Source organism: Streptomyces sp. JH34, assembly GCF_029428875.1.
GTDB lineage: Bacteria > Actinomycetota > Actinomycetes > Streptomycetales > Streptomycetaceae > Streptomyces.
Genome location: NZ_JAJSOO010000001.1, coordinates 6,256,717 through 6,313,367, shown reverse-complemented (window position 1 = coordinate 6,313,367; position 56,651 = coordinate 6,256,717). Strand labels below are relative to the sequence as shown.

General features: G+C 70.6%; 51 protein-coding genes, 2 pseudogenes and 1 riboswitch (2 of these 54 only partly in view). Of the genes and pseudogenes, 18 read left to right on the top strand and 35 right to left on the bottom strand.

The window, feature by feature from the left end; all coding sequences use genetic code 11:
• Positions 1-129, top strand: partial view of a hemolysin family protein gene (locus LWJ43_RS28450; RefSeq protein ID WP_277335035.1) — the 3' portion only. It extends 891 nt beyond the left edge of the window; 129 of the gene's 1,020 nt are visible here — the last part of the coding sequence; the start codon falls outside the window, past its left edge; it ends in the stop codon at positions 127-129.
• Positions 130-171: 42 nt separating this feature from the next.
• Here LWJ43_RS28450 and LWJ43_RS28445 read toward each other — a convergent pair whose 3' ends face one another.
• From LWJ43_RS28445 to LWJ43_RS28385, 13 genes are all read right to left on the bottom strand, one after another.
• Complete coding sequence (locus tag LWJ43_RS28445; RefSeq protein ID WP_277335034.1) at positions 172-897, bottom strand: phytanoyl-CoA dioxygenase family protein; 726 nt, start codon at positions 895-897, stop codon at positions 172-174.
• 10 nt (positions 898-907) lie between these two features.
• The gene (locus LWJ43_RS28440; RefSeq protein ID WP_277335033.1) at positions 908-1,714 is read right to left on the bottom strand and encodes an ABC transporter permease; all 807 of its coding nucleotides are present in this window, start codon (positions 1,712-1,714) and stop codon (positions 908-910) included.
• A complete protein-coding gene (locus tag LWJ43_RS28435; RefSeq protein WP_277335032.1) occupies positions 1,707-2,525 on the bottom strand; it encodes an ABC transporter permease in 819 nt (272 codons plus the stop codon). Before LWJ43_RS28435 ends, LWJ43_RS28440 begins: the two co-directional genes overlap by 8 nt.
• A complete protein-coding gene (locus LWJ43_RS28430) occupies positions 2,522-3,496 on the bottom strand; it encodes an ATP-binding cassette domain-containing protein (protein WP_277335031.1) in 975 nt (324 codons plus the stop codon). The genes LWJ43_RS28435 and LWJ43_RS28430 overlap by 4 nt, the downstream gene beginning before the upstream one ends.
• A complete protein-coding gene (locus tag LWJ43_RS28425; protein ID WP_277335030.1) occupies positions 3,493-4,242 on the bottom strand; it encodes an aldo/keto reductase in 750 nt (249 codons plus the stop codon). The genes LWJ43_RS28430 and LWJ43_RS28425 overlap by 4 nt, the downstream gene beginning before the upstream one ends.
• Before the next feature lie 35 nt (positions 4,243-4,277).
• Entirely contained in the window at positions 4,278-5,057 is a 780-nt protein-coding gene (locus LWJ43_RS28420; protein WP_277335029.1) for a transcription factor jumonji, read from the bottom strand.
• Positions 5,038-6,765 (bottom strand): radical SAM protein, encoded by a 1,728-nt coding sequence (locus LWJ43_RS28415; protein WP_277335028.1) that lies wholly within the window; start codon positions 6,763-6,765, stop codon positions 5,038-5,040. Before LWJ43_RS28415 ends, LWJ43_RS28420 begins: the two co-directional genes overlap by 20 nt.
• On the bottom strand, positions 6,762-7,727 hold the full coding sequence (locus LWJ43_RS28410; protein ID WP_277335027.1) for an arginase family protein: 966 nt from the start codon (positions 7,725-7,727) through the stop codon (positions 6,762-6,764). Before LWJ43_RS28410 ends, LWJ43_RS28415 begins: the two co-directional genes overlap by 4 nt.
• Positions 7,724-8,935, bottom strand: coding sequence for a JmjC domain-containing protein (locus LWJ43_RS28405; RefSeq protein ID WP_277335026.1), 1,212 nt, complete (start codon positions 8,933-8,935; stop codon positions 7,724-7,726). The genes LWJ43_RS28410 and LWJ43_RS28405 overlap by 4 nt, the downstream gene beginning before the upstream one ends.
• Before the next feature lie 200 nt (positions 8,936-9,135).
• The gene (locus LWJ43_RS28400; protein WP_277335025.1) at positions 9,136-9,297 is read right to left on the bottom strand and encodes a hypothetical protein; all 162 of its coding nucleotides are present in this window, start codon (positions 9,295-9,297) and stop codon (positions 9,136-9,138) included.
• Between the two features lie 133 nt (positions 9,298-9,430).
• Entirely contained in the window at positions 9,431-9,973 is a 543-nt protein-coding gene (locus LWJ43_RS28395; protein WP_277335024.1) for a GNAT family N-acetyltransferase, read from the bottom strand.
• 769 nt (positions 9,974-10,742) lie between these two features.
• A complete protein-coding gene (locus LWJ43_RS28390; protein WP_277335023.1) occupies positions 10,743-11,327 on the bottom strand; it encodes a TerD family protein in 585 nt (194 codons plus the stop codon).
• Positions 11,328-11,645: 318 nt separating this feature from the next.
• On the bottom strand, positions 11,646-13,001 hold the full coding sequence (locus LWJ43_RS28385) for a peptidase C39 family protein (protein ID WP_277335022.1): 1,356 nt from the start codon (positions 12,999-13,001) through the stop codon (positions 11,646-11,648).
• Between the two features lie 187 nt (positions 13,002-13,188).
• Between LWJ43_RS28385 and LWJ43_RS28380 the strand changes: the two genes are divergently transcribed.
• Positions 13,189-13,803 (top strand): uridine kinase family protein, encoded by a 615-nt coding sequence (locus LWJ43_RS28380; protein WP_277335021.1) that lies wholly within the window; start codon positions 13,189-13,191, stop codon positions 13,801-13,803.
• A gap of 367 nt (positions 13,804-14,170) precedes the next feature.
• Positions 14,171-16,078 (top strand): AAA family ATPase, encoded by a 1,908-nt coding sequence (locus tag LWJ43_RS28375; protein ID WP_277335020.1) that lies wholly within the window; start codon positions 14,171-14,173, stop codon positions 16,076-16,078.
• A 59-nt stretch (positions 16,079-16,137) separates the two neighbouring features.
• On the opposite strand, the gene LWJ43_RS28370 is transcribed toward LWJ43_RS28375, so the two are convergent.
• The 12 genes from LWJ43_RS28370 to LWJ43_RS28315 form a co-directional block, all read right to left on the bottom strand.
• On the bottom strand, positions 16,138-17,220 hold the full coding sequence (locus tag LWJ43_RS28370) for a hemolysin family protein (RefSeq protein WP_277335019.1): 1,083 nt from the start codon (positions 17,218-17,220) through the stop codon (positions 16,138-16,140).
• Positions 17,217-18,611, bottom strand: a complete 1,395-nt coding sequence (locus LWJ43_RS28365) for a hemolysin family protein (RefSeq protein WP_277335018.1) — start codon at positions 18,609-18,611, stop codon at positions 17,217-17,219. The genes LWJ43_RS28370 and LWJ43_RS28365 overlap by 4 nt, the downstream gene beginning before the upstream one ends.
• Before the next feature lie 189 nt (positions 18,612-18,800).
• Positions 18,801-19,280 carry a PH domain-containing protein gene (locus LWJ43_RS28360; RefSeq protein WP_277335017.1) on the bottom strand — a complete coding sequence of 160 codons (480 nt, stop codon included), beginning with the start codon at positions 19,278-19,280 and terminating at the stop codon, positions 18,801-18,803.
• Positions 19,281-19,346: 66 nt separating this feature from the next.
• Positions 19,347-20,195, bottom strand: a complete 849-nt coding sequence (hisG, locus tag LWJ43_RS28355) for an ATP phosphoribosyltransferase (RefSeq protein ID WP_277335016.1) — start codon at positions 20,193-20,195, stop codon at positions 19,347-19,349.
• A 52-nt stretch (positions 20,196-20,247) separates the two neighbouring features.
• Positions 20,248-20,520, bottom strand: a complete 273-nt coding sequence (locus LWJ43_RS28350) for a phosphoribosyl-ATP diphosphatase (protein ID WP_277335015.1) — start codon at positions 20,518-20,520, stop codon at positions 20,248-20,250.
• A gap of 35 nt (positions 20,521-20,555) precedes the next feature.
• On the bottom strand, positions 20,556-21,041 hold the full coding sequence (ribH, locus tag LWJ43_RS28345) for a 6,7-dimethyl-8-ribityllumazine synthase (protein WP_277335014.1): 486 nt from the start codon (positions 21,039-21,041) through the stop codon (positions 20,556-20,558).
• A 53-nt stretch (positions 21,042-21,094) separates the two neighbouring features.
• Positions 21,095-22,381, bottom strand: coding sequence for a bifunctional 3,4-dihydroxy-2-butanone-4-phosphate synthase/GTP cyclohydrolase II (locus tag LWJ43_RS28340; protein ID WP_277335013.1), 1,287 nt, complete (start codon positions 22,379-22,381; stop codon positions 21,095-21,097).
• On the bottom strand, positions 22,378-23,022 hold the full coding sequence (locus LWJ43_RS28335; RefSeq protein ID WP_277335012.1) for a nicotinamide mononucleotide transporter family protein: 645 nt from the start codon (positions 23,020-23,022) through the stop codon (positions 22,378-22,380). The genes LWJ43_RS28340 and LWJ43_RS28335 overlap by 4 nt, the downstream gene beginning before the upstream one ends.
• Positions 23,019-23,639, bottom strand: a complete 621-nt coding sequence (locus tag LWJ43_RS28330) for a riboflavin synthase (RefSeq protein ID WP_277335011.1) — start codon at positions 23,637-23,639, stop codon at positions 23,019-23,021. Before LWJ43_RS28330 ends, LWJ43_RS28335 begins: the two co-directional genes overlap by 4 nt.
• Positions 23,640-24,740: a bifunctional diaminohydroxyphosphoribosylaminopyrimidine deaminase/5-amino-6-(5-phosphoribosylamino)uracil reductase RibD gene (ribD, locus tag LWJ43_RS28325; RefSeq protein ID WP_277335010.1), complete on the bottom strand. Its 1,101-nt coding sequence runs from the start codon at positions 24,738-24,740 to the stop codon at positions 23,640-23,642.
• A gap of 161 nt (positions 24,741-24,901) precedes the next feature.
• Positions 24,902-25,032, bottom strand: a riboswitch (FMN riboswitch).
• Positions 25,033-25,194: 162 nt separating this feature from the next.
• On the bottom strand, positions 25,195-25,386 hold the full coding sequence (locus tag LWJ43_RS28320) for a DUF397 domain-containing protein (protein ID WP_277335009.1): 192 nt from the start codon (positions 25,384-25,386) through the stop codon (positions 25,195-25,197).
• 8 nt (positions 25,387-25,394) lie between these two features.
• Complete coding sequence (locus LWJ43_RS28315; RefSeq protein ID WP_277335008.1) at positions 25,395-26,261, bottom strand: helix-turn-helix domain-containing protein; 867 nt, start codon at positions 26,259-26,261, stop codon at positions 25,395-25,397.
• Between the two features lie 549 nt (positions 26,262-26,810).
• On the opposite strand from LWJ43_RS28315, the pseudogene LWJ43_RS28310 reads away from it, so the two are divergent.
• From LWJ43_RS28310 to LWJ43_RS28280, 7 genes and pseudogenes are all read left to right on the top strand, one after another.
• Positions 26,811-27,827, top strand: a pseudogene (locus LWJ43_RS28310) (MarR family transcriptional regulator).
• A gap of 114 nt (positions 27,828-27,941) precedes the next feature.
• The gene (locus LWJ43_RS28305) at positions 27,942-28,436 is read left to right on the top strand and encodes an ATP-binding protein (protein WP_277335007.1); all 495 of its coding nucleotides are present in this window, start codon (positions 27,942-27,944) and stop codon (positions 28,434-28,436) included.
• 48 nt (positions 28,437-28,484) lie between these two features.
• Positions 28,485-28,976: an SseB family protein gene (locus LWJ43_RS28300; protein WP_277335006.1), complete on the top strand. Its 492-nt coding sequence runs from the start codon at positions 28,485-28,487 to the stop codon at positions 28,974-28,976.
• Positions 28,973-29,619: pseudogene (locus tag LWJ43_RS28295) on the top strand (hypothetical protein). Before LWJ43_RS28300 ends, LWJ43_RS28295 begins: the two are co-directional and overlap by 4 nt.
• Complete coding sequence (locus LWJ43_RS32935) at positions 29,601-30,122, top strand: putative T7SS-secreted protein (protein ID WP_346772000.1); 522 nt, start codon at positions 29,601-29,603, stop codon at positions 30,120-30,122. Before LWJ43_RS28295 ends, LWJ43_RS32935 begins: the two are co-directional and overlap by 19 nt.
• Positions 30,034-34,242 carry a polymorphic toxin type 30 domain-containing protein gene (locus tag LWJ43_RS28290; RefSeq protein WP_346771999.1) on the top strand — a complete coding sequence of 1,403 codons (4,209 nt, stop codon included), beginning with the start codon at positions 30,034-30,036 and terminating at the stop codon, positions 34,240-34,242. The genes LWJ43_RS32935 and LWJ43_RS28290 overlap by 89 nt, the downstream gene beginning before the upstream one ends.
• A gap of 17 nt (positions 34,243-34,259) precedes the next feature.
• Positions 34,260-34,598 carry a hypothetical protein gene (locus LWJ43_RS28280; RefSeq protein WP_277335005.1) on the top strand — a complete coding sequence of 113 codons (339 nt, stop codon included), beginning with the start codon at positions 34,260-34,262 and terminating at the stop codon, positions 34,596-34,598.
• Between the two features lie 869 nt (positions 34,599-35,467).
• Here LWJ43_RS28280 and LWJ43_RS28275 read toward each other — a convergent pair.
• Positions 35,468-36,691, bottom strand: coding sequence for an ROK family transcriptional regulator (locus LWJ43_RS28275; RefSeq protein WP_277335004.1), 1,224 nt, complete (start codon positions 36,689-36,691; stop codon positions 35,468-35,470).
• A gap of 141 nt (positions 36,692-36,832) precedes the next feature.
• On the opposite strand from LWJ43_RS28275, the gene LWJ43_RS28270 reads away from it, so the two are divergent.
• The 3 genes from LWJ43_RS28270 to LWJ43_RS28260 all read left to right on the top strand — a co-directional run bounded on the left by LWJ43_RS28270 (position 36,833) and on the right by LWJ43_RS28260 (position 40,559).
• Positions 36,833-38,062, top strand: coding sequence for an MFS transporter (locus tag LWJ43_RS28270; protein ID WP_277335003.1), 1,230 nt, complete (start codon positions 36,833-36,835; stop codon positions 38,060-38,062).
• Positions 38,063-38,194: 132 nt separating this feature from the next.
• A complete protein-coding gene (locus LWJ43_RS28265) occupies positions 38,195-39,586 on the top strand; it encodes a uracil-xanthine permease family protein (RefSeq protein ID WP_277335002.1) in 1,392 nt (463 codons plus the stop codon).
• A gap of 262 nt (positions 39,587-39,848) precedes the next feature.
• Positions 39,849-40,559 (top strand): DUF5995 family protein, encoded by a 711-nt coding sequence (locus tag LWJ43_RS28260; protein ID WP_277335001.1) that lies wholly within the window; start codon positions 39,849-39,851, stop codon positions 40,557-40,559.
• A gap of 40 nt (positions 40,560-40,599) precedes the next feature.
• Here LWJ43_RS28260 and LWJ43_RS28255 read toward each other — a convergent pair whose 3' ends face one another.
• The 5 genes from LWJ43_RS28255 to LWJ43_RS28235 all read right to left on the bottom strand — a co-directional run bounded on the left by LWJ43_RS28255 (position 40,600) and on the right by LWJ43_RS28235 (position 47,101).
• On the bottom strand, positions 40,600-42,291 hold the full coding sequence (locus LWJ43_RS28255) for a flavin monoamine oxidase family protein (RefSeq protein WP_277335000.1): 1,692 nt from the start codon (positions 42,289-42,291) through the stop codon (positions 40,600-40,602).
• Positions 42,292-42,337: 46 nt separating this feature from the next.
• Positions 42,338-43,135 carry a carbon-nitrogen hydrolase family protein gene (locus LWJ43_RS28250; protein WP_277334999.1) on the bottom strand — a complete coding sequence of 266 codons (798 nt, stop codon included), beginning with the start codon at positions 43,133-43,135 and terminating at the stop codon, positions 42,338-42,340.
• A 264-nt stretch (positions 43,136-43,399) separates the two neighbouring features.
• Complete coding sequence (locus tag LWJ43_RS28245; RefSeq protein ID WP_277334998.1) at positions 43,400-43,855, bottom strand: Lrp/AsnC family transcriptional regulator; 456 nt, start codon at positions 43,853-43,855, stop codon at positions 43,400-43,402.
• A 112-nt stretch (positions 43,856-43,967) separates the two neighbouring features.
• Positions 43,968-45,425: an aldehyde dehydrogenase family protein gene (locus tag LWJ43_RS28240; RefSeq protein ID WP_277336015.1), complete on the bottom strand. Its 1,458-nt coding sequence runs from the start codon at positions 45,423-45,425 to the stop codon at positions 43,968-43,970.
• Positions 45,426-45,634: 209 nt separating this feature from the next.
• Positions 45,635-47,101 (bottom strand): GuaB1 family IMP dehydrogenase-related protein, encoded by a 1,467-nt coding sequence (locus LWJ43_RS28235; RefSeq protein ID WP_277334997.1) that lies wholly within the window; start codon positions 47,099-47,101, stop codon positions 45,635-45,637.
• Positions 47,102-47,393: 292 nt separating this feature from the next.
• Here LWJ43_RS28235 and LWJ43_RS28230 point away from each other — a divergent pair, with 292 nt between their 5' ends.
• Entirely contained in the window at positions 47,394-48,446 is a 1,053-nt protein-coding gene (locus LWJ43_RS28230) for a terpene synthase family protein (RefSeq protein ID WP_277334996.1), read from the top strand.
• A gap of 123 nt (positions 48,447-48,569) precedes the next feature.
• On the opposite strand, the gene LWJ43_RS28225 is transcribed toward LWJ43_RS28230, so the two are convergent.
• Positions 48,570-49,556 carry a sugar-binding transcriptional regulator gene (locus LWJ43_RS28225; protein WP_275320585.1) on the bottom strand — a complete coding sequence of 329 codons (987 nt, stop codon included), beginning with the start codon at positions 49,554-49,556 and terminating at the stop codon, positions 48,570-48,572.
• Positions 49,557-49,695: 139 nt separating this feature from the next.
• Complete coding sequence (rpe, locus tag LWJ43_RS28220; RefSeq protein WP_277334995.1) at positions 49,696-50,379, bottom strand: ribulose-phosphate 3-epimerase; 684 nt, start codon at positions 50,377-50,379, stop codon at positions 49,696-49,698.
• Positions 50,380-50,963: 584 nt separating this feature from the next.
• Here rpe and LWJ43_RS28215 point away from each other — a divergent pair.
• From LWJ43_RS28215 to LWJ43_RS28200, 4 genes are all read left to right on the top strand, one after another.
• On the top strand, positions 50,964-51,848 hold the full coding sequence (locus LWJ43_RS28215; RefSeq protein WP_277334994.1) for an ABC transporter permease: 885 nt from the start codon (positions 50,964-50,966) through the stop codon (positions 51,846-51,848).
• A 71-nt stretch (positions 51,849-51,919) separates the two neighbouring features.
• A complete protein-coding gene (locus LWJ43_RS28210) occupies positions 51,920-52,975 on the top strand; it encodes a taurine ABC transporter substrate-binding protein (protein WP_277334993.1) in 1,056 nt (351 codons plus the stop codon).
• Positions 52,959-53,795, top strand: coding sequence for an ABC transporter ATP-binding protein (locus LWJ43_RS28205; RefSeq protein WP_277334992.1), 837 nt, complete (start codon positions 52,959-52,961; stop codon positions 53,793-53,795). The genes LWJ43_RS28210 and LWJ43_RS28205 overlap by 17 nt, the downstream gene beginning before the upstream one ends.
• A 50-nt stretch (positions 53,796-53,845) precedes the next feature.
• Positions 53,846-54,781: a TauD/TfdA dioxygenase family protein gene (locus tag LWJ43_RS28200; protein WP_277334991.1), complete on the top strand. Its 936-nt coding sequence runs from the start codon at positions 53,846-53,848 to the stop codon at positions 54,779-54,781.
• Between the two features lie 32 nt (positions 54,782-54,813).
• On the opposite strand, the gene LWJ43_RS28195 is transcribed toward LWJ43_RS28200, so the two are convergent.
• Both LWJ43_RS28195 and fmt read right to left on the bottom strand, forming a co-directional pair.
• Positions 54,814-56,247 (bottom strand): RsmB/NOP family class I SAM-dependent RNA methyltransferase, encoded by a 1,434-nt coding sequence (locus LWJ43_RS28195; RefSeq protein ID WP_277334990.1) that lies wholly within the window; start codon positions 56,245-56,247, stop codon positions 54,814-54,816.
• A gap of 85 nt (positions 56,248-56,332) precedes the next feature.
• On the bottom strand, positions 56,333-56,651 hold the 3' portion of the coding sequence (gene fmt / locus LWJ43_RS28190) for a methionyl-tRNA formyltransferase (protein ID WP_277334989.1). The gene runs 614 nt beyond the window's last position; the window shows 319 of its 933 coding nt (coding positions 615-933); its start codon lies off the right edge, out of view — the gene reads right to left on this strand; it ends in the stop codon at positions 56,333-56,335.

Sequence of the window (56,651 nt, the reverse complement as noted above, 5' to 3'; positions counted from 1 at the left end):
GAGGCCATCGAGCTGCTGCGGCGGCGCCGGGCCTCGCTCGCCGTCGTCCGGGACACCTCGGGGCGGCTCACCGGCATGGTGAGCCTGGACGACCTGCTGGCCCGGTTCCTCCAGCCCCAGGCGGCTTAGGACCCGCGCCCCGGTGAGCGCCCCGGCCCCGTGCCGGGGCGCTCACGCGCGCCGGTTCACCGAACCGGCCGGGGCCCGGCCTCCTCTGCGCATCGGGAGATCGCCGAAGGCGGCGTCGTTGGGGGTGAGTTCCACGGTCCGCGCGCTCTTGTACTCATGGATCAGGATGGACCGGTGGCGGTCCGTCGTGTTGCTGCTGGCGCGGTGCACGGTGAGGCAGTGCAGGAACAGCACCGCCCCCGGCCGGGCGCGCACCGGCACCACCTCGTGGGCCTCGGGCTCGGGCTCGTGGCGGAGATGGCTTCCCGGCCACACGAGCGTGGCGCCGGACTCGGCGTCCATGTCGTCGAGGTAGATCAGTGCGGTGACCAGCTCGGGCCGGGTGTGCCGGTCCGTGTCGAGGTCCCGGTGCCAGCCCTCCTCGGCCCTCAGCCGGGAAGGGCGCAGCCGGGCGAATCCCATGTGGAAGTTGATGTCGGGCCCCAGTAAATCCCCCACGACGTCCAGGACCCGCTCGTCGTGGATGAGGGCGTACCAGTCGTCCCCGGCCAGGGGCGTGTTGACGATTTTCCATACCGCGTACGGGTTGTAGGGATCGAGGTGGGGCAGGGGCGTTCCGGACGCGGCGTGGACGTGCAGCCGGGGGTGGCCGGAGTGCGGGGGGTCGATGAGGCCGGACAGCATCTTCTTCAGCTCCGCCACCTCGTCCTCGGAGTACAGGTCGGCCACCAGGTAGCCGTCACGCTCGAACACGTCGCGGTCGTTCATGGCGGGCTCCTCATGAACCGGTGCTGGAGTAGCGGTCGATCCCGGTCCGCCAGAGCAGGACCGCGGGCAGGCACAGCAGGGGCCCCGCGAGAGGCAGGAGCCAGACGAACGGCGAGTCGGTCCTGCCGAGGATGTAGAGGCAGGGGAAGTAGCCGACGAAGGCGAACGGCACGACCGTGGAGAACACCGTCATCAGCCACTTCGGGTAGAAGCTCATCGGCAGTTGCGCGAAGGTGTCCAGACGCCAGATCAGCATGCTCAGCATCGCGTCCTGCCGCAGCCAGAAGGACAGGGCGGTGACGGCGAGGTGCATGGCGGCGAAGACCAGTGCCGACCCGGCCAGTGCGAGGGGGACGAAGAGCAGGACCGGCCCGGAGAGCTCCGCCCCGCTGACGTGGAGGGCGACGCCGAGCATGCCCGTCCCCACGGCGATCTCGATCCAGACGTCCGTGTCCACCTTCGAGAACAGGATGAGCACCAGTGGGTCCGCCGGTCGGACCAGGTAGTGGTCGAGCTCCCCGCTGCGCACCATGTCCGGGATGTCGAGGGTGCCGAAGAAGACCGTGTTCCACAGGGCGCGGGCCACCGTGGTGAATCCCGTGAGCGCCGCCCACTCGGCCAGAGTCCAGCCGTGGATGCCGTCCGAGGCGGAGAGGGCCAGCATGAGGACGGCTGCCCCGGACACCGCCTGGACCAGGGCCCCGATGTTCGCCAGTACGACCTCGCCCGGGTGCACCAGGTGGCTCCGGAAGTTCATCCGGGTGGCGAGCAGCGCGATTCCCGCGGACTTCCGCAGCCCGGCCAGGGTCTCATCCACCGGCGATCACCAGCTTCCGCAGGGCGGCACGCGTGCACAGGACAGCGGCCGCGGACAGCAGGACCGCCCAGCAGGCGCCGAGGGCGACGACCCGGGCGTCGACGAAGGGATCCCGTACCAGGGTGCCGAGCGGGGTGTAGAAGCCGTGGACGAAGGGGGTCCAGACCGCCGCGTCCCGCAGTCCGGCCGGGTAGAGCGAGATCGGCATCATCGAGCCGCCGAGCAGGAGCAGAAGTGCCTCGCGGATCTCGTTGAGCCCTTCGACACGGCGGATGAAGAAGGCCGACAGACCGATCAGATAGCTGAAGTCGAAGAGGATGACGAAGGCGATGACGGTTGTCAGCACCAGGCGCCCGGCGTGGGCGGGATCGAGGGTGAAGGGGTACAGGACCGCGGCTCCGGCGATCGACGCGGGCACGCCGACGAGCACGGTGACGCCGGCCGTGCGGCCGAGCGCGGCGGAGAACCACTGCGTCATGAACCCGGTCGGCAGCAGGAGTTCGGTGACGATCCGGCCGTCCCTGATCTTCGTCTCCAGCTGCCGGGCCAGGGCGAGGCCCGGCAGGCACAGCACCCAGACCGTCCCGGCGGCGGCGTACACCGTCGTCTGGTGCAGGGTCAGCCCGCCCTCCCGCACCTGGCCGTCCCCGCCGGCGTACACGGCACTCCACAGGGCCATCTGAAGACCGATCAGCAGGAGGGCGCCGATCCCCTGCGCGAAGGCGCGGGTCCGGTAGTGGAAGGCCAGTTTCACCTGCGTTCCGGCGATGGCCCACCGGGTCTGCCACCCCCTTCGCAGGGTGCCCGTCACGGGCCCTCCAGGTAGAGGTCCTTGATGAGCGTCTCCAGACTGGGAGCCTCGATCCGCACGTCGTCGACCTGCGGATCGGCGAAGAGGTCGGTGAGGAGTCCGCCCGGCAGCTCCCCCTGGGCGAAGGCGTACGTGGTGACGGTGCGGGTCCGTGCCTCGGCCCGGGCCGGTCCGGGCAGCGGGGGCAGCCGGTGGCCCGCCGCGTGGTGGATCACCAGCGTGCGACGGCCGCCTCCGAGTGCCCTGAGCTCGTCGATCTTCCCGTCGTACACCAGCCGACCGTCGTCGATCATGACGATGCGGTCGCAGATCGCCTCGACGTCCCGCAGGTCGTGACTGGCCATGAGGACGGTGGGCGCGGTGTCCTGGCGGAGGTCGCGCAGGACGTCGCAGATGGCCTCACGCGCGAAGATGTCGAGGCCGATGGTCGGTTCGTCGAGCAGGAGCAGACGCGGCGCGTGGAGCAGTGTGCCCACCAGTTCGGCACGGGTGCGGTTGCCGAGGGAGAGTTCACGTACGGGAGTGCCGAGGTGCCGTCCGATGCCGAGGCGGGCGACGAGGTCGTCGTGGCGGCGCCGGAAGAGGGCCGGTTCGATGTCGTAGACCCGCCGGAGCAGCTCGTAGGAGTCCCTCACCGGCAGGTCCCACCAGAGGCTGGCCCGCTGGGCGGCCAGATATCCGAGCTCCGCGGAGAGACGGCGGCGGTCTCCGTGCGGATCGCGGCCGTCCACCGTGACCCGGCCTGAGGTCGGTGTGAGGATCCCGGCGACGAGTTTCATGGTGGTGGACTTGCCCGCCCCGTTGAGCCCGATGTAGCCGACCGCCTCGCCCTCGTCCACCCGCAGGTCGATGCCCCGCAGCGCCTCCACCTCGCCGCCCGCCCTGCGCAGCAGCCGGGCGAGCCGGCCTCCGGTCTCGGGGATCCGGCGCACCCGGTAGGTGCGGTGGACGGACTCCAGGTGGACTCTCACCGGGCCGGCCCCTTCCACGCGTCGTCGGCGATGCGGTCGATGGCCTCCACCTCGGCGGGAGCCAGGGTGAACTCGTGGGCCGTGAGGTTCGCGGCGAGATGGGCGGGAGAGGCCGCCTTGGCCACGGCCGGCACCCCGTGTTCGAGGTGCCAGCGCAGCAGGATCTGGTGGACGCTACGGCCGTGGTGCCCGGCGGCGGCCCGCAGCACGGGGTGCCGCAGGTCGTTCTCGCTGAACGGGCTGTGGCCCTGGACCACGATGCCCAGGGCTGCGTGGTGACGGGCGAGGACGGGGTCGAGGAGACGCGGCCCGAAGGCGACCTGGTTCACCGCCGGGACCACGCCCGAGCGGGCGACGAGGTCGTCCACCTGCGTGGGCAGGAAGTTGCTCACGCCGATGGCGCGGGCCAGGCCCGCCTCCCGGGCTTCGACGAACCGTTCCCACACGGCCAGGGACCCGTCGGGGTCCAGCGGTCCGTGGACCAGCCAGAGGTCCAGGTGGTCCACGCCGAGCAGGTCCAGGCTGCGCAGCAGCGTCTCGCGTTCACGTCCGGCGTCCTCCTCGGGGAACTTGGTGACGACCAGCAGGTCACCGCGCTCGATGCCCGAGGCGCGGATCCCCGCTCCGACGTCCCGCTCGTTGCCGTATCCGGTCGCGGTGTCGACGCAGCGGTATCCGAGGGCGAGCGCCTCCTCCACTCCCCTGCGGGCCGCCGGTCCGCGCATCCGCCAGGTGCCCAGGCTCACCGGAGGGAGACGGAAGGACGGCGTGCCGGCGCCGCTCACCGGGCGCCGCTCCCGCCGGTCACGGCATCGAGCCTGTCGAACGTCACGCCCACAGCGGTGAGCAGGTCGTGGTTCGCCTTGTCCCCCAGGATCTCGAAGTAGCGTTGCGCGAAGCCGATGTTGGACCGGTTGACGAAGTTGGCGGTGACGGAGACGGTGCCCGTGAGGTTGTGCACCTCGTGGGCCCAGCCGCTGGGTGTCACGACGATGTCTCCCGGCTCCTGGAGCAGGGTGAGGGCGTCCGCGCCGTCTTCGCCGGGCGGGCCTCCGCAGCCGGGCGGCAGCAGGCGCATCTCCTCCGCCCGGCCGGGAGGGTGGAAGGTCCACCTCTTGCGCCCCGAGCCGAGCAGGTTCCAGGCGGAGCTCGCCATCGTGTCGACGTGCAGCGGGGAGCCGGTGCCGGCACCACCGATCATCAGCCACACCCAGTCGGGGCGTACGTCCCCGGGCAGGGCCAGCAGCCAGTTCAGCCTGCGGACCTCCCGCGGGACCAGGTCCCACAGCGTGGGCTCGAACTCGGAGACCAGCTGGTCGCGCAGGTAGAGGCCCCGTGGGTGCTCGGCCCGCAACTCGTCGAGGATCTCCCGCAGACCCACGGTCACCGGGCGGCGCCCCGCGTCCTCCGCGACCACGGGGCGGTCCTCGAGCTCCCGCAGCCGTGCCTCTCCCAGTGCCGCGTACACCGGCCAGCCACGGCCCGCTCCGCGCAGGACGGCGGGCCGGTCTCCGCACATCCCGGCGGCGGTGCCGGAGCCGTCAGGCGTTGAAGTGGTCAACGCGACTGCCTCCTTGCGCCTGACGTGCCCAGTCCTCGCGGTGCCCCCGCAGGGCCTGGGCCCCGTAGGCGTCCTCGATGTCGGCCCGTGCGCGCAGGCCCTGTTCGAGGTTCTCCCGCTCCGACATGCAGCGCGCCCGCTTCGCCGTCACCTTCTCCCGTACCGTCCCGGCCGGGTCCGACGCCCGGAAGGGCGCCTCCGGAACGGTCACGGTGCACATCGGCGCCGCCCAGCAGGTCCGGCAGGAGCCCGCCTGCACGGCGTCCCGGAACATGCCGAGCTGCTCGACCCCGGCCAGCGGGGCGACACCCCGGTCCGTGTGACCGACGGCGAAGTCCGGGGACTGGTACTCGTACGACGAGTAGAGCGTGCCGTCCGAGCCGAGCACGAGGTACTCGTTCCCCGGGACGAGCTGGACGCCCAGGAGGTGCCCGAGCCGTGGGCCGCCCTCCCTCGTCGGCTGGTTCAGGGCCCGGTGGAAGGAACGGTGGAGGAAGCCGTGGCTGAAGGCGAAGCGGTACCGGCCCGACCGCTCACGCGCGTCGTAGGGCAGCCGGTGCGCCGCCACGAAGAGGTCCCAGACCCGGCGCTGCTCGGCGAACATCTGCCGTAGGTCCGGGTAGGACTCCTCGCCTCCCGGCAGCAGCAGGTCGAAGTCCCAGGCCAGGGCGCGCAGTGCGGTCGGCCACTCACTGAAGTACCGGTACAGGGACGCCTCGTCGAGCGGTGCCGAGAGGACGCAGATGACGGCGACGCGGGAGGCGAAGTACTCGGGCCGGTACTCCGCGAGCCAGTCGGTACGTTCGCGCACCCGGTCGTGGGTCCCCTTTCCGCGCCGGTCGATCCGGTAGCGGTCGTGGTTGGGGCCGTCGATGGAGATGTTGAGGTAGATGTCGTGCTCGACCAGGAATTCGACGATCTCGGGGGTCAGCAGCATGCCGTTGGAGTTGACCTGGACGATCAGGTTCTCCGGGTTCGAGCCGACCTCGCGCTTGCGTTCCTCCAGGCTGAGTACGGCCTGCTTCAGCTGGTCGAACGCCAGCAGCGGTTCACCGCCGAAGAAGTAGACCGCTCGCTGGGCGGGCTCCAGCCGTTCCTCCCCGGTGACGAACAGGTCGATCGCCGCCTTCACCATGTCCGCGGCGGGCGATGCCGTCTGGTGGGGCCGGGTACCCGGATAGGCGCCGCCGTAATAGCAGTACGTGCAGCGGATGTTGCACTGCTCCGTGGGGTTCAGCATGAGCACCCGCACCCGCGGCTGTTCCAGGCGCGCGTCCGGCGGCAGATCGGGGAACTGCCAGCCGTCTCCGTCGAACGGCATGATCAGTGCGGCCAGTTCCTCGATCTCGCGGTCGTCCCACGGGTCGACGGACGAGGCAGGGGGGCCGCTCCGTACCTCGTCCGGGACCGGCCGGTCCCAGTGGACCGCCCGCAGCAGTGCCGCCTGGCGGGGGGTGATCCGGTGGACCCGTCCGGTGGCCGGGGCGTAGAGATGGAAGCGGCCCGCCCGGCGGTCGCTCTCCCAGACCTTGTAGAGCCAGGTCCAACCGCCTTCCTGACGAATCGTCACATCGGTCTCGCCGGCGTTGACACCGGTGGTGCGGTCCCCGTGCGTCCGGGTGCCCGGCCGGTCCGTCCGCTCGATGAGCTCGATCTGCCAGTCGTGCAGGCGGTGGGCCCCGTGCTGTTCTGCCGTGTCCGTACTCATCTGCCCCGTGTCCCTCCTCGGTGGTCGTCGTCCAGCAGTGCCCGGAGGCAGCTCATGACGAGCGCGGAGACCGTGGCGCTCGTCGCCCGGTTCTCGCGGTCGTCCTGGAGGGCCTCCACGATGTCGACGGAGACCACGCGGCGCGTACGGCACACGTGCTCGACGGCGGCGAGCAGTTCCCGCAGCCGGTAGCCCCCCGCTTCGGGGTGTCCGGTCGCCGGGAACTCCATGGGGTCGATCACGTCGAGGTCGATCGACAGATGGGTCGGCTCGTCGTCCGCGGTGTCCGCCGGCTCCGGGAAGCCGTACTCGTACGCACAGCGCAGGTTCGCCGGAAGCGGGCCGCAGGAGCCCGGCAGCAGGGTGCGTACGCCGTAGAGTTCGCAGGCGGTGACCGCTCCGGTCTGGAACAGGTGCCCCAGGAAGTCGCCGTGCGTGATGTCGGTGACACCGGGCATCGGCCGGCCGCTGAAGTCGCAGTGGGCGTCGAAGCAGACGACGCGCACCGGTCCGTGCACGGCCGCGAGTCCCGTCACGACGGGGGCGGAGAGGCTGTGGTCCCCGCCGACGAAGAGGGGGACGGCCCGCGTCCCGGTGATCCGTTCCGCGAGCCTCGTCAGTGCCCGGTAGTACGCGGCCCGGTCCACCCGGGGGTCGATCGGTACGGCCCCGAGGTCGCCGAGGTCGAAGACCCGGCGGCCGGCGAGCACCGGCCCCCCGGTCAGCGGGTCGATCAGCCCGCCCAGCGCCCCGTCGTCGTCGATGCTCCAGTCGTGCCCCGGGCTCAGCTTGCGGAAGATCTCGGGGCCGTGGCGTTGGCCCGGCACCCCTGTCACCCCGGCGTCGAACGGCAGGCCCATGATCACGGCATCGGCCGCCAGGCAACCGGACACGACGGGGTCGAGGTCGGCCGCGGGCAGCCCCAGAGCGCCCGCTCCGGGCCGGATGGAGGGGTGTCTCATGAGGCCCGCCACCCTTCGGCCGGTTCGGCACCGCCGTCGGCGACAGTGACCAGCCGGGCCCGCAGCAACGCGGAGACCAGGGCCGACACGGCTCCCGGAGAGGCATCCGCCTGTTCGGCGAGTTCAGCCATACCGACGCGCCGCGCCCGGACGAGCACCTCGCACGCCGCCCGGTGCTCCGCCGGCAGGACGAACTCCTGGTCGGCGGCGGTGAGAACCAGCCGATCCCCTCTGATTTCGACCAAGGGCGGGTGCACGGTGGCCAGTTCGACGGACGTCCCGGCCGCCGGACGCGTCTTCAGCACGTCCCAGGGCAGGCTGGCGGTGTCCCGGCCCCCGCTCCCGCGGCGCTCGGCGTCGAAGAAGTCCCGCAGCGTCACGCCCTTCGCCTCCGTCACGAACGCCGTGACGAGCCGCTCGGCCTGGGCGCGCTGCTCCTGGGGCGTCCCCGCGCGGGCCAGGCTCTCCCGTACGTCGGTACTGCCCAGCGCCCGGTACGCCACCCAGCGGAGCCAGTCGTATCCGGTGCGCCGGGTGAAGGCGAAGGTCAGGTGGAGGCTGGATTCCCCGCCCCCGCGCACGGTGTGCCACCAGCCGCGGGGCACGTGGATCACGTCGCCCGGTTCCAGCGTCTTCTCGAAGAGCACGGCCTCGGGGCAGCGGGCGGGGTCGCTGTCGCCGTACTCCGGCAGGGGGTACTCCTCCGTAGGCCCGTGCACCTGCCAGCTCTTGGTGCCGAGCACCTGGAGGACGAAGGTGTCCACCTCGTCGAAGTGGCTGGCGAAGGCCTGCGAGTCGTCGAAGGTGACGAAGAGATTGCAGGACGCGGTCTCCCCGACCATGCGCATGACGTCGTCGGTGGCGGCGCGTACGGCGGGGTGGATCCGGTCCAGCGAGTCGATGACGAGGCTGGCGCCGGACCGCATGAGCGAGAACGTGCGGCCCAGGTCCACCACGCGGTGGCCCGCTCGCGTCACCGTGTACTCGTGCTCCGGCAGCGATCTGCCTCCGGTGCACAGCTTCAGCTCCGCCGGCTCGACACGGCCCCGGGAGAGGATCTCGTTCAGATCCCTCCAGGAGAAGTGCTTCTGGAGCAGTACCGGATCGAGTTGCCGGAGCACCACGTCGGTGCTGAGGTGTTTCACCACGAAGTCAGGGCCGAACGCGGCCGTCAATGCCCGGCCGAGTTCCGAGGCGGGTGCCGTCATGATCCCCATGTCTCCTGAAGGGCTGTGTATCCGGGCGTTCCGACAACGCGGCGAGGTGCCGTAGCTGTCGTCGTGCGCCCGCCGGGGACGACGGGACAGCCCTTGGTCGCCGCCGAACGGAACGAATCACGAAAAGGCCGCGGGAATGGGTTCCGCGTGCACCGGAACCTGGCGGTCCGGTGCACGCGGAACCTCGGGCCTCACTTCACCGAGTCACCGAACATCTGGGTGAAGTCCGGGACACCCGCACGGTTGTGCGTCTTGGCGAAGGTCGCCCGCGCCCTCTCGGCCACGGGTGAAACCTCGACCTCCACCTCGGGGAATTCCTGCTCCGCGGTATTCCGTGCAGTGTTGTCAGCCATGTTCGCCTCCAGAGCGACGTCGCCGGCAGTTCCCAGCGAGAGTACGACGCCTTTTACCGGGCGAACAAGAGGCAATTCTCCGGCACCGCGCGGAGGGGAATTCGTTCGCCATTCTGTAGCGGGAAAACAAGTTCTATTCGAGGAGCTCGTCATTCCACTGCGGAGCGGTCACTTCTCCGGACAGCCAGTCCCGGCGCAGAACCGCGTATCCGACCGCGTCGTGGACCTCGCCGTCCGGCGACGGCCACGCGTCCCGGTAGTGCGCCTCCTTGGCGTAGCCGCAGCGCAGGAAGACGCGCCGCATCGGGCGGTTGTCCTGACGGGTCGTGCCCTCGATGCGGCGCACGTCGGGGAATTCCTCGAAGAGATACCTGGTCAGCCAGGCAACTACCGCGGATCCGATCCCCCGGCCGCGGTCGGCGGCCCGGAGGCGCAGGTCGAACAGCGGTGTGGTGTCACCGAGATCCATGAGGCGGACCAGACCGACGGCCACCCCGCCGTCGACCACCCAGAAACTCCTGTTCCCCTCACCCTCGAAGCGACCCTCGGTGATCCACCGGCCGGCGGTCTCCGGGTCCACCTCACGCACAGCGTGAAACGGCCAGTCGTCGCTGGTCAGAAAGTGGATCAGGGGCGTGGTCTCGGAGGCGGAAAGCCGCCGGAAGGAAATGTCCATGATCGCTACCGTACGGCCTGGGATCAGCCCGTGAACACCTGCTGGAGCCGAGTCCTGGCTAAAGGTGGGGCGCAGAGTCAGGGGCCGAATATCGATGCTGATAACCTGCCGGTGCGGGGAATAATGCACCCGCAATTCACACGAGTCACGGGCGGGGATTCAACTACTTCTCCCGGGTGGCACTTCCGGCGCGTTCATGGCCGGAATGGGTGCCCCGTATGACCCGCCGCCCTTTCGGGTACGCGTGGCGGCTGAAACGGCACGGAACAGCCGGGTACCCGTGCCGGGTCCGGGGGCCATGGACAGCGCGATGGCGTACAGCCCCGCAACGGCACCCACCGATCCGGAACCGGCCATTTCGCGGAACCGAGGAGAATCACTGCGGCTGACGGGAGGTGCGCTCCGGCGCACGCGCCGTGCGTTCACCGCGCGCACCGGTTCGGGAGGGTCCCGGCTGCAGGTGCCTGTCTCAGGGGTGCGGAACGCGATCCGCGGGACACCGCGCCGAGGGCTCGCCGGGAAGGGGCCGGGGCCGGTGACACAGGTGCGGTCCGGGGAACGCGCGGGTGTACCCGCGGAGGATCTCCGCGGCTGGGGCGGCAGGCAGGCACCGATGTCGATGCGCGGATGCCCGCCGGCGGCTCGACGCTCCGGTGCCCGGGCGCCGGCGCCGGGGGGCAGGCACCCGGCGCGACGGGCGCCGTCGAGCGGTAGGAGCTCGAACCGGCGCCCGAGGCCGCGTGCGGCCGGGGAGTCCCCGGCCGCGGGACTACTTGCTGATCGCGAAGCGCATCAGGGCGTGCTCGTCACCCGGCTTGATCTTCCCGGTCGTGTTGATCACTTCGAGCTTCCACGAGCCGCCGACCCGCACGGCCTTCGCCACCGCGCAGCCGTTGTCCTGCGTCAGCAGGCTGGGCCAGATGTCGGCCACCTGCTGGGTGGTGCCGCCGGAGGCGTCGTAGACCTTGAAGCTGATGTTGCGGGCCTTCTGGAAGGAGCTGCCCTTCTTGAAGGCGGCGGCGACGAACACGATCGACGTGATGTTGGCGGGGACGCGTGAGAACTCCACGGTGACCGTCTCGTCGTCACCGTCACCGCGCCCGGTCTGGTTGTCACCGCTGTGCACCAGGGAGCCGTTGCCCATGGGGTCCAGCGAGTCGAGGCCCGCCAGACGCACCGGGTCCGCGCCCTGCATGGCGATGGCGATCAGGTCGAGGTCGGTGCCGGTCTTGCGACGGAGCATGCCCATGACCCCGCCGCTGCTCCCGGCCGTGGGGTCCCAGGACACACCTATGGACAGGTGGGTGACGCCGTCCAGGTCCGCCGGCCCGTCTTCCTTGCTGAGCGTAATCATGCGTGGATCATCCTCTGGTGATGGAACTACGACAGACCGAGTCTGCCTGGCGTCCCACCGGTTCCCCGCGCCGGGCCCCGCATTCCCACCCGGTCCCGGGCCGCGCCGGGCCGTCTGCCGGAGGGTCACGGCTGTCCACGTCGTGCGGTCCTCAAGGCTGTGGGACCTCAGCGGTCCTCGCCGAGGACGACGCCCGCCGCGCACGTCCTCGCCCCGGCCACGCACCCGGGGTGAAGACGTGCGCCGGCCCTGGTGACGGCGAGGGGTGCGCACCGCCCTGCCGTCAGGTCGTCGAGGCGGCCTTCGGCACCCGCCCGGTCAGGCCAGCCCCAGCGACCTCAGGACACGGCGCTGAGCCGCACTCGGACCGGAGGGCCAGTAGACGTAGCAGACTCCGCCCGTACCGCTCCTGACCACGCCGTTCGCGTCGTACCGCTTGGTCCTCAGCCAGATGTTCTCCCACTCGCGCCGCCGGTAGACCCGGCGCACCGCGTCGTTGGACGGTGAGGCGGGGTCGTTGGCGATCACGTCGCCGTCGGCCGTGAAGCCGATGACCGTCATCAGGTGGCCGGATGTTCCGTAACCCGCCCCCGTCAGCTCGCCCTTGAGGAACGACTGCGACGTTATGACCGGGATGCCCGCGGCGATCAGCTTCCCCAGGTCGTCGAGCGATCCGAGCCGGGTGACCACCGCGTTCATGTCCTTGTACGTCGCCGCGTAGGCGGCGTTGAAGGGCCAGTTGCCGCAGCCGTCGTACTGGTAGTCGAACGTGTAGCGGGCCGCGTGACAGATCTGCGGGTCGGCGAGACCCGGCTTGACCCAGGCCAGGTCCTCGGGCGTGGGCTTGCGGCCCCAGTGCTCGATGATCATCTGCGAGGAGGTGGGGCTGCACCAGGCCTCGCCCCCGTTGTCGTACTCCGGGTACTCCCCCACGTGGACGTTCTGGGAGTAGCGGGGCACCGCCAGCTCCCGGGCGGCACCGGGCGTGGTGGCCGGGACGGTGAAGCGGTCCGGGACGTCCGAGGCCATGGCACCCACGCGGTACACGGTGGGCGTGAGGCGGGTGCCGGGTGTCCGGTACAGGGTGAGCCTCAGCCGGTACGACACCAGCCGCAGGCCGCTCGCCGCGTCGTCGAGCGAGAAGGTGTCGGTCCAGACGGTGCTCCTGCCGTCCGTCTGGTCGTCGACGGAGGTCCGCCGGATGTCCGTGTCGGCCGAGGCCCAGCGGCCCATGACGTACCAGGGGGTGTCCGTGCCGTCGGAGTAGCCGCCGCGCAGCTCGACCTGGATCCAGGTGCCCTGCGGGGTGGCCGCGTTCCAGGAGGCGATCACCTCGGTGGCGGGGACCGCCGGGTGATGGGCCGGGGAGGTCCAGCTCGCGTACTCCCAGGTGCTGGTCGTACCGGTGTGCGGATCGGCGTAGTCGGTGCTTCCGGCGGGGGCGGAGATCACCAGGCCGGGCCGGAGGCCGGCGACGGCGCGGGTCCCGTCGGAGGAGCCGCCGCGCCAGTCGGTGCAGGTGGTCCAGAAACGGTTGTCCACGAGCGAGGCCGCCGCCGGGGCCGAGGAGGCGCGGGAAGGCACGGCGCCGGCCGGGCCGGCGGAGGCGACGGCGCCCGCCCCGGCCGCGAGCGCGGCGGTGAGCACGGTCCTGCGTGAAGTCGGTCTGGTCATGGGCGAGACCCCCGGTCGTTGAGCGGAATGGGGCTGCGGGTGCCGATCGGTGCGCCAACTATCGCGGGTCGGGACCGCATCCGGCCAGTGATTCGACCCGCGCCGCGGCGGCAATATTGGTCTGCTCCACTGGCGTGACCTGGGCGGGGCCGGGAGTGGCCCCGCACGGTCTCGTAGGGTGGAGGACATGAACGACCTGGCGGACCACGCGCGCCGACTGCGCTCCCTGCCTCCTTCCTGCGGTCCGGTGCGGCTGATCGCGGTCGACGGCCACGCGGGGTCCGGCAAGAGCACGTTCACGGGCCGCCTGGCCACGGCACTCGGTGACGCGCCGGTGCTGCGCCTGGACGACCTGGCCACGCACGAGGAACTCTTCACCTGGACGGAGCGGCTCCGCGCGCAGGTGCTGGACCCCCTGTCGCGGGGGCAGCCGGCGCGGTATCTCCCGTACGACTGGACGACCCGGCGCTTCGGGCCCCCGAGGACGTTGGACCCGGCCCCCGTGCTGCTGATCGAGGGGGTGGGCGCGGGCCGCTCCGCGGTGCGGCCGTTCCTCGCGCGGCTGCTGTGGATCGAGGGGGACAGCGAGGCGTCCTGGGAGCGTGGCCGGCTGCGCGACGGCCCCGGGCTCTCGGATTTCTGGGACGGCTGGACCGTGGCGGAGCAGCGCCATTTCGCCGCTGATCCCTCGCTCCCCTTCGCGGACGTGGTGATACGGCGGGGACTCAGGGGATACGAGTGGCTGGAAGGGCCTCACACGGCAGCGGGGGCGAGTCACTTCGTCACGGACAGTGAAGCCTGAGGATCACCCTGTCGGCCGAGAGGAAGTACCGCCGGTCGGACCTCAACTCGGCTTGACCGAGGGGCCGTACAGGTCTTACGTTCTCGATGTGCGGCTTTTCGGAGCCCCCGCAGACACGAAGCCCCCGGTCGTTCCCCCGTGACCGGGGGCTTCGTTCTGCCCTCCCGCGACCCCGGGCAGGGCCTTCCGCTCACCCTCGGTCACCACCTCCGGAGCGCCGGTAACGTACTTAACCGCTCACTCCCTGTGCAGGTACGATGCGTCTCGGATGTGGTCAATTCCCGTCCCCGGCACGGTGATTAGGACCGCCACGCTGGGCATGCTGTGCGGGCGGGACATTCTGGGGGCTCGGTTTGTGGGGGACCTGATGGACATCGGCACGCCGGGCACACAGGCCCCGGCCGACCTTGCCTGGCTGCGCGGGGTGGACGCCTACACGATGGGCGCGTACCCGCAGGCCGAGGAGGAGTTCAGAACCGCGGTACGCCTCGACCCGGGCATGGCGGACGGCTGGCTGGGCCTGCACGCGCTGCGGATCGACACGACCACGGCGCTGTTGCGCATGTTCCGCCACCGCGAACGCTTCGGCGAGCAGCGCGCCCGCCACCGTCGCACACTCAACTCGTGGTACTGGCTGGGCTGGTGGGTGCAGCCGGTGCTGGAGAGTCCGCGCGATCTGCTGCTCGCGCACGCGTCGCACTGGCTGGACGGCCGCCATGTCGCGGAGCTGGACCGGGCGTTGGCGGGGCTGCCCCCCGTCGACACCGATGCCCAGGTGCGTTTCCTGCACGCCTGCCGCTCCTACCTGGTCAAGGACTGGGAGCAGCTCGTACGCACCACGGAGCAGCTCGTGGACGATCCGCTGCTCGGCATCGAGGCGGGCCTCTTCGGCGGCATGGCCCGGGTGCGCCTGGAGATGTACGGGCAGGCGGAGCCGCTCCTCTCGGCCGCCCTGATGCGATGTCGCAGTGAGCAGCCTCAGCGCAAGGAGCTGCGCTACTGGCTGGCGCGGGCGCACGAGGGCACCGGTCGCAGCGCCGCGGCCCTGCCGCTGTACCGGGCCGTGCACCGTGTGGACCCGGCCTTCATGGACACCTCGGCACGACTCGCGGCGATCTCCGAGGGGGACGGTTACGACGAGGCGGTCGACCTCGCCGCCGTCTCGCTGGCCGGCTTCGGCGCCGACGGCACCGGGGTCGAGGCACGGGCGGACGGCGACACGGCGCTCGACACCGACCTGGTGGACGGCCGTGAGCCCTGGCTCGGCGGCGACCCGAAGGTCCTCCCCGGTGCCGGGGTGCCTTCGTCCGGGCCCGGCGGCGACGGGACGCGGGCGAAGCGGGGCGCGCCGCGCACCGCCGTCTTCCCCGCGGGACCGAGTGACCCCGCGATGCTCGCGAAGGCCCTGGCGGAACTCGAGCGGATGGTCGGGCTCGAACCGGTGAAGCGCCAGGTCAAGGCTCTCTCCGCGCAGCTGAACATGGCACGCCTGCGCGCGGAGCAGGGCCTGCCGGTGCAGCCCCCGAAGCGCCACTTCGTCTTCTCCGGCCCGTCCGGGACGGGCAAGACCACGGTCGCCCGCATCCTGGGCCGGGTGTTCTACGCGCTGGGCCTTCTCGGCGGCGACCATCTGGTGGAGGCCCAACGCGCCGACCTGGTCGGCGAGTTCCTCGGGCAGACCGCGGTGAAGGCCAACGAGCTGATCGATTCGGCCCTCGGCGGGGTGCTGTTCGTCGACGAGGCGTACAGCCTCTCCAACTCCGGTTACAGCAAGGGAGATGCGTACGGCGACGAGGCACTGCAGGTCCTCCTCAAGCGGGCGGAGGACAACAGGGACCATCTCGTCGTCATCCTCGCCGGCTATCCGGAGGGCATGGACCGGTTGCTGTCCACCAACCCTGGTCTCTCCTCGCGCTTCACCACGCGGGTCGACTTCCCGAGCTACCGCCCCCTCGAACTCACCGCGATCGGCGGGGTGCTGGCCGCCGACAACGACGACGTGTGGGACGAGGAGTCCCTCGACGAGCTGCGCAGCATCAGCGGGCACGTGGTCGACCAGGGGTGGATCGACGAGCTGGGCAACGGCCGATTCCTGCGCACCCTGTACGAGAAGAGCTGCGCCTACCGTGATCTGCGGCTGTCCGGATACACCGCCCCGCCGACCCGGGAGGATCTGGCGACGCTGCGGCTGCCGGATCTGATGCAGGCGTACGGCGAGGTGCTGTCGGGGCGGGGCCCCGTGGACCGGGGTTCACCGGAGCCCGGAACGCTGTGACGAGGCCGCCGGACGGCCCCTGAGGGACCGCCCGGCGGCGGAGGATCAGCCCGGGCCGGTCATGCCAGAGGAGCCATGGCCTTCGGCGCCTCCGGCGTGCGACGGGGTACCGAGACGCGGTGGGCGGGGTCCCGGACCTCGCCGACGAGCTTCTCCAGGACGTCCTCCATCGCGACCAGGCCGAGCACCTTGCCGGACGCGTCGGCGACCTGCGCGAGATGCGTGGCGGCGCGGCGCATCACCGTCAGGGCGTCGTCCAGGGGGAGTTCGGCCCGGAGCGTGGCCATGGGGCGCCAGATCTGCTGCGGTACGGCACGCTCGCCGTCCTCCAGTTCCAGGACGTCCTTGACGTGCAGGTAACCCATGAACCCGCCGCCCTCCGCACAGACCGGAAAGCGTGAGTAGCCGGTGCGTACGGTCAGCTCCTCGATGCGGCGCGGGGTGACGGAGGGATCCACCGTCACCAATGACGCCCGGTCGAGCAGTACGTCGGTCACGGGCCTGCTGCCCAGTTCCAGGGCGTCCCCGAGGCGTTCCCGCGCCTCCGGCTCCAGCAGGCCGGCCAGACCCGCGTCCTCGACCAGCCGGTTGAGCTGCTCACTGGTGAAGACGGCCTCGACCTCGTCCTTCGGCTCGACGCCGAAGAGCCTCAGCACGATCCGGGCACAGGCCCCGAGCGCGGAGGTGACGGGCCGGCAGAGCCGGGCGAACCCGACCAGACCGGGGCTGAGCCACAGCGCGGTCTTCTCGGGCGCGGCCATCGCCAGGTTCTTCGGGACCATCTCACCGATGACGAGATGGAGGAAGACCACGGAGACGAGGGCGACCGCGAAGCCGAGCGGGTGCACGAGTCCCTCGGGCAGATGTGCCGCGTGGAAGACCGGTTCCAGCAGGTGGGCGACGGTCGGCTCGGCGACGGCGCCGAGGGTGAGGGAGCAGACGGTGATGCCGAACTGCGCGGCGGCCATCATCTGCGGCAGGTTCTCCAGGCCGTACAGCACCTGCCTGGCCCGGCTCGACCCGCCCGCCGCGAGGGGTTCGACCTGACTGCGCCGTACGGAGACGAGCGCGAACTCGGCGCCGACGAAGAAGCCGTTCGCCAGCACGAGGAGACCGGCGAAGATCAGCTGCACGAGGCTCATCGCACGGCCTCCATGAGGTCCTGGGTGAGCCGCTCGGGGCCTTCCGGCACGTCCGGCCGTCCGGCAGGAGGTACCGGTATGTCCGTCAGACGGACGAAACGGACCTGCTCGGCGCGGTAGTGGCCGACCTGGCGGACCGCGATCCGCCAGCCGGGGAGCTCCGCCCGGTCGCCGGGTGCGGGGATGCGCCCCAGGAGATCGGCGACCAGGCCCGCCACGGTCTCGTACGGCCCCTCGGGTACGGCGAGGCCTATCCTCCGCAGGGTCAGCACCCGGGTGCTGCCCTCGACGTCCCAGCCCGCACGGCCGTCGTCGGCGACGACGGGCGTCAGCTCGGGCCGGTCGGCGCCCTCGGCGTCGTGCTCGTCCCTGACCTCGCCGACGAGTTCCTCGACGATGTCCTCCAGGGTGACGACTCCGGCGGTGCCGCCGTACTCGTCGACCACGACGGCGATCGGCTGCTCGCTGCGCAGCCGCTGGAGCAGCTGCTCGACGGGCAGGGTCTCCGGCACCAGGAGCGGCGCCACGGCGATCCGGCTCACCGGGGTGCGCAGCCGGTCCTGGGAGGGCACGGCCAGGGCGTTCTTGAGGTGGACCATGCCGACGACCTCGTCGATGCGGTCCCGGTAGACCGGGAAGCGGGACAGTCCGGTGGCCCGCGTGAGGTTGAGGACGTCCGCCGAGGTCGCCGAGGCCTGCAGTGCGCTGACCTTCACCCGCGGGGTCATGACGTGCTGCGCGGTGAGACCCGCGAGGGACAGGGTCCGCACGAAGAGATCGGCGGTGTCCTGCTCCAGGGTGCCGGCCTCGGCGGAGTGCCGGGCCAGGGAGACGAGCTCGCCCGGGGTCCTCGCCGAGGCGAGTTCCTCGGTGGGTTCGACGCCCAGCAGCCGGACGAGGCGGTTGGCCACGGTGTTCAGGGCGGTGATCACCGGTCGCAGGAGCGTCGAGAAGCGGTGCTGGGGCCCGGCGACGAACCGGGCGACCTGCAGCGGCCTGGAGACCGCCCAGTTCTTCGGGACGAGTTCGCCGATCACCATCTGGACGGCGGAGGCGAACAGCATGCCGATCACGACGCTCACTCCGGGAACGGCCCCTCGGGGCAGTCCGGTGGCGGTGAGCGGTCCGGCGAGCAGCTGGGCGAGCGCCGGTTCGGCGAGCATGCCCACGACCAGCGAGGTGATCGTGATGCCGAGCTGGGTGCCGGAGAGCTGGAAGGAGAGTTCACGCAGGGCGGCGACGACGGTACGGGCCCGGCGGTCGCCCTCGGCGGCGGCGCGTTCGGCGTCCGGCCGTTCCACCGTGACGAGCCCGAATTCGGCTGCCACGAAGAACCCGTTGGCGAGGATGAGAAGGAATGCCGCGAGAAGCAGCAACAGGGGGGTGGTCATGCCGCCGCCTCCGGGGAGAGGGCGGCGCAGGTACTACCGGACGATCCGTCCATTGCTGGAGGGAGTCACTCCTTGGGTCGCAGGAATGTGCCCCGCGGGCCTCGGGAGGCCTTCTGGTGCGGGGCGGGGCGCACCCGGTGCGCCGCCGGTCCCAGAATAATCGGGATCGGGCCGAACGGGGCAGGGGGCTCAGCCGTTCTCCGTGGCGTTGTTCACTCCGCTGCCGTGGATCTCGACGAGCGCGCGCAGCGCCCGGGCGTCGGTGACGGCCCGTTCCCGGGCGATTCCGGGCTGGATGCCGAGTGCGGGCATGCTGGTGCCGTCGCTCAGGTCGAGGAAGACCCACGGATCGCCGGCACGCAGGTTGACGCGGAGGATCTCCGCCCAGGCAAGCCGACGGGTGCGGGTGATGTTGACGACCGTCACTCCTGCCTCGTCGGCCACGACGCGGGGCCTGCTGAGCAGGGCGAGCACACCGAAGAAGAGCAGGGCGACGAAGACGAAGCTGGCCCGCTCCCCCGGACCGAGGTTCTCCAGGACCATCGCGACCGCGGTGATGACGACGAACATCGCCGCCCCCACGGCCAGCAGGACCACCCGGGTGAGCGTGGGCCTGAAGGTGGCCGGGAGGGCGGGCGGTTCGGTGGCCCGGGGTGCGGGAGCGGACATGGCGGCGCTGTCGTCCTTAGCTGTGCTCGGGGTCCGGCCGCCGGAGGCGGCCGGCGTGGATGGCCGTCAGAGGCGGCAGGCGTGGATGGCCGTCGTGAGGATGGCGCGCGCACCCAGCTCGTACAGGTCGTCCATGATCCGCTGGGCCTCCTTCGAGGCGACCATGGAGCGGACGGCCACCCAGCCCTCGTGGTGCAGCGGGGAGATGGTCGGCGACTCCAGCCCGGGGGTGAGGGCGACGGCGCGCTCCAGGTGCTCGACCCGGCAGTCGTAGTCCATCATCACGTAGCTGCGGGCCACCAGGACGCCCTGCAGACGGCGCAGGAACTGCTGCACCTTCGGGTCGTCGCCGGGGGCGCCCTTGCGGCGGATCACCACGGCTTCCGACTTCATGATCGGCTCGCCGATGATCTCCAGGCCCGCGTTGCGCATGCTGGTACCGGTCTCGACGACGTCCGCGATGACCTGCGCGACGCCGAGTTCGATGGCCGTCTCGACGGCTCCGTCGAGGTGCACGACAGAGGCGTCGACGCCCTCGTCGGCGAGGTGCCTGGCCACGATGCCCTCGTAGGACGTGGCGATCGTCATGCCGGTGAAGTCCTTGGGGCCGGTGGCCGTGCCGGGCTTCGTGGCGTAGCGGAACGTGGACCGCGCGAAGCCGAGCTGGAGGATCTCCTCGGCCTCGGCGCCGGAGTCCAGCAGCAGGTCACGGCCGGTGATGCCGATGTCCAGCCGCCCCGAGCTGACGTAGATCGCGATGTCGCGGGGCCGCAGGTAGAAGAACTCGACCTCGTTCGCCGGGTCGACGAGGACCAGTTCCTTCGACTCCTTGCGCTGCCGGTAGCCCGCCTCATGGAGCATCGCCATCGCAGGCCCGGAGATTGCACCCTTGTTGGGGACGGCGATGCGCAGCATGAGGTCAGGTTTCCTTTGTACGGAGGGAGTTCCGGGACGGGCGGGGATGTGCTCAGAGGTGGGCGTAGACGTCGTCGAGGGAGATCCCGCGGGCGACCATCATCACCTGGACGTGGTAGAGCAGCTGGGAGATCTCCTCGGCCGCGGCTTCCTTGCCCTCGTGTTCGGCGGCCATCCAGACCTCGGCGGCCTCCTCGACGACCTTCTTGCCGATGGCATGCACGCCCTTGCCCACCAGCTCGGCGGTGCGGGAGGTGGAGGGGTCGCCGTCGGCGGCCTTGAGCTGGAGCTCGGCGAAGAGCTCTTCGAAGGTTTTGTTCGCCATGATGGTCCTTAGAATACGGGGTCCCGGGGCGCTGCTCAGCGCCAGGGTTCGCTGACGGTGCGCAGTGTGGCGGCGGTGGCCACGGCGGCGGTGACGGCCTCGTGTCCCTTGTCCTCGTTGGAGCCCTCGAGCCCGGCCCGGTCCAGGGCCTGTTCCTCGTTGTCACAGGTGAGCACGCCGAAGCCGACGGGGACCCCGGTGTCGACCGTGACCTGGGTGAGGCCGTTGGTGACCCCCTGGGACACGTATTCGAAGTGCGGGGTGCCTCCGCGGATGATCACTCCCAGGGCGACGATCGCGTCGTAGCCGCGGCCGGCGAGCACCTTGGCCACGACCGGGAGCTCGAAGCTGCCGGGGACCCGCAGCAGGGTCGGCTCGTCGATCCCGAGGTCGTGCAGCGCGCGCAGGGCCCCTTCGACGAGTCCGTCCATGACCTTCTCGTGCCACTGGGCCGCGATCACCGCCACCCGGAGGTCTCCGCAGTTGCGTACGGACAGTTCGGGTGCGCCCTTGCCGCTCATGTCTCTCCTGTGTGTGTTCGTCGGTGCTTACTGGTCGCCGCGGGCCGGGTGGGTCACTGGTTGCCGCAGGCCGACGCGGCGGCGTCGAGCCAGGGCAGGTCGTGCCCCATCCGGTCCCGCTTGGTGCGCAGGTAGCGCAGGTTGTGCTCACCGGCCTGGACGGGCATCGGTTCGCGTCCGGTGATCTCGAGCCCGTACCGCACGAGCGCGGCGGTCTTGTCCGGGTTGTTGGTCATCAGGCGCAGGGTCCGCACGCCGAGGTCGCTCAGGATCTGGGCGCCCGCCGCGTAGTCCCGGGCGTCGGCCGGCAGGCCGAGTTCCAGGTTGGCGTCGAGGGTGTCGGAGCCGCGCTCCTGGAGTTCGTAGGCGCGCAGCTTGGACAGCAGTCCGATGCCCCGGCCCTCGTGGCCGCGCAGATAGACGACGACCCCGCGGCCCTCGGCCGTGACGCGCTCCATGGAGGTGTGGAGCTGGGGCCCGCAGTCGCAGCGCTGGGACTGGAAGATGTCGCCGGTCAGGCACTCGGAGTGGACCCGGACCAGGACGTCCCGGCCGTCGCCGATGTCGCCGTGGACGAGCGCGACGTGCTCGACGCCGTCGACCACGGAGCGGTAGCCGTACGCGGTGAACGCGCCGAAGCTGGTGGGCAGTCGGACCTCGGCCTCGCGGCGCACGGTCGGTTCGGCGCTGCGGCGGTAGGCGATCAGGTCCTCGATGGAGATGATCGTGAGGCCGTGCTTGCGGGCGAAGGGGACGAGCTCGGGCAGCCGCAGCATCACCCCGTCCTCGCCGGCGATCTCGACGATGGCTCCGGCGGGACGCAGGCCGGCGAGCCGGGCCAGGTCGACGGCGGCCTCGGTGTGACCGTTGCGGACGAGGACCCCGCCGGAGCGGGCGCGGAGAGGGAAGACGTGGCCGGGGCGCACGAAGTCGCCGGGGCCCGCCCTGCCGCCCGCCAGCATCCGGAGCGTGGTGGCCCGGTCGGCCGCGGAGATCCCGGTGGTCACCCCGTGCTCGGCGGAGGCGTCCACGGAGACGGTGAAGGCGGTCTTCATCGACTCGGTGTTGTGCGTGACCATCTGCGGGAGTTCGAGGCGTTCCAGTTCCTCGTCCTCCATGGGAGCGCAGATCAGGCCGCGGCACTCGGTCATCATGAAGGCGATGATCTCGGGGGTCGCCTTCTCGGCGGCGATGACGAGGTCGCCCTCGTTCTCCCGGTCCTCGTCGTCGACGACCACGACGGGCCGTCCTGCGGCGATGTCGCGGATGGCCTGTTCGACGGGGTCCAGCGAGAGGTCCTCGAGGGTGCGGTCGTGCGACCAGGCGGGCTGGGCAGTCATGCCGTGGCTCCCTTCAGAGCGGGTGTCCGCGTACGCAGCCACCAGTCGCGCATGCCCCACAGGACGAGGGCGCCGTAGACGACGTAGATGAGACCGGAGAAGGCGAGTCCGCTCTGGAAGTTGAGCGGTACGCCGACGAGGTCGACGAGCAGCCAGGCGAACCAGAACTCGACCATGCCGCGTGCCTGGGCGATCATCGCCACGAGGGTGCCGGCGAAGATGTAGGCGTCGGCCCACGGGCTCCAGGAGAGCGACGGGAAGGCCGTGAACAGGCCGCCGACCGCCAGGGTCCCCAGAGCGGCGCCGCCCAGCAGGTATCCGCGCTCCTTCCAGGTGGCGAAGCGCACGGCGATGGACCCGTCCTGCGCCTGCTGCCTGCCGCGGGTCCACTGCTGCCAGCCCCAGACGGCGACGGCGACGACGATCAACTGCTTGCCGACGCTGCCCGCCTGCTGCACGGAGACGTTGGCGGCGACCAGGACGACGCCGGACAGGAGCTGGGCGGGCCAGGTCCACACCGAGCGCAGCCAGCCGAGGGCCAGGGCGATCAGACCGATCGTGTTGCCGATCATGTCCGACCAGATGATGTGCTGTCCGAAGGCGCTGAACGCCTCCGAGTTCAGCCAGTCCAGGGCGTTCATGCGACCGGCCCCCCGGCTTCCGGGGCGGACCCGTGGGCGAGCAGCCGCTCGACGTACTTCGCGAGGACGTCCACCTCGAGGTTGACCGGGTCGCCGGGCTCCTTGATGCCGAGCGTGGTCAGGGCGAGCGTGGTGGGGATGAGGCTGATCGTGAAGTGGTCGGTGCCCGCCTCGACGACGGTCAGGCTCACGCCGTCGACGGTGATCGAGCCCTTCTCCACCACGTATCGGCTCAGGCCGGCGGGCAGGGAGACCGTGACGATCTCCCAGTTCTCGGAGATCTTGCGCCCGACGATGTGGCCGGTTCCGTCCACGTGACCCTGGACGATGTGGCCGCCGAGGCGTCCGCCGAGGGCCATGGGGCGCTCCAGGTTGACCCGGGAGCCGGGCATCAGCGCGCCGAGGCTGGAACGGTCCAGCGTCTCGGCCATGACGTCGGCGGTGAACTCGTTCTCCCCGAGGTCCACGACGGTGAGGCAGACGCCGTTGACGGCGATGGAGTCGCCGTGCTTGGCGCCGTCGGTCACGACGGGCCCGCGCAGTCGGAAGCGGGAGGCGTCGTCGAGCTTCTCGACGGCGGTGACCTCACCCAGTTCTTCGACAATTCCGGTGAACACTCAGTTTCCCTTCCGAGTAGGGACGGGGACGGCGGTGATGCGCAGATCGGGGCCGATACGGACGGTCTCGGTCACATCGAGGCGCAACGCCTGGGAGATGGTGGAGATTCCGGCGTCGGCGAGGGCGGCGGGGCCCGCGCCGAGGAGGACCGGGGCGAGATAGCCGACGACGGTGTCGACCGCCCCCGCGGCGACGAAGGCGCCGGCCAGGACCGGGCCGCCTTCGAGGAGTACGGAGCGGATCCCCCGGCCGTGCAGGGCGGCGAGCAGCGCGTCGATGTCCAGGCCCGGTCCGCCGGTGGCGCGCGGCAGGCGCAGCACGGCCTCCTCGGGGAGGTGGCCGGCCTCGGCGTCGTCGGCGACCGCGACCAGGGTGGGCGCGGCCTCGTCGAGGACGCGGGCTCCGGGCCGGACGGCGGTGGCGCCGGTGTCGACGACCACCCGGAGCGGCTGGGTGGCGCCCTCGATGCCACGTGCGCCCAGCTGGGGGTCGTCGGCACGGGCGGTTCCGGAGCCGACCACGACGGCGTCCGCCTCGGCCCGCAGGCGGTGGACGTCGGCACGGGCCTCGGGGGAGGTGATCCAGCGGCTGGTGGCGTCGGCGGCGGCGATCCGGCCGTCGAGGGTCGCCGCGTACTTCCAGAGGACGTACGGGCGGCCGAGGCGGACCGAGGTGAGCCACGCGGTGTTGCCCGCCTCGGCCTCGTCGGCGAGGAGGCCCTGTTCCACCTGGACGCCCGCGGCGCGCAGGGTGTCGGCACCGCCGGTGGCCTGCGGATTCGGGTCGCCCACCGCGTACACGACCCGGCGGACGCCGGCGTCGACGAGCGCCTGGGCGCACGGTCCGGTGCGTCCTGTGTGGTTACAGGGTTCGAGGGTGACGAGGGCGGTGCCGCCCCGGGCCCGCTCGCCGGCCGCGCGCAGGGCGTGGATCTCGGCGTGCGGCCCGCCGGCGCGCTGATGGAAGCCTTCGCCGGCCTGTTCCCCGGCGGCGTCGAGGATGACGCATCCGACGACGGGGTTCGGGCTGGTGGCGCCGAGTCCGCGGGCCGCGAGCGTGATCGCCCGCCGCATGGCGTCTGTTTCGGCTGCGGTTGCCACCGGGTCCTCCTGCCTCTTCGGGCACGGACTCCGGGGCCTGTCGATGACGACAGATGAAGCGGAACGCAACAGGGGAACGCCGAAAACCGAAGACACGGATGCAGGCGTCCCGGGACTTCCCGGAACACATCCGCCGACGGCGGCGTACCTGTGACGGCCCGCCGCGCACTGCCTCCCATCCGGACTTTCACCGTCGGTCCAGGAATCTCACCTGGTCAACCGGCCGCTGGATGCGGACGGGTCGCGGACTATAACCGCCGGTTCGGAATTACACCGACCCCGGAGTGCGCTGCTGCTGGTACACGGTCATTGTGCCACGGCGGTCAACGGTCCATCCGGGTGACTTCTGTGGGACGGGTCACAGAGCGTGGGTGCGGCTGCGAGAACAGTGACCGGGGCCGGGCCTGACGGCTCCCTCGCAGGGCGTGCGGGGGGGGCGCTCCGTGTAGGTGGCTCAGTTCGCGGCCAGCCCGAGGAATCGCGCCCACGCCCGGACCCCCACGGTCAGCACGGGACCGTCTGACTGCTTCGAATCCCGGATGTGCACGTGCGTGGCCACGGCGGCGACCTCGATGCACTCGCCGCCCTCGCCACTGCTGTAGCTGCTCTTGAACCAAGCCGGTTCAGGCAGGCTCGACGCACTCATCCGGCTCATCATCCTTCTCCCAGGAGTCCCTCGACGACGTCCAGCGATTCACGTGGTGTCAGAGCCTGAGCTCGGATGATCCCGTACTGCTCCTCGACATCCCGTACCACCGCCCAGTCGGTATGCAGACGGCTGTCTCGCTGAACCTCAACGTAAGCCATCCTCCGCCCGTCGTGTTTCTCGATCAAGGTAAATGGCCCGGCGAGACCGCAGTGCTCCGTCCGCTCAGTCGGCATCAACTGGACCTCTACGTTGCGAAGATGCCCGTGGAGGATGATCTGTTCCAGTTGTCCCCGCAACACGGATCGTCCTCCGACAGGCCGATGCAGCACCGACTCCTCGATGACGAAGCTCAGAGTTGGCATGGGCTTGCGAGCGAAGATCGCCTGGCGTGCCATACGTGCAGAAACACGCTGCTCAATCGTCTCCTCATCAAGGAGCGGGCGTCGCATCGCGAAGACAGCGCGTGCGTACGCTTCCGTCTGCAGCAAGCCCGGCACGGCCAGCGTCGCGTAGACGTGAAGCGTGACGGCCTCGGCCTCCAAGCGCGCCATGTCCCGGAAGAACGCCGGGTACTGCGACCGCGCAAGCTCCTCCTTCAACGCCATCAACAGCCCACCGGCCTCCAGCAAACGATCCGCCTTGTCGACGAACTCCGACTGCGGGATGCGCCGCCCCTGCTCGAACGAGGCCACCGACTGGGCCGCGTAACCCAGCCGCTTCCCGAACTCCACCCGGTCCAGCCCCGCCCGCACCCGAAGCAGTTTCAACTGCCGTCCGAATGCGACCGCCACGCCGTTCTCCGACTTGCCGTCCGGCGGCGTCCCCGACGGGGTCACCGCCCCCGCGTCCATGGCCGCCTCGTCCTGCGTCATCGCCACCCGCCTGTCCCACGTGCGTACTCGCCTCGGCCCATCGCGTACAACCAGCCTGCTAAGGACGGCTCTTCAAGGTTGCGTCACACCGACGGCACCGGCTCCGGAAGGCAGCCCCGCCCCGGCTCGTCCCACTCGGGCACCGTAACGACCCACCCTCTCGCGCGCACACCATTCCGGCCGCGTTCCATCGAAGGAGTGGCCCGACCCTCGGTACTCAAGAGCCGAGCTTCGAGCGTCGGAAACGGATCGTTCACTCGTAGGGGGGATGAAATCAAGGGGGCGGGCCCGACGCTTGAGCTTCGGGATTCGGGAGTCGGGATGCGAGCTTCGAGATCCGAGCGATGTTGTTCACCCGGTAGGTAGAAGAAGGGTTTCGGGAAAACCTCCCCACCCTCCCTACCCGGCCACACCCAGCCGATATGACTAAATGTGATCGGCTTGCGGCGCACCGTCACGACTGCTTACGGTGCCCCCAACGAATCGACCCCGACGCGGTGCGGAAACACCAGGCCGGGGTCTCACCCCAAGATCGAAGTAGGCGATCTCGTGGCTACCGAGCACCTTAGCCCTGCCCTCCGCGCACCCGCATCCTCGCGCCCGTACGCGAAAGCCCGCCCCGGCTACGGCAAGCGAACCGCATCGGGCCAACGCGCGCCCCGGGCAGACGACTTCGCCCTGATGCCGGAGCGCGAGCGGCACATCGCCGGATACGTCGACCGGCTCCCCGACGGCGCGGCCATGGACATCAAGTCACTGGCCAGGAGCCTCCCGCTGTACGGACAGATGGCCGTCTCCAGCGCGTTGAAGGCCCTCTGAGTGGCCGGGCACCTACGGCGCGTACGCTGCCTGGCCGGCGAGGGGGAGCAGGTCCGCTGGGTCTCGCGCACCTACTGGTCCCGTACTGCCCGCGACAACGAGTGGTGGGACACGTTCCTGACCACCGAGAGCAGCCACTCCACGCCGGAAGCCACACCCACTCCCCCGCTTACCGACGCCGAAGCTCCCGCCGCGGCCTCGACCTCAACACCCGAGCCCGCCGCGCCTACGGTCCCGCCCGCTCCCGCGCCCGCATCAACCGCCATGCCCACGCAGCGCACCCCGGCGACACCAGCGGACGCCGCCTCCCCCGCGTACCTCGCCCTGGCCCAACTCGGCCGCCGGGACACGCGCCTGGCGCTCTCCGCCGCAGACTGCCGCGCCCTGGAGCCCCTGGCCGCCGGCTGGTTCGCACGCGGCGTGGATGCCGACTACCTCACCCAGGCCCTCACGGCTGGCCTCCCCGCCCAGGTCGACTCCCCCGTCGGCCTCGTGCGCCGCCGCCTCACCGACAAGCTGCCGCCGCTGCTGACCAGCAGCCCGACGCCTGCCGCAACCAGCGCCCCGAAGCGCCGCCTCCTCGCGGAGTGCACCGAATGCGGCCGCCCCGGCTCGCCCGAAGCCCTCCCCGACGGCCTCTGCCGCCCCTGCCGGACGACCTCGCAGGAGGCGCCCACCGCTCCACCTGCCGAACGCGACGTCCACGCACTGGTCGGACAGCTACGCGACCTGACCCGCCTGCCCTGACCCCGTTCCAGCCTGCCCCTCCTGCGTACAGGCCTCTCCCTCTCCACGCACATCCGGGCTGCGACAGTGCGTAACCCCTGGTCACTTTCAGTCATTGCGCGCCAGTGTGGGGGAATGACCGACAAGCAGCCGCTCCTCCCCGTACGACCGACGCGCGCCCCAGACGCGCAATTCGCCTGGCACCACTTCACGTTGCGTTTCAGTTCCACGCCGCGGGGCGCTCGTCTCGCCCGGCGCCTGGCCGGTGAACGCCTCGATGCCTGGGGCGTTCCGTACGGGAGCGAGGCGCACGATGCGCTGCTGCTGGCCGTCGCCGAGCTCAGCAGCAACGCGGTGCGCCATGGTCACGTGTCCGGCCGGGACTTCCGCCTCCGCCTCTCCGCCGAAGGCACGGCCATCCGCATCGAGGTCACCGACACCCGAGGCGAGCACCTCCCCGCCCCCGCCGAACCAGCCTCACCCGATCAGGACGGAGGCCGGGGGCTCCTGCTGGTCGCGGCCCTGGCCGACCGCTGGGGCTGGTACCCCTGCGCGGACGGGCCGGGCAAGACGGTGTGGGCGGTCCTCGAAGTCTCCCCGTGCCCGGAGCAGCAGGATTCCAGCCAGTAGGCGCTATCACGTTGCACTTGAAAATCCGTGCGTGTGATGATCCTTCGTATGACCACGGGTGGGGACGGGATACCGGAGCAGCAGCGGAGGCGGTCACGGCTGGCGGACCTGGATGATGTTCCGGGGCCGCCTCCCGAGCGGGCACTCGCTGCAACGTCGGTCGAGACCGAGAAGGAGCAGTTGCTTGCGGCACGCCGCGAGTTTGCCGTGCTGCTGGGTGAGTTTCGGCGTACGGCGGTGTTGGTGCCGCTGGACGAGGCCGGTGATCTGTGGTCGGCGGAACAGAACGGTGTGCGCTGGATCTGCGCCTTTTCGGACGAGGAGGCGTTGGCCCGGTTTGCGTCGGCTCGTGGGGAGGCCGGTCGTGAGTGGGCTTACCAAACCGTTCTGGGTGCGCGGTTGCTGGATGTGATGGTGCCGATGTTGCCGGGTCCTGCGGGGGTGGCGCTGGACGCGGGTAGTACGGACGGGATGTTGTTTCCGCCGGTGGCGGGCATCGTGCCGGATGCGGTCGCCGTTGATCTCGGGGGGATGCAGTGAGCGGGGAGAACGCGGATCTTCAGGTGCCGCCGGAGGCGTTGGCGGAGATCGCGAAGGGGATCAACCTGGCGCACGCGGAGCTGAAGGAGCTCGGATTCATCGGCGAGGCGTCGGTGGGCGGGGTTTTTCGGATCTGGCTTTGTCGGGGCTGGAGTTGGGGCATGGCGGGCTGACGTCTGAGTTCGAGACGTTCTGCAACCGCTGGGAGTGGGGCGTGCGGGCCCTGACCCAGAAGGGGAACGGGTTCGCGCTGGGAGTGGGGTTGTCGGCGGGTTCCTTCGCGGAGCAGGAGCAGTACGTCAAGGACTCGATCAAGATCGGCGTGAACTCCCTGAACGGGAATCCGCATGCCTCCGAGGACGACGTCAAGGGCATGAGCTGGGACGCGATCAGCACGCAGTCCGCGTACGACGACCCGGACTGGAGCTGGGACTCGATGGCCGAGGCCAACGACGAGGTGGGCCAGACCTGGCGGGACACGATGTACGACGGGGAGGACGCGCTGCTCGACTCGTGGGAGAACTCCGGGTTCATCTCCCCGGAACGGCGCGCGGAGATGGACGAGACGCTGAAGGAAAAACTCGATCCGTCCCAGGAGATTCTCGATCAGGCTGAGCAGCCGCGGTGGGGGCAGAGCAACTGATGGTGGACTGGGGGAAGTGGGGCGACGCCCTCTACGACGGGGCGGGCAACCTCGTCGACAAGGGCAAGGAGATCGTCGGCACAGGGATCGACAAGGGCACCGATGTGCTCGGCGCGGGTCTCGAGAAGGTCGGTGCCGACGAGTGGGCCGACGAGGTCGAGGACTGGGGCGATGAGACCGCCTCCGCTCTGGGTGCGAACGTCGGGGAGCAGCAACTCGGTCAGACCGAGGAAGCGGATGAGCTGATCCATGGCAGGCCGGAGAAGATCAGCGCGGCGGTGAAGAACCTCCGCGACTTCCAGAAGGCGTTCGATCTCGTCGGCAGCGGGATGAAGAAGCTCGACTCCGGCCGTTGGAAGGGTGAGGCCGCTGACACCCTTCCGCGCCAAGTTCCAGACACTGCCCACCGACTGGGTGCGCGCGGCGGACGCGTTCGAGGACGCGGCCAAGGCGTTGGAGACGTTCGCGGGGACGGTTACCAGGGCGCAGGCCAAGGCCGGTGAGGCGATCGCTCTCTACAAGGAGGGCAAGCAGGACTACGAGACTGCGGCGGCCGCTTTCAAGGAGAAGGCGGAGGCGTACAACGCGGTCCGCAACACCGACCACCCCCTCCCGCACCCGGGGAAGTTCTCCGACCCGGGTGCGGCCAAGCGCCGGCATGCCCAGGAGATCCTTCAGCGCGCCCGGCAGGCACGCGACGACGCTGCCGAAACGGCCAAGGGCGCGATCACCGCTGCAATGGCCCAAGCTCCGAAGGAACCCACCGGCCTGGACCGGGCGAAGCAGGAGCTCTTCGACTACGGGGTCGGCCAGTCCATGGAGCTGACCCACGTCGTCGGCGGTGCCGTCAAGGGCACCGCGGGACTGCTGAACTTCGTCCGCTCGGTCAACCCGACCGATCCGTACAACCTGACGCACCCGGCCGAGTACTACAAGGGCGTCAACATGACGCTCGCCGGCCTCGTCTCCACCGTGACCAACCCCGACCGCGCGCTGAAGAACGCCTGGGACGCGGCCAAGGGAGACCCCTCCGAGTTCCTCGGCCGGCTCCTCCCCGAACTCATCGGCACCAAGGGCGGCGGCCTGATCAAGGGCGGCCTACGGGCCGGGATGAAAGACCTCGCCGAACGCCCCAAGGGCCCCAACCGCCGAAGCCACGAGGAGAACCCCGACGCCAACGGGCAGCAGTGCAGCAAGGTCAAGTGCGCCGGAGACCCTGTCGACGTCGCGACGGGGCGCATGCTGCTCCCGCAGACGGACATCGTGCTGCCGGGCTCACTACCCCTCGTCTTCGAGCGCGTCTTCGACTCCTCGCACCGGGCCGGACGCTGGTTCGGCTCCGGTTGGTCCAGCACGGTCGACCAGCGCCTTGAGACCGACGCGGAAGGTGTGGTCTTCAGCTGCAACGAGGGCAGCCTCCTCGCCTACCCGCACCCGGCACCCGGCGCCCCCGTCATGCCCACGCACGGCCGACGTTGGCCCTTGGACCGGGTGCAGGACGGCTACACGATCACCGAGCCGGAGACCGGCCAGGTCCGGCACTTCGTCGACCAGCCGACCGGGGAGCTGGCGCTGCTGGCCCAGATCGACGACCGCAACGGCCGCTGGATCGCCTTCGAGTACGACGAGACGGGTGCCCCGACCTCGATCGTGCACCACGGCGGCTACCACCTGAAACTCACCACCGCCGAAGGCAGGGTCACCGCCCTGCACCTGGCAGGCGCCGGCCCCGACGGCACCGACCAGGAAATCCTCCGCTACGGCTACACCGACGGCCACCTCACCTCGGTCACCAACTCATCGGGGAAACCCCTGCGCTTCGACTGCGACGAACTGGGCCGCATCACCGCATGGACCGACACCAACGGCAGCCGGTACGAGTACGTCTACGACGAACATGACCGCTGCGTCTACCAGAGCGGCACCAACGGCCACCTCGAAGCCCGCTTCACCTGGGACGACATCGATCCGGACACCGGCCTACGCATGACGTCGATGACGGACGGCCTCGGCCACACCACGCGGTACGCGATCAACGACCGCGCGCAGGTCGTCACCGAGATCGACCCCCTGGGCGCGACCACTCGCTTCGTGTACGACCGTCACAATCGGCTGCTTTCACGCGCGGACCCACTGGGCTACGTCGTCCGGTACACCTACGACGAGCAGGGTCGCATGACGGTGGCGGAGCGCCCGGACGGACGCCAGAGACGAACCGAGTACGACGAGCTCGGACTACCGATACGCATCATCGGCACAGACGGCAACGTCACGCGCCAGGCCTTTGACGAGCGAGGCAACCGCACGTCGATCACGGAACCATCCGGTGCAGCCACCACGTTCGCCCACGACGGCGAAGGCACGTTCACCTCCCGCACGGACGCACTCGGACACACCTCGACGGTTGCTTCCAACGAGGCTGGCCTCCCTCTAAGCATTACCGATCCGCTGGGGGCGGTCACACGGTACGAGCGCGACCCATTCGGCCGCCCCGTGTCCGTCACGGATCCGTTGGGCGCCGTTACACAGCTCAATTGGACAGTTGAAGGCCACCTCGCCCGCCGTATCGAACCCGATGGCAGCACACAGGTGTGGACGTACGACGGTGAAGGAAACTGCCTTTCCCACACGGACGATATGGGCGGCACTACCCGCTTCGAATACACCGGCTTCGACCTGTTGACGGCCCGCACCGGCCCGGACGGCATGCGGTACGAGTTCACGCACGACACCAATCTCCGCCTCACCGAGGTGACCAACCCGCAATCAATGATGTGGACGTACACGTACGACCCGGCAGGCCGCCTCGTGGCAGAGACGGACTTCGACAACCGGACAATGACTTACGTGTACGACGCGATTGGGCGTCTGACATCCCGTACGAACGCACTGGCCCAGACTGTCACGTACAAGCACAACAAACTCGGCCAGATCGTTCGTAAGGACGCGGCGGGCGCAGTCACAGCCTTTAAGTACGACATCTTCGACGAGCTGGCGGAGGCCACTGGCCCGGACGCGACGCTGGTACGACTGCGGGACCGCTTCGGCCGTCTCAAGTCCGATGAAGTGAATGGCCGTACGCTCTCGTTCACTCACGACGCACTGGGGAGGCGAACGGGCCGAAAGACCCCGGGCGGGGTGACCAGCAACTGGTCATACGACGCAGCGGGCCGACGGTCAGCACTCACGGTCTCCGGCCGGAGACTCACCTTCGCGCATGACGAGCTCGGCCGCGAAACATCCTGCACAGTGGGCGATTTCGTATCTCTGACCTCCTCGTACGACATAATGGGTCGCCTCACGACCCACGAGGTCACTGCGGTAGGCGGCCGTCGTCTCCAGCGTCGCGCGTACGCCTACCGCCCTGACGGCAACCTCGTCGGCGTCACAGACGAGCTATCCGGCACCCGCCACTTCGACCTTGACGCGGCAGGCCGCGTAACAGCCGTACACGCGTCCGGATGGACAGAGCGGTACTCATACGACGAGGCAGGCAACCAGGCGAACGCCTCCTGGCCGCCTGCCCATCCGGCCCATGAGTCGACCGGCTCCCGCACCTACACGGGCACAAACATTACGCGCGCGGGCTCCACCCGCTACGAGCACGACGCCCAGGGTCGCACCATCCTGCGGCAGAAGGCCCGTCTCTCGCGAAGGCCGGCCACTTGGCGCTATGCGTGGGATGCCGAGGACCGCCTGACGTCGGTGACGACGCCGGACGGCACGGTCTGGCGGTACGCATATGACCCGTTGGGTCGCCGAATATCCAAGCAATCCCCCTCGGAGGTCGTTCACTTCATTTGGGACGGCGCAACCCTCTGCGAGCAGACGACAAAGCGCACGACCCTTACCTGGGACTATGCCGGTTTGCGTCCCTTGGCTCAGACAGAACGCCGCCACGGCTCCACCGACGACCGGTTCTTCGCCATCGTCACTGACCTGATCGGCACTCCAACAGAGCTCATCGACGAATCGGGCGCCTTGGCATGGCGCACCCGCGCTACCCTCTGGGGCACCACCACCTGGGCCCGCAATGCCACGGCGTATACTCCGCTGCGCTTCCCGGGCCAGTATTTCGACCGCGAATCGGAACTTCACTACAATTTCTTCCGCTATTACGACCCAGAGTCGGCACGCTATCTCACACCGGACCCCCTGGGCCTGACCCCGGCCGACAACCCGGTCACATACGTCCATAACCCACACACGTGGAGTGACCCGCTCGGGCTCGGTCCCTGTCCGCCCCGAATCAAGGACGGAGGCTGGGACCTCAGGGGGGATGCGGACCCGCTGAGCGTCATTCCGAAGGATGCGGTTCAGGAAACATGGAGGCCCATCCCAGGTGGTGTCGAGCACGGCATCAAGTGGTCTTGGACGGACGAAGTCACGGGTAAAACGGTGCGTATGCGGGTCCACGGGCCCGATCTCCAACCGCATGCCGGCCCCAACGCCAGCAGCGGCCCTATCTACCGGATTCAGATCGGGCGCCAATTCCAGGACGAGGCAGGAAATCTCTACCACCCGCAGATCGGAAACTCCAAGAGTCCGAACTACAATGAGGCGGCGATCAATGACACCCACATTCCGTGGCCCAGTCATCTACCAGTTCCGTACCCGCACTGAACAGGATGGTTTCCCATATGGAAAACAGGTACTATATCGACTTCCTCCGAGATCTTCTGAGTCTCGACGAAGCACTGCGCACAGAGGCAAGCAACCGCGTTGAGGACTTTGTAAATCTACTCTCCGACACCCAAGCCAGAGTGACAGGTGACCTTGTCGCCATGCTGGCCCCGCACGCGAACTCCCGGGTAGCCCTGGAGGCACTCCTGCATGCACTGTCCGATCTTGACGGATGCGGGAAGCTTGACGAAGTCGACCTCTCACCCCTGGCAAAGATCCCCGGATCCGCGATCCACGTGGAACACCGCGAGTATATGGAGGAATTCGTCCCACGGATCACAGGGACGAGTGAGTGAGCGTTTCAGCGTTACCTCTCCAGGGTGACGACGGCTTTGGCGGTTACTCGCGGAACGGAGGCACCCTGCGAGATAATTTGGGCTTCTTCAATTCAGCCGCACGAAACCCCTCCCTCGGCGACACGCAAGCCCTTGAACCTGCAGCACGATCCACATTCACCGGAGAAATGACCGCGCCACGGTTTCACGGAGGTCGACATCGTCGAACTGAGGGGTAACGCGTTCATGCAGCAGGCCGCGAACACCCTTCGGACGGCTCACCGCCTAGGATCGGGGGCGACAGAGCTTGGGACCTTGGCGAAGGACACCCTTGGCCCTGCATTCGGCCCACTTTCCTTCGTCGCCGTTTTTAGCAGCGCATTCGGAATTCCGATAGACGTCCTCCAGCGAGCGCTCGCCTGGCAAGGGTTCAATCCCGGCACTAACGCCATCTCGGATGAAGAGTTCACAGATCTCCTCGCCAAGTGGCTCGGCGAGTCGGCTAGCGAATAAAATTTCTCCATTCCCCCCTGAACTGAGGGTAGATACGTAACCGATTTCGATTTACAGAACCCCTCTCAAGGACATCGCAGAGGTCGTTCTGTTCGTGGCCGCTACCCCGGATCCCGCTCGCGCAGGGTTCAAGCGATCCCCTATGTCTCGCCTGAACCGACAACAGGAGGGGCAAGAATCTAAGCCCACCGGAACGCTGTCTGCTGTTCGTCGCCTGCACCCGCGCCCGGGACAGTCTGTACGTGTCATGGGGGGGCGAGCCGAGCCATTTCCTGGTGGAGGCGGGGGCCGTCGGGCACCGGAGCTGACGGGTCGTCCCAGGCCTGACTGGAACGTGTGCCTCAGCGCCCGGCCCCTCATCCCCCCACGCCGGAGCGTCACCGCGCGGGAGCGAAGAGGGCGTCCTGGGCGGCCTCCCGGGCGGCGAACAGCGCGCCGCGCAGTACCGCACCGCCCCCCAGCGTCCCGGCCCTGACCTCCGTACGCAGCGGTGACATCCGGGCGAGTCGCTCCGCCACCCGCGCGGCGAGGACGTCGCCACCGGCGCGGCCGACCTCGCCGGCGAGGACGAGGCAGCCGGGGTCGAGCACGGAGACGACGGAGGCGGCTCCGAGCGCGAGACGGCCGGCGAGCGCCTCCAGGAAGGCCTCGCCGTCCGTGCCGGCGCGGAGCGCGGCCCGTACGGCGAGCGCGGCGGCGGGGTCCTGCTCCTGGGAATTCTCCCCCGGGGACTGCGCGGCCTCCCCCGCCTCCGGTGAACCCCAGGCCCGGATGCCGTGCCGCGCGGCCAGCTCGCATACGGCCGCCGAGCCGACCAGGGAGTGGAACCCTCCGTCGCAGTTGACCGACGAGGGGACCCCCGAGGTGCCGGGCACCGGCAGGAACCCGATCTCCCCGGCTCCTCCTGACGCTCCGCGCCGCAGCTTCCCGTCGAGCATGACGGCGGCGCCGATGCCGTGGCCCAGCCAGAGCAGCACGAAGGTGTCGCGGTCCCGGGCCGCACCGATGCGGTGTTCGGCGACGGCGGCGAGGTTGGTCTCGTTCTCGACGAGGACGGTGGCGTCCAGACGCTGCTGGAGTTCCCTGACCAGGCCTCCGTGCCAGGCGGGGAGGCCTGCGGTGTTCCTGAGCTCGCCGGTGACCGGATCGATCAGGCCGGGGGCACCGATGCCTACGCTGTGCAGCGGGGCGGTGCCCGCCGTGCGGGCGGTGCGCTCCAGCATCGCCACGGCCCGCTCGACGGCGAACCGCGTGCCGGTGTCACTGCCGATCGGCAGGGTCGCCTCGGCGAGAGTGACGCCGAGCAGGTCCGCGACGGCAACGGCGACGCTGTCCGTCCGTACGTCGAGGGCGGCCAGGTGGGCCCGGTCGGCGACGATCCCGTACAGCCGGGCGTTGGGGCCCCGCCGGTCCGAGCCGCTCTCCCCGACCACCCGGACCAGACCGGCGTCCTGCAGGCGGTCCACCAGATCGGCGACCGTGGGCCGGGACAGGCCCGTCAGGGCCTTCAGCTGAGTGGCCGTCAGCGGGCCGTCCTGCTGGAGGAGTCGCAGGGCGAGCCGGTCGTTGATGGCCCGGGCGGTGCTCGGGGATGCGGGCATGCCGGGATCCTTCCAGATCTCTGACGGTCCGCCGCCATGGGGGTTATTTATCAGGCAGGGTTCCTGATAGTTTACGGCGCGCACCACACGACAGGCGCCGGGGGCCCGGTCCGCCGCAATTCCTCAGGGGAGGCACGGAGTATGACGAAGGACTCGACGGTCCCGGTCTTCGGCACGGAGCAGATCAGGCGGGCCCGGTACGCGGTCGGCGCGGTCTTCGCCGTGCACGGGGCGGTGACCGGCAGCTTCGCGACCCGGGTGCCGTGGATCCAGGACCACGCCTCGGTCAGCGCCGGTCAGCTCGGCCTCGCGCTCGCCTTCCCCGCGATCGGGGCCTCACTGGCCATGCCGCTGGCCGGCAGTGTCAGCCACCGCTTCGGCGCCCGCACGGCTCTGCGGGGCCTGCTGGCGCTCTGGACGCTGGCGCTGATCCTGCCCGCCCTGTCCCCGAATCTGCTCACGCTCTGCCTGGCACTGTTCGTGTACGGGGCGACCGCGGGCATGTCGGACGTGGCGATGAACGCCCTCGGCGTCGAGGTGGAGAACAGGCTCGACAGGTCGATCATGTCCGGGCTCCACGGCATGTGGAGCGTGGGCGCCCTCGTCGGTTCGGCGGCGGGCACGGTCGCGGCGCACACGGGTACCGACGCACGGCTGCACCACACGCTGGCCGCGCTGGTACTGACCGTCCTCGGGCTGGCCGCCTGCCAGGGGGTCCTGGACCTGCGCAGCGAGCCCGACGAGGAGCCGCCGCCGCGTTTCACCCTGCCGCCGAAGTCGGCGCTGGTCATCGGAGCGGTGGGCTTCTGCGCGGTGTTCGCCGAGGGAGCCAGCATGGACTGGTCGGCGGTCTACCTGCGCGACGTCATGGGCAGTTCGGCCGGCCTCGCCGCGGCGTCGACCACGGCGTTCGCCCTCATGATGGCCATCGCCAGGATCGCCGGCGACAAGGTGGTCGACCGGTTCGGGGCGGTGCGCACCGTACGCGTCGGAGGCGTCCTGGCCACGGCCGGCGGACTGCTGGTGGTCCTGTCGTCCGGCCCGGCCCTGGCGCTCTGCGGCTTCGGTCTGCTGGGCCTCGGCGTGGCGGTGGTCGTTCCGCTTGCGTTCGCCGCGGCCGGACGCAGCGGCACGAACCCGAGCAGGGCCATCGCGGGCGTCGCCACCATCACGTACACCTCCGGGCTCATCGCCCCGTCCGCCATCGGTTCACTGGCCGAGGCGACCTCCCTCCTCGTGTCGTTCGGCCTGGTGACCGTGCTGGCGTTCGGGCTGGTCCTGGGCGCGGGGGTGCTGCGGGCCGGCGACCGCAAGATCGCGGAGGGTGGCACACCGCTGCCGTCGCCGGCCAGGAGCACCACGGACGGCTGACGGCGGAACGGCCGGCTCCGCCCGCGGCGGGCCCGCGCGCGAGGACACCGGCCGACGGCACTACCATGGCTCTGATCTTTTTCCGCGGGTGGACCTCCGGGGCGCACCGCACACACCAATCAGGGAGCGACCATGGGCCTCGGCGTGCGCTGGACCTTGCACGGCGACGGGAAGACCCCCGCACCAGGGGCCGTGGTGCGCCCCGACGAGCGGCTCTCCTGGCCCCGGACGTTCGGGCTCGGCGCCCAGCACGTGGTGGCCATGTTCGGGGCGTCCTTCGTCGCGCCCGTCCTGATGGGGCTCGACCCGAACCTCGCGATCATGATGTCCGGTGTCGCCACCGCCATCTTCCTGCTGGCGACGAAGGGCAGGGTCCCCAGCTATCTGGGGTGCTCCCTCTCCTTCGTGGGTGTGGCCGCCACGATCCGGGCCACTGGCGGCAGCAGTGCCACCGTCACGGGCGCGGTCCTGATCGTCGGTGCCGTGCTGTTCCTGGTCGGGCTCATGGTGCAGCGGTTCGGCGCGCGGATCATCCACGCGGCGATGCCGCCCGTGGTGACCGGTGCCGTCGTGATGCTGATCGGCTTCAACCTGGCGCCCGTCACCGCGTCGACGTACTGGCCGCAGGACCAGTGGACGGCCCTGCTGGTGATGCTGTTCACCGGCCTGGCCGTGGTCTGCCTTCGCGGTTTCTTCTCCCGTATCGCCATCTTCCTCGGGCTCGTCTTCGGCTACGTCCTGTCCTGGGTACTCGACCTGGTCCTCGGGAAGATCCACTCCCCGGCCGGCGGTGCCGAGGCGGTCGACCACTGGCGGCTGGACCTGTCGGCCGTCGCGGACGCGGACTGGATCGGGCTGCCGTCCTTCCACGCGCCGAGCTTCGAATGGTCGGCGATCCTGGTCGCGCTGCCGGTCGTCATCGCGCTGATCGCCGAGAACGCCGGGCATGTGAAGGCCGTCGGCGAGATGACCGGCGACTCTCTCGACGACAAGCTGGGCACCGCCATCGCCGCGGACGGCGCCGCGTCGATGCTGTCCACGGCCGTGGGCGGCCCGCCCAACACCACGTACTCCGAGAACATCGGGGTGATGGCGGCGACCCGGGTCTACTCCACCGCCGCCTACTGGGCCGCCGCGTGCTTCGCGCTGCTCTTCGGCCTCTGCCCCAAGTTCGGGGCGGTCGTCGCCGCGATCCCCGGCGGGGTGCTCGGGGGCATCACCGTCATCCTGTACGGCATGATCGGCCTGCTGGGCGCCCAGATCTGGCTGAACGCCAAGGTCGACCTGCGCAATCCCCTCAACCTCGTTCCGGCCGCCGCGGGCATCATCATCGGGGTCGGCGGGGTCAGCCTGAAGATCAGCGACAACTTCGAGCTGAGCGGTATCGCGCTCGGCACGCTCGTGGTGATCACCGGCTACCACGCGCTGCGAGCCTTCGCCCCCGCGCATCTGAAGACCCAGGAACCGCTGCTGGACTCGGGCACCTCCCAGTACGACGAGAAGCCGCCGACCGGTACCTCCTGAGCACACGCCCGGTACCTCCCGGGCGCCGGGCGCGGCACGCGGGCAGGCTCCGCTCGGCGCGTGACCGGCTCGTGGGCGGGGGCCGGCCGGCACGGCCTACGCCGGCGCCGCCGTGGTGTGGTGGCGGGCCGCATCGGACCTGTCCCGCGCACGTACACCCGGCACGCTTCGTCCCCTCCCCCGGCGCCCGGTGTTCGCCCGTTCCGATGAAGTCCCGGGCCGGTCGGCGCCGCGGCGAGGCTACGGCTGGGACGCTGCCCGCATGGACCGGATCGAGCAGTTCGCACCTCCGGCCGGCACTGCCGGCACGACGACCGATGTCGGCGGCGTGATCGAGCGGATGCGCGGGTTCCGCTCGCACTGGCCGCCCGGGGACGGCGTCGCGGTCTTCAACGAGGTCTATCTGACGGTCACGGAGACACTCGGCCGGCACCTCTCGGACGGCGCGTTCCGGGACCGGGAAGCCGTGTCGACGCTGGACGTGCGGTTCGCCGAACGCTATCTGGCGGCGGTCGACACGGCCGTCTCGGGCGGCCTTCCGCCGGAGTGCTGGCGGCCCCTGTTCCAGTACCGGCTCCATCCGGGCGTACGTCCGCTGCAGTTCGCACTCGCCGGTATCAACGCGCACATCGGACACGATCTCGCCCTTGCCGTCGTGGACACCTGCCGTACCCTCGGCTGCGCTCCGGTGGATCTGGAGGAGGAGTTCGAGCGGGTGGGAGACCTCCTCGTGATGCTGGAGGAGCAGATCCGCGAGGATCTGATGCCGGGTCCCGACCTGCTGCAGGTCGCCGATCCGCTGACCCACCTGGCCGGGGCCTGGAGTCTTGAGCGGGCCCGTGAGGCGTCCTGGTCGGCGGCCCGGATGCTGTGGCGACTGCGCGGGGCACCGCCCCTGGCCGAGGAGTTCCGGTCGCGGATGGACGCCGGGGCCGGGCTGGTGGGGCGCTTCCTGCTCACCCCGTGCCGCTGAGACGACGCGGCGGCGCCCCTCAGCCCGGCTCAGCCCGGCTTCAGCCCTCCGGGAGCTCGACCGGCGCGATCTCGTCGAAGACGTCACCCGGGCCGGGATTCGTCGGGTCGGTGGCGCCGCCGAACTGCGCCATCACACCCCATACGGCGTTCAGCGCGGTCTGCACGGCCCCCTCGGCCCAGCCCGCCGTCCACGAGATGTCGTCGCCCGCGAGGAACAGGCCGCGCTTGTCGGCGGGCAGTCTGTCCTGCATGAAGTGGGTGAACAGCCGCCGCTGGTAGCGGTAGTGGCCGGGCAGGTTGGCCTTGAACGCGCCCATGAAATAGGGCTCGTTCTCCCAGGAGACGGTGACGGGGTTGCCGATGACGTGCTTGCGGATGTCGACGCCCGGATAGATCTCGCCGAGCGACTTGAGCATGACGTCCATGCGCTCCGTCGGGGAGAGGGGCAGCCACTTCAGGCTGTCGTCGCACCACGTGTAGGAGAGGCAGATGACGGCCGGCTTGCCGGGACCGTCGTCCAGGAGGTACGTCCCCCGGGTCATCCGGTCCGTGAGCGTTATGGACATGGTGTCCCGGCCGGTGCTCGCGTCCTTGTCGAGCCAGAACGGACGGTCGACCGGCACGAACAGCTTGGACGACTCCATGTAGTGGGTGCGCTCCATCGCCGTCCAGTGGTCGATCGGGAAGAGCGCGTCGTCGCAGGCGATCTTGGAGAGCAGCAACCAGGACTGTCCGGTGAAGACCGCCGCCCGGTAGCTGCGGATGTCGCCGCCGGCGTCGGTGACGGTGATCCGGTTCCCGGCCGTGCGGTCCAGCCGGGTCACGGCGGTGCGGGGCTGCCCGTCGTGCAGGGAGGAGAGCGACGTGCCGAGCGGCCAGTGCACGATCTTCTGCGGCTCACGGTCCCACAGGCGCAGCGGCAGTTGCTGACTGCCGCCGACGATCCCCCGGTGGTGGTCGTCGGCCTCGGTGTAGACGACGCGGAGGATCTCCAGGATCGAGTTGGGGAAGTCGGTGTCCCAGCCGCCGGTGCCGAAGCCGACCTGTCCGAAGATCTCCCGGTGCCGGAAGGAGGAGAAGGAGTCGGAGCCGCACAGGAATCCGTAGAAGGTCTGGTCGTCGAGCTTCTCGACGAGCTTCGCCCAGATCTCCCGGATGCGCGGCACGTCGCGCTCGCGCATCGCGCGGTTCATGTCGGAGAAGTCGGCGCCCTCCTCCAGGCAGGAGTTCCAGGCGTCCATCACCTCGCGGTACACCGGGGGCAGGTCGTCGATGGTCCGCGCGTAGTGGGACTCGCCCTTGAGGTCGACGACGGTCGACGGGGTGGCCGGGGAGAGGGGGTTGGGGAACGGCTTGGTCTCCAGGCCCACGAGGTCGATGTAGTGCTGGAGCGCCGTGGACGAGGGCGGGAAGCGCATCGCGCCCATCTCGGCGGTCAGCGCGGGGTCGCAGCCCTCGAAGCCGACGGTACGCAGGCGCCCGCCGATCCGGTCCGCCTCGTAGACGACGGGCTTCAGCCCCATCTTCATCAGTTCGTAGGCGGCGATGATGCCGGAGAGCCCGCCGCCGATGACGGCGACCTCGGCACCGTGTTCGGTGGCCGGTATCTGTCCGATGCCCGCCGGGTGGGCGAGGAAGTCGTCGTAGGCGTAGGGGAAGTCCGGCCCGAACATGGTGATCGGCGGCTGCGCCTCGGTGTGCTGGACGGCGTTGGGCACGGTGGACGTCATGGGGGTGGGGCTCCTGGCGGGAGAACGTGCGACGGGGTGAGGGATATCAGACGAGGGAGCCGTACAGACCGGGAACACGGTCCTGGAGGTACGGGTTGGCGGCACGGGAGGCGGCGAGCAGCGCGGGATCGGCCTCACCGACGACGAGTTCCTCGCCCCGCCCGGCGCGGACGCGGACCGTGCCGTCGGGGCCGGCCAGGCAGCTCAGCCCGGTGAAGTCGAACTCGCCTTCCTGGCCTGCCCTGTTGACGTAGGCGATGTAGAGCTGGCTCTCGAAGGCGCGGACCGGCACCACGGCCTCGGCGACGAACGGGAAGGGGTGCATCAGCGCGGTCGGGACCAGCAGCAGCTCCGTCCCGGCCAGGGCGTGGGCGCGCACGTTCTCCGGGAACTCGACGTCGTAGCAGATCAGCAGCCCGAGGCGGACGCCGTCCAGCTCGGCCTGCACCACCGGCTGCTCGCCGGGGGTGAACCACTCCTCCTCGAAGCTCCCGAAGAGGTGGGTCTTGCGGTAGTTGGCGAGTGGCGCGCCGCCGGGGCCGATGAGCTGCGCCGCGTTGAAGACGGCGTCTCCCGACCGCTCCGGGTAGCCGTAGTGGACGGCGAGGCCGTGGCGTACGCAGATGTCGGCGACGGCCTGCGCCGAGGGCCCGTCCGCCGGCTCGGCCAGCTCGGGGGCGGCGTCGCCGATGGCGTATCCGGTGAGGAACAGCTCCGGGCAGACCAGCAGCCGGGCACCCGCGGCGGCGGCGCGCGCCGCGGCCTCCTCCAGCGTGGCGAGGTTGGCGTCCACGGAACCGGTCCGTCCGGAGCTCTGGAGCAGGGCGGTACGCAACGGCGGCATGGCTGACCTCGGGCGGGACGGGCGGGGTGGGGAGACGTATCGAAGGTACGGCGCGGGGATCACGGCCGACAAGACGCGAATGTTGCGCGTGCACCGTCGATCCGTTGCGCGGGGCGGCCCACCAGCGGCGATTCGTTGCGTGGGACGTTTCCGCAGGTCGGGCGAGTGATTTCGGTCTCTCCCACGGCCGGCTCCGAGGGGCCGGGGTCGCCGATGTCCCGGCTCCGGGGGGCCGTGCCATCGGCGGCCCCGGCTCCCGCGTCGTCAGGCGGGCGGGCCCGAGGAGAAGCGCCGCAGCAGCGGGGAGAGCACGAGGACCGACTTGGTCCGCTCGACGTAGGGCTCGCCCGCGATGCGCTCCAGCACCTGTTCGAAGTGCTTCATGTCGGCGGCGAAGACCTGCACGATCGCGTCGGCGTCGCCCGTCACCGTGGACGCGGACGCGATCTCCGGATACGTGGCCAGCCCACGTCTGATCGCTTCGGGGGCGGTGTTGCGGCTGCAGTAGATCTCGATGAAGCCCTCGGTCTCCCAGCCGAGTGCCGCGGGATCGACGCGCACGGTGAACCCCGTGATGGCGCCTTCGGCGCGCAGCCGGTCCACACGGCGTTTGACCGCGGGTGCGGAGAGACCGATGAGGGCGCCGATGTCCGCGTAGGAGCGGCGGGCGTCCTCGGCGAGGGCGTGGACGATGCGTTCGTCGAGGTCGTTCAGGCGCACGTCGGGCGGATCACTTTTCTGCGGCGAGGGCTTCGGGGGCGGCGCGTGCCGCCCCCGAAGTACACCACGGGCCACCCCGCCGGAGCGCGCTCACCGCGGGCGGCCGCGCCGGTCAGAAGGGGAACTGCGAGCGGCCGTGCTGGACCGAGATCCACTTCTGCGTGGTGAACGCCTCCAGCATCGACTCGCCGTTCAGCCGTCCCAGACCGGAGCTCTTCTCCCCGCCGAAGGGGACGATGGGCTCGTCGTGGACCGTGCCGTCGTTGATGTGGATCATGCCGGTGCGGATCCGCTGCCCCACCCGTACACCACGCTCGATGTTGCCGGTGTGGACCGCGCCGCTCAGCCCGTAGGGGGTGTCGTTGGCGATCCGCACGGCCTCGTCCTCGCCGTCGAAGGGGACCAGCAGGGCCACCGGACCGAATATCTCCTGCTGGAGGACGGGGGAATCGGCGGCGAGGCCGGTCAGCACGGACGGACTCACCACGTTGCCCTCGGCCCGGCCGTGCAGCAGTGCCGTGGCACCCGCGGCCACCGTCTCGTCGACGAGCTTGGAGACCGCGTCGGCCTGCGAGGAGCTGATCAGCGGGCCGATGTGGGTCGTGGGGTCGGCCGGGTCGCCGACACGCAGTGAGGCGACCTTGGCGACGAACTTCTCCGTGAACTCCTGTTCCACCGACCGGTCCACGAGGATGCGGTTGGCCGCCATGCACACCTGGCCCTGGTGGATGAAGCGGCTGAAGACGGCCGCGTCGACGGCGTAGTCCACGTCGGCGTCGTCGAGGACGATCAGCGCGCTGTTCCCGCCCAGTTCGAGCACCGCGCGCTTGAGGTTGGCCGCGCAGACCCTCGCCACGTGGCGGCCGATCCTGTCCGAGCCGGTGAAGGAGATGACCTGCGGGACGGGGTGCTCCAGCAGGCTGTCGCCGATCTCCGCGATGTCGGTGACCACGACGTTCAGCAGCCCGGCGGGCAGGCCCGCCTCCTCGAACACCTTGGCGATCAGCGTGCCGCCGCACACCGGGGTGTTCTGGTGCGGCTTGAGGACCACGGCGTTGCCGAGGGCCAGGGCGGGGGCGACCGACTTCAGCGACAGCAGGAAGGGGAAGTTGAAGGGGCTGATGACACCCACGACACCGGCCGGGAGGCGGTAGACGCGGTTCTCCTTGCCCTCCGTCGGCGACGGCAGGATCTGCCCGGTGGACCGCAGGGTGAGCTGGGCGGCCTCGCGCAGGAACTCCTTGGCCAGGTGAAGCTCGAAGCCCGCCTTCAGCCGGGTGCCGCCGAGCTCCGCGACGATCGCCTCACTGATCTCGTCCTCGCGCTCCTCGACGACGCGCAGCGCCTTCTCCAGCACGGTCCGCCGGGCGTACGGGTTCGTGTCCGCCCACTCGGGCTGCGTCCGCTCGGCGGCCCGGTAGGCCTGGTCGACCTCGTCGGCGGTCGCGACGGTGATCGAGGCGAGCTTCTCCCCGCTGTACGGGTTGAAGTCGATGATGTCCCAGGACCCCTTCCCCGGCCGCCACTCGCCGTCGATGTACTGCTGGGCCAGGTCGGTGAAGTAGGAAATCATGAAATCCCTTTACCGCAGAGGGGCGGGCAGCCTGATTGCGGCTCATATTACTTACCCTTCAACCGAGTTGTAGGGGTTACGGAAGTGCTCACCGGTGCGGCCGGTCCGGCGCCCGCGATCCGGCGCCCCGCACACGAAAGGTGCCCCTCCCCGGCGCGAACGCCGGGCAGGGGCACCCGTGGTGCGGGCCGTCCGGCCCGTCGTCATCAGCTCCAGCTGGCGTGGAGCGGCTTGCCCTCCGCGTAACCGGCGGCGCTCTGCACACCGACGACCGCCTTCTCGGCGAACTCCTCGAGCGAGGACGCCCCCGCGTAGGTGCAGGAGGAGCGGACACCGGCGATGATCGAGTCGATCAGGTCCTCCACACCGGGGCGGGTGGGGTCGAGGAACATCCGCGAGGTGGAGATGCCCTCCTCGAACAGACCCTTGCGGGCGCGGTCGTAGGCGGACTCCTCCGAGGTACGGTTCCTGACCGCACGCGCCGAGGCCATCCCGAACGACTCCTTGTAGTACCGCCCGTCGGCGGACTGCTGCAGGTCGCCGGGCGACTCGTACGTGCCCGCGAACCAGGAACCGATCATGACGTTGGACGCGCCGGCGGCGAGCGCCATCGCCACGTCACGCGGGTGCCGGACACCTCCGTCGGCCCAGACGTGCTTGCCGTGCTTCCTCGCCTCGGCCGCGCACTCCAGCACGGCGGAGAACTGGGGCCTGCCGACCCCGGTCATCATGCGCGTGGTGCACATCGCGCCGGGACCCACACCGACCTTGATGATGTCGGCGCCCGCCTCGATCAGGTCCCGCACACCCTCGGCGGCCACGACGTTGCCCGCGACGATCGGCACCGCCGGGTCGAGCGCCCGGACGGCGGCGACCGCGCTGATCATGGATTCCTGGTGGCCGTGCGCGGTGTCCACGACGAGGGTGTCGACGCCCGCGGCGAGGAGCTGAGCGGCCTTGCCCGCCACATCGCCGTTGATACCGACGGCCGCCGCGATCCGCAGCTTGCCGTCCGCGTCCGTCGCGGGGGTGTAGAGCGTCGCCCGCAGCGCCGCCTTACGGGTGAGGATGCCGACGAGGCGGCCGTCCGCGTCGACCGCCGGAGCGAGCTTGCGGTTGGCGCCGTCGAGCGTGTTGAAGGCCTCCCGCGGATCGATGTCCGCGTCGAGCACCACCAGGTCCTTGGACATGACCTCGGACAGCTGCGTGAAACGGTCCACGCCGGTCAGGTCGTGGTCGGTGACGACTCCGACGGGCCGGTTCTCCGCGTCGACGACGACACCGGCCCCGTGGGCCCGCTTGTGCAGGAGGGAGAGCGCGTCGGCGACGGTCTGGCCGGGGGCCAGGACGATCGGCGTGTCGAGCACGAGGTGGCGCTTCTTGATCCAGCCGATGACCTCGGTGACGACCTCGATCGGGATGTCCTGGGGGATCACGACCAGCCCACCGCGGCGGGCGATGGTTTCGGCCATCCGGCGACCCGCGATGGCGGTCATGTTCGCGACGACGAGCGGGATGGTGGTGCCGCTGCCGTCCGGCGACGAGAGATCCACGGCCTGCCGGGACCCGACCGCGGAACGGCCGGGAACCATGAAGACATCGTCGTACGTGAGGTCGTAGGGGACCGAGGGAGAGGTCGTGTAGCGACCCGTACCGGGCTCAAGAAAACGCATAAGAACCATTTTTTCATACGAAACGGTGCAGGTCGTTTCCACGAAGACACAGCAATGAGCCCCCGTCTTCGTCGGTTCCTCCAAGGAGGCCGCCCGGGGGCCGGGCAAGTGGAACCTGCCTTACCCATGGACCCTACCCGAACACGATTCGCTCGCTCGTGATCACGATCCCTGGACCGGGTGACGAGGGGTCAGGTAGCTTCAAATCCGCAGGTCCTCGCGGTAGGCGCGACGTCGCCCACGAGCCCGGAACACCTGTCACGCGTTCGGCCGGAGAGGATGGGGACCGCCCGTGGAGAGCGAACTGCCCGACATCTACTGCCCGTTCACCCAGCGGAGCAATCCGCACGTGGATCACACCCGTGAGCACCTCGACGCCTGGACGAGGCACACCGGCCTGGTACACCGGGAATCGGCCAGGCGCCGCTTCGAGCAGGCCGACTTCGGCGCCTTCGTGGGCATGGTCTATCCGACGGCGAACAGCGAGCACCTGGATCTGGTCGCCGACTGGTTCGTCTGGCTCTTCCTCGTCGACGATCAGCTGGACGACGGGCACCTCGGACGCAGCCCCGACCGCGTGCGCGACGTGGTGGAGCGGATGCGCGCCGTGGTCGAGGGCAGGGCTCCCGGCCCCGGTCCCGACGAGGAGGCCCCTGCCGCGCTGGTCGCCCTGGCGGACCTGTGGGAACGTACGATCCCACAGGCCGCCGTCCACTGGCGCACCCGCTTCACCTGGCACCTCATGATGTACCTGACGACCGCCACCACCTGGGAGGCGGGGAACCGTGCCGACGGGGTCGTGCCCTCCGAGGCCACGTACATCGCCAAGCGCCGGCACACCGGGGCGATCCATGTGTGCATGGACCTGATAGAGATCGTGGCCGGCACGGGAGCGCCCGAATCGGTCCACAACGACGCCCGGTTCATCACGGCGCTCGAGGCGTCCTGCAACGTCGTGTGCTGGGCGAACGACGTGTATTCGTACGAGAAGGAACAGGTGCTGGGCGAGATACACAATCTCGTCCATCTGGTCCGCCACCACCGCGGCTACGACAAGCACCAGGCACTGGAGCACGTGTGCCGGGAGATCGCGACCGAGACCGAGCGGTTCCTCACGGCCGAGAGCGAGCTGCTCGGCCGCTACCCGGAGCTGGCGGACCTGCTCGTGCCCTACCTCGACGGAATGCGGAGCTGGATGCGCGGGAACCTGGACTGGTCGCGGCAGACCCCCCGCTACAACCCGGCGGACGTCAGCCAGTACGCGGAGCCGGGGGCCTACCTGGAGGAGTCCGTCCTCGGCGTGAGCGAGGACCACGCGCGGCTGGGCGCCGGCCCCGGTCTCTGACCGGGCACGGCACGGACCGGGCATGACGGAGGCCGGGCACCGCACGGGTGCCCGGCCACCGTCGTCGTCGGTCCGTGCCGTGGCCGGGGGCATCGACGCCCCTGGCCGGCCCCGGCGACCAGGTCAGTTGTCGGGGTCGGCCCGCTCCAGCGCCGGCCGCTGTCCGGCGGCGGACTCCGTCAGGAGGTAGTCGGCCGCCGCCGTGTCCGTGACCAGGCTGGTGACCAGCCCGGAGCGCAGCACCGCGCCGATCGCAGCCGCCTTGCGCTGGCCTCCGGCGATGGCGACCACCTCGGGGATCCGGCGCAGCCGGTCCGCCTCCACGGTGATGCACCGCTCGCCGAGGTCCCGGCCGACCCGTCGGCCGTTCGTGTCGAAGAGGTGCGCGGACATCTCGGCCGCCACTCCGAGCGAGGCGTAGTGGGCACGCTCCTCGTCCGACAGCATGTCGTGGACGGTGGAGATGCCGGGCTCCCAGGACCCGATGGAGACCGCGGCGACCGTCACTTTGTCGAAGTACTCGAAGGCGCGGGCGATCCCGGTCTGATGGCGCAGCGCGGCCGCCGTCGCCGGGTCGGGCAGCAGCATCGGGGCGTAGATCGGGTGCGCCTCGCCGCCCGATACCTGCGCGGCACGGCGGACCGCCTCGACCGAGCCGCGCTCTGCCGTACCCGCGTCGTACACGCCGGTCAGCTGCACCACCGTGCACGGGGGCAGCCGGTCGAGGGCCGCCGCCATGTGGATGGTGGAGCGGCCCCAGGCCAGGCCCAGCACGTCGCCCTCGTCGACCAGCTCGCCGAGCAGCTCGGCAGCCACCTCACCCAGGTTCTCCGGGTCGGCGGCGTCGTCCTGTTCCTCCGCCGGTGACTCGACCACGACAGCGTGCCGCAGGCCGTAGCGCGCCCGGAGCGCGTCGGAGCGCTCCGCGTCCAGCTCCGCCGGTACCCGGATCTCGATCCTCACGAGATCACGCTCGAGTGCCGTCTCCAGGACCCGGGCCACCTTGAAGCGGCTGACGCCGAACTCCTCGGCGATCTGGATCTTCGACTTGCCCTCGAGGTAGAACCGGCGGGCCATGGCCGCCGCCTGCACCAGCTCCGCGGGTCCCATCCGCATGGCTGACCGACCCGCCGAGATGCCAGACACCGCGATCTCCTCACTGCTGTTCACACGCCCGATACGCCGTTCATCCTGTCAGATCCGGCGATCCTTGATCAGGCCCGTCGGGCCGCGTTCATCTGAGCTTGGTTCAGTGGCCGCACGCCCAGGGTGCGGAAGCGGTGACCGTGTCCGCCTGTGCGCGCAGTGCCCGCACCGCCTCCGCCGGGTCCTGGGCCCCGTAGACGGCCGATCCGGCGACGAAGACGTCCGCGCCGGCCTCGGCGCACCGCTCGATGGTGGTGGCGGAGACCCCGCCGTCGACCTGCAGCCACAGCTCGAGGCCGTGCTTGGAGATCAGCTCCCGGGTGCGGCGGATCTTCGGCAGCATGATGTCGAGGAACGCCTGGCCGCCGAATCCCGGCTCCACCGTCATGATCAGCAGCATGTCGAGCTCGGGGAGCAGGTCCTCGTACGGCTCGATGGGCGTCGCCGGCTTCAGCGCCATGGAGGCGCGGGCGCCCTTGGCCCTGATCTCCCGCGCCAGGCGCACCGGCGCCGCCGCGGCCTCCGCGTGGAAGGTGACGGAGCCCGCGCCCGCCTCGACGTACTGCGGTGCCCAGCGGTCCGCGTCCTCGATCATGAGGTGGCAGTCCAGCGGGGTGCCCGTGGCCTTGCTCAGCGCCTCCACGATCGGTACGCCGAGCGTCAGATTGGGCACGAAATGGTTGTCCATGACATCGACATGGAGCCAGTCGGCGCCTTCTACGGCCTTCGCCTCCTCGGCGAGGCGGGCGAAGTCGGCGGACAAGATGCTGGGGTTGATCTGGGCCATGCCCCAAGCCTGCCATGCCCGGCGCCACTTCCTTGCCGCGATGCGCCCCGGAGCCTCACAGGATCATTACGGTTCACGCGCTCCCGGCCTTCCGGCCCCGCGATTCCCTCCCGCGGTCCCGTCCTGTCCCGCTCACCGGCCCGGCAGGCGGCATCCCGCCCCGAGGCGGCACTCCGGTCCGTACCAGGACGCGGACACCCTCTGGTGTACGTCCTGAGCGTGTGTTAGAAAATCACCGTGATCAGCGACCAGTTCCTGAAGGAGCGCCTCAGCATCGATCTCTGCCGTGTGACCAGCTGCTCCTGTTGAGCCTGGCCCGGCGGCGCTGAGCGCTTCCAGAACTGTGCGGCCTCGTCCGCGCGCCTTCCGGCCGCCCCTCGGGTGAGCCGGCGGCCCCCTCCAGAACCCCGCACCCGAGCCGGCCCGGACGTCCCCCGTCCGCTCCCGGGTACGGACGCACGCGTTCTGCAGGGCCCCTCCCCCGTTGCCCGCGGGCGCCGTCCTCAGCGCGCCCGCGTCCCCTGCCGTGCCCGGTCCGCCCCCGGCGGCCCGGTGTCCTCGGCACGTCCCGACGGAGCCCGCCCATGACCGCACCCACCACCACGGAGAAGCAGCCGTCAGGCCCGGCTCCCTCCCCCGGACCCGCTCCCGCGCGCCCGGCGCGCCGCCGATCGCCCGAGAGGGCCGCGCGCTTGCGCCGGGCAGGACTGCGGCTGGTCGCGCTGGTCGTACTGCTCGCCCTCTGGCAGCTCGTGACCACGCTCGAGCTGTGGTCACCACTGCTCGTGCCGCCGCCGTCCGCCGTCTGGGACGCGCTCGTCGCGACGTCGGGCACCCATGAAGGGGTGCGCGGCTACCAGGGCCACACCTTGATCGAACACCTGGGCGTCAGTCTGCGCCGGATCGCGATCGGTGCGGGCGCCGGTGTCCTGGCCGGACTGGTCGCCGGGGTCCTGATGGGCACGCTGCCGTGGGTACGCGTGGTGTTCGAACCGGCGGTGGCCTTCCTCCGGACCCTGCCGCCGCTCGCGTACTTCAGCCTGCTGATCATCTGGTTCGGCATCGACGAGGCACCCAAACTGTGGCTGCTGGCGATCGCCGCGATGCCGCCCGTGGCCGTGGCCACCGCGTCCGCCGTCGCCTCCGCGCCCGCCTCGCTGGTGGAGGCGGCACGGGCCATCGGCGCCCGCCGCTCGCAGGTGGTCGCCTCCGTCGTCCTTCCGTCCGCGCTGCCGGAGATCCTGATCGGCGTGCGGCTGGCGTTCGGCATCGCCTACTCCTCGGTGGTCGCCGCCGAGACCGTCAACGGACTCCCCGGCATCGGCGGCCTGATCCGTGACGCCCAGCGCTACAACCAGTCCGACGTGGTCGTCCTCGGACTCCTCGCGATCGGCGTCTCCGGCCTGCTGATCGACGCCCTGCTGCGGGGTGCCGAGAACCGGCTCGCTCCGTGGCGCCGGCTGTCGTGACGGCGGGCACCGCGCCCACCGCACCGCCCTGCCCGCCATGCCCTCTCGATCAACGAACGAAGGACCACACCATGCCCGGAACACGCGGTTCGCGCCGCACCTCCACGCTCGTCGCGGCACTGGGAGCGCTCGTCGTCGTCACCGCCTGCGGGACGGGAGGCGGCGGAGGCGGTGACGACCGGGGCGACGGCAGGACGATACGGATCGGCTACCAGTCCTTCCCCAGCGGCGACCTGATCGTCAAGGAGAAGGGCCTGCTGGAGAAGGCCCTGCCGGACCACACGATCAAGTGGATCAAGTTCGACTCCGGCGCCGGCATCAACACGGCCTTCGTCGCGGGCTCGGTCGATCTCGCCGCCATCGGCTCCAGCCCGGTGGCGCGCGGTCTGTCCGAGCCGCTGAACATCCCGTACCAGGTGACCTGGGTACTGGACGTCGCCGGTGACAACGAGGCGTTGGTGGCGCGCGACGGTGCCGGCGTCGAGGACGTCGCGGACCTGGCGGGCCGCAAGGTCGCCACGCCCTTCAGTTCCACCTCGCACTACAGCCTGCTGGCTGCGCTCGACAAGGCGGGCGTCGACGCGTCGGAGGTCGATCTGCTCGACCTCGAACCGCAGGACATCGTCGCGGCCTGGTCACGCGGGGACATCGACGCGGCCTACGTGTGGCTGCCCACGCTCGACGAGCTCGGGAAGACCGGCACGACCCTTCTCTCCAGCCGGGAACTGGCCGCGGCGGACAAGCCGACCCTCGACCTGGGCGTCGCGTCCACCGCCTTCATCGACAAGCAGCCCGAGGTGATCGCGGCCTGGCGCAAGGCCCAGGCACAGGCCCTGGACCTGATCCACGACGACCCGCCGGCCGCCGCCGAGGCCGTCGGCAAGCAGCTCGGGATCAGCCCCCGGGACGCCGCCGCCCAGCTGAGGCAGGGCATCTTCCTCAAGCCGGCCGAACAGGCCGACGACAAGTGGCTGGGCCGCCCCGGGAAGGTCGGCAACCTGGCGGAGAACCTTCGCAGCGCGGCGGAGTTCCTGGCGGGACAGAAGCAGATCCCGGCCGCACCGGAACTCGCGGAGCTGGAGAAGGCCGTGTACGTGGAAGGGCTGAGCGATGCCGTCTCCGGATGACCGACGGAGGGGTGCCCCGGACGACGCGCGGGAGGCCGCACCGGCAACGGTCGCGCCCGCCGTGTCCGTGCGTGAGGTGACGCACCGCTACGGACGCGGCGCGGACGCCGTGACGGCCCTCGGCCCGCTGTCGCTCGACGTCCCGGGCGGCGAGTTCCTGGTGCTCGTGGGCCCGTCGGGGAGCGGGAAGAGCACGCTGCTGCGGCTGATCGCCGGCTTCGAGCACGCCACCTCGGGCGACGTCACCGTGCACGGCGGGACACCTGAGCCGGGACGGCAGGCGGGCGTCGTCTTCCAGCAGCCGCGGCTGTTCCCCTGGCGGACGGTCGGGGAGAACATCGCCCTGGCGCTGCGCTACGCGGGAGTCCCCCGGGCCGAACGCCCCGCGCGCGTCGAGGAACTCCTGGAGCGGGTCGGGCTGGCCGGCACCGCGGGCCGCAGGACCTGGCAGATCTCCGGGGGCCAGCAGCAGCGGGTGGCCATCGCACGGGCCCTGGCCGGCGGCAAGGGCCTGCTGCTGCTGGACGAGCCGTTCGCGGCCCTGGACGCACTCACCCGTGAGCGGCTCCAGGAGGACCTGCGCACGGTCAGCGCGCGTACGGGGATCACCTCGGTCTTCGTCACGCACAGCGTGGACGAGGCCGTCTTCCTCGGTACCCGCGCGGTCGTCCTGAGCGCCGGTCCCGGCACCGTCGCCCTGGACGTCCGCATCCCCCTGCCCCGGACGGGGAAAGACGACCCGGACGGGCTGCGAGGACTGCCCGAATACGCCGCGCTGCGCGCCGAGATCGGAGCGGCCGTGCGCGACGCGGCCCGCTGAGCCCGGACGGACGGCCCCGCCCGCACACTCCCACACAGACAGGAGTCTCCATGTCCCTCACCACGTCACTCGGTACCGGCCCCGCGCCGCGCGCCTCCCGGCTGCCCCCGGACGGGCTGTACGAGGGCCCGCGCGAGCTGCGCAGGCTGGCGCCGGGGCAGCCCGACCGGCCCTACACGCTGTTCGACGTCGTTCCTCTGGGGCCGCTCATCGGTGCCGAGATCGGCGGTGTCGACCTGACCCGTCCGCTCACGTCCGCGGTGCGCGAGGAACTCGACCGGGCGCTGCTGGAGTGGAAGGTCCTCTTCTTCCGCGGGCAGCACCCCAGTCCGGCCCAGCAGCGTGCCTTCGCCCGCCACTGGGGCGAGCTGGAGACCAACCCGCTGCTTGCGGCCGGGGACGATCCCGAGGTGGCACGCTTCGACCGTTCCTCCGTGCCGAGCTTCGAGAACGTCTGGCACACCGATGTGACGTTCCGTGAGCGGCCCGCCCTCGGCGCGGTCCTGCACCTGCGCGAGGTGCCCCCGTACGGCGGGGACACCATGTGGGCCGACATGGCAGCGGCGTACGACAACCTCTCGCCGGAGGTGAGGGCGCGTCTGGAGGGGGCGCGTGCGGTGCACGACTTCGTACCGGGCTTCGCGCGGTTCACCCCTGCGGAGCGGCTGCTCCCCTTCCAGGACCGCTTTCCGCCGGTCGAGCACCCCGTGGTGCGGACGCACCCCGTCACCGGACGCCGGATGCTCTTCGTCAACACCTCGTTCACCACCCGGATCGTGGGCTGGGACCGGGACGAGAGCGACCGGATGCTGCGGCTGCTGTTCCAGCAGGCGCACGTGCCCGAGTACCAGGTCCGCTTCACCTGGCGCGCGGGGGACGTCGCGTTCTGGGACAACCGGGCGACGCAGCACTACGCGGTGAACGACTACGCACCGCACCGCAGGGTGGCGGAGCGGGTGGCCGTCGCGGGTGACCGTCCGCACTGACGGACGGCCTCCGCTCGGGTCGCGCCGCCGGGTCAGCCCGTGCGGCGCAGCAGGGCCAGGTACATGGCGTCGGTGCCGTGGAGGTGGGGCCACAGCTGCACGTCCGGCCCGTCCCCCAGCGCGGGCACCCCGGGGAGCAGCGGTCGGGCGTCGATCCACTCGGCCTCCACGGCCGCCCCGCCGCGCCCCTTGAGCACGTCCTCGACGACGACCCTGGTCTCCGCGAGGTGCGGCGAACAGGTCGCGTAACCGACGACGCCGCCGATCCGTACGGCCTTCAGCGCCTCGCGCAGCAGGCCGCGCTGCAGGGGGGCGAAGCTCTCCAGGTCCTCCGCACGGCGGCGCCAGCGGGATTCGGGGCGCCGTCGCAGCGCGCCGAGGCCGGAGCACGGTACGTCCATGAGGACCCGGTCGAAGGAGCCGGGCTGCCAGGGAGGCCGGGTGCCGTCGGCGGTGATCACCTGGTAGGGCCCCGGGTTGCCCGCCAGGGCGCGCTCGACGAGCCGTGCGCGGTGCGGTTGCTTCTCCGCGGCCAGCAGGGTGGCCCCGCGTCCGGCGGCGAGGGCGGCCAGCAGTGCGGCCTTGCCGCCCGGGCCCGCGCAGCCGTCGAGCCACCGGGTGTCGGCGCCCTCGACGGGCGCCGCGGCCAGGGCGGCGGCGACGAGCTGGCTGCCCTCGTCCTGCACCCCGGCGCTGCCGTCCCGTACGGCGGCCAGGGCTCCGGGCTCGCCGCCCTCGGCCATCCGCACGGCGTACGGCGACCAGCGGCCGGGCAGGCCGCTCTCCTCGCCGAGGGCGTCCAGCAGCTCGTCGGGGGTCGAGCGGCCGGGGCGGGCGACGAGCGTCACCTCGGGGCGCTCGTTGTCCGCCTCGAGCAGGTCCTCGATCCCGGCGCGTCCGCCGCCCAGGGCGTCCCAGAGCGCCGAGACGATCCAGCGGGGGTGCGAGTGGACGACGGAGAGGTGTTCCTCCGCGTCGTCGTCGAAGGGGGGCGCGACGCGTTCCACCCATCCGTCGAGGTCGTGCGCGGTGACCTTGCGCAGCACCGCGTTGACGAACTTGGCGCGGCCCTCGCCGAGCACCACCCGCGCCAGCTCCACGCTGGCGGAGACGGCCGCGTGGGTCGGGATGCGGGTGCCGAGGAGCTGGTGGACACCCATGTTGAGCACGTCGAGCACCGGCGGGTCGACCTCGCGCAGCGGCCGGTCGATGCAGGCGGCGACGATCGCGTCGTAGGTGCCCTGACGGCGCAGGGTCCCGTAGACCAGCTCGGTCGCCAGCGCGGCGTCCCGCCCCTCGAAGTCGCCCTTGGCCCGTGCCTTCTTGAGCAGTGGGGGCAGGACGAGGTTGGCGTAGGCGTCGCGCTCGTCCACGGCCCTGAGGACCTCGAAGGCGAGGAACCTGACGGGGTCCTTCTTGGGGCGGCGGTGAGGCTTGGCGGGACGACGGCGCTGCTGGTCGTTCACGTGAAAGGTGCTCCGCTGATGGTGAGGGGGCGAACCCGTCCAGCGTACGTCGCCCGCCCCCCGCCCCGTCCCGGGCCGCCGGGTCTCAGAGCCCCAGCAGCTCCCCGTGGGCGATGCGCACCCCGCGGGCCCAGTCGGCGGCCCGCATCGGCTTCTTGCCCTGGGGCTGGACCCAGAGGAGTTCCACGGCGTGCGAGCCGGTGCCCACGTACACGTTGTTCTTGCCGGCGGAGAGCTCGCCCGGGGCCAGGTCGCTGCGGTCCAGGACGGGTGCGGCCTGGACCAGCTTGAGGCGTTCCCCGCGGAACAGGGTCCACGCGCCGGGGGCCGGGGTGCAGCCGCGCACCACGCGGTCGACGCGGAGCGCGGGCGCGGACCACCGCACCTGGGCGTCCTCGACGGTG

Excerpts from the sequence above, each read along its gene's own strand:
- LWJ43_RS28445 (WP_277335034.1), bottom strand. The coding sequence starts at position 897 with ATGAACGACCGCGACGTGTTCGAGCGTGACGGCTACCTGGTGGCCGAC.
- LWJ43_RS28415 (WP_277335028.1), bottom strand. The coding sequence starts at position 6,765 with ATGAGTACGGACACGGCAGAACAGCACGGGGCCCACCGCCTGCACGAC.
- LWJ43_RS28410 (WP_277335027.1), bottom strand. The coding sequence starts at position 7,727 with ATGAGACACCCCTCCATCCGGCCCGGAGCGGGCGCTCTGGGGCTGCCC.
- LWJ43_RS28405 (WP_277335026.1), bottom strand. The coding sequence starts at position 8,935 with ATGACGGCACCCGCCTCGGAACTCGGCCGGGCATTGACGGCCGCGTTC.
- LWJ43_RS28400 (WP_277335025.1), bottom strand. The coding sequence starts at position 9,297 with ATGGCTGACAACACTGCACGGAATACCGCGGAGCAGGAATTCCCCGAG.
- LWJ43_RS28395 (WP_277335024.1), bottom strand. The coding sequence starts at position 9,973 with ATGGACATTTCCTTCCGGCGGCTTTCCGCCTCCGAGACCACGCCCCTG.
- LWJ43_RS28390 (WP_277335023.1), bottom strand. The coding sequence starts at position 11,327 with ATGATTACGCTCAGCAAGGAAGACGGGCCGGCGGACCTGGACGGCGTC.
- LWJ43_RS28385 (WP_277335022.1), bottom strand. The coding sequence starts at position 13,001 with ATGACCAGACCGACTTCACGCAGGACCGTGCTCACCGCCGCGCTCGCG.
- LWJ43_RS28380 (WP_277335021.1), top strand. The coding sequence starts at position 13,189 with ATGAACGACCTGGCGGACCACGCGCGCCGACTGCGCTCCCTGCCTCCT.
- LWJ43_RS28375 (WP_277335020.1), top strand. The coding sequence starts at position 14,171 with ATGGACATCGGCACGCCGGGCACACAGGCCCCGGCCGACCTTGCCTGG.
- LWJ43_RS28370 (WP_277335019.1), bottom strand. The coding sequence starts at position 17,220 with ATGAGCCTCGTGCAGCTGATCTTCGCCGGTCTCCTCGTGCTGGCGAAC.
- LWJ43_RS28365 (WP_277335018.1), bottom strand. The coding sequence starts at position 18,611 with ATGACCACCCCCCTGTTGCTGCTTCTCGCGGCATTCCTTCTCATCCTC.
- LWJ43_RS28360 (WP_277335017.1), bottom strand. The coding sequence starts at position 19,280 with ATGTCCGCTCCCGCACCCCGGGCCACCGAACCGCCCGCCCTCCCGGCC.
- hisG (WP_277335016.1), bottom strand. The coding sequence starts at position 20,195 with ATGCTGCGCATCGCCGTCCCCAACAAGGGTGCAATCTCCGGGCCTGCG.
- LWJ43_RS28350 (WP_277335015.1), bottom strand. The coding sequence starts at position 20,520 with ATGGCGAACAAAACCTTCGAAGAGCTCTTCGCCGAGCTCCAGCTCAAG.
- ribH (WP_277335014.1), bottom strand. The coding sequence starts at position 21,041 with ATGAGCGGCAAGGGCGCACCCGAACTGTCCGTACGCAACTGCGGAGAC.
- LWJ43_RS28340 (WP_277335013.1), bottom strand. The coding sequence starts at position 22,381 with ATGACTGCCCAGCCCGCCTGGTCGCACGACCGCACCCTCGAGGACCTC.
- LWJ43_RS28335 (WP_277335012.1), bottom strand. The coding sequence starts at position 23,022 with ATGAACGCCCTGGACTGGCTGAACTCGGAGGCGTTCAGCGCCTTCGGA.
- LWJ43_RS28320 (WP_277335009.1), bottom strand. The coding sequence starts at position 25,386 with ATGAGTGCGTCGAGCCTGCCTGAACCGGCTTGGTTCAAGAGCAGCTAC.
- LWJ43_RS28315 (WP_277335008.1), bottom strand. The coding sequence starts at position 26,261 with ATGACGCAGGACGAGGCGGCCATGGACGCGGGGGCGGTGACCCCGTCG.
- LWJ43_RS28305 (WP_277335007.1), top strand. The coding sequence starts at position 27,942 with ATGACCGACAAGCAGCCGCTCCTCCCCGTACGACCGACGCGCGCCCCA.
- LWJ43_RS28300 (WP_277335006.1), top strand. The coding sequence starts at position 28,485 with ATGACCACGGGTGGGGACGGGATACCGGAGCAGCAGCGGAGGCGGTCA.
- LWJ43_RS28280 (WP_277335005.1), top strand. The coding sequence starts at position 34,260 with ATGGAAAACAGGTACTATATCGACTTCCTCCGAGATCTTCTGAGTCTC.
- LWJ43_RS28275 (WP_277335004.1), bottom strand. The coding sequence starts at position 36,691 with ATGCCCGCATCCCCGAGCACCGCCCGGGCCATCAACGACCGGCTCGCC.
- LWJ43_RS28270 (WP_277335003.1), top strand. The coding sequence starts at position 36,833 with ATGACGAAGGACTCGACGGTCCCGGTCTTCGGCACGGAGCAGATCAGG.
- LWJ43_RS28265 (WP_277335002.1), top strand. The coding sequence starts at position 38,195 with ATGGGCCTCGGCGTGCGCTGGACCTTGCACGGCGACGGGAAGACCCCC.
- LWJ43_RS28260 (WP_277335001.1), top strand. The coding sequence starts at position 39,849 with ATGGACCGGATCGAGCAGTTCGCACCTCCGGCCGGCACTGCCGGCACG.
- LWJ43_RS28255 (WP_277335000.1), bottom strand. The coding sequence starts at position 42,291 with ATGACGTCCACCGTGCCCAACGCCGTCCAGCACACCGAGGCGCAGCCG.
- LWJ43_RS28250 (WP_277334999.1), bottom strand. The coding sequence starts at position 43,135 with ATGCCGCCGTTGCGTACCGCCCTGCTCCAGAGCTCCGGACGGACCGGT.
- LWJ43_RS28235 (WP_277334997.1), bottom strand. The coding sequence starts at position 47,101 with ATGCGTTTTCTTGAGCCCGGTACGGGTCGCTACACGACCTCTCCCTCG.
- LWJ43_RS28225 (WP_275320585.1), bottom strand. The coding sequence starts at position 49,556 with ATGGGACCCGCGGAGCTGGTGCAGGCGGCGGCCATGGCCCGCCGGTTC.
- rpe (WP_277334995.1), bottom strand. The coding sequence starts at position 50,379 with ATGGCCCAGATCAACCCCAGCATCTTGTCCGCCGACTTCGCCCGCCTC.
- LWJ43_RS28215 (WP_277334994.1), top strand. The coding sequence starts at position 50,964 with ATGACCGCACCCACCACCACGGAGAAGCAGCCGTCAGGCCCGGCTCCC.
- LWJ43_RS28210 (WP_277334993.1), top strand. The coding sequence starts at position 51,920 with ATGCCCGGAACACGCGGTTCGCGCCGCACCTCCACGCTCGTCGCGGCA.
- LWJ43_RS28205 (WP_277334992.1), top strand. The coding sequence starts at position 52,959 with ATGCCGTCTCCGGATGACCGACGGAGGGGTGCCCCGGACGACGCGCGG.
- LWJ43_RS28200 (WP_277334991.1), top strand. The coding sequence starts at position 53,846 with ATGTCCCTCACCACGTCACTCGGTACCGGCCCCGCGCCGCGCGCCTCC.